This window comes from Roseibium sp. AWQ4_290 (assembly GCF_056160985.1).
In genome coordinates this window covers 169,277-226,947 of sequence record NZ_JBSWYG010000005.1, presented here as the reverse complement: position 1 = coordinate 226,947, position 57,671 = coordinate 169,277, and the positions used below count along the sequence as shown (strand labels likewise).

At 59.8% G+C, this 57,671-nt stretch carries 49 protein-coding genes and 1 pseudogene (2 of these 50 running past the window's edge); 18 read left to right on the top strand and 32 right to left on the bottom strand.

The genetic code is table 11. The annotated features are described in order from the left end of the window. Both cyoB and cyoA read right to left on the bottom strand, forming a co-directional pair. Positions 1 to 1,297, bottom strand: the 5' portion of a protein-coding gene (gene cyoB / locus ACXAH0_RS07325) for a cytochrome o ubiquinol oxidase subunit I (RefSeq protein WP_475183968.1). It extends 713 nt beyond the left edge of the window; the window shows 1,297 of its 2,010 coding nt (coding positions 1-1,297); its start codon is at positions 1,295 to 1,297; its stop codon lies off the left edge, out of view. 56 nt (positions 1,298 to 1,353) lie between these two features. Continuing rightward, on the bottom strand, positions 1,354 to 2,484 hold the full coding sequence (cyoA, locus tag ACXAH0_RS07320) for a ubiquinol oxidase subunit II (RefSeq protein ID WP_475183970.1): 1,131 nt from the start codon (positions 2,482 to 2,484) through the stop codon (positions 1,354 to 1,356). 339 nt (positions 2,485 to 2,823) lie between these two features. Between cyoA and ACXAH0_RS07315 the strand changes: the two genes are divergently transcribed. Then, complete coding sequence (locus ACXAH0_RS07315; RefSeq protein ID WP_475183972.1) at positions 2,824 to 4,128, top strand: MFS transporter; 1,305 nt, start codon at positions 2,824 to 2,826, stop codon at positions 4,126 to 4,128. Positions 4,129 to 4,218: 90 nt separating this feature from the next. Here ACXAH0_RS07315 and ACXAH0_RS07310 read toward each other — a convergent pair whose 3' ends face one another. Further along, positions 4,219 to 5,265, bottom strand: a complete 1,047-nt coding sequence (locus ACXAH0_RS07310) for a siderophore-interacting protein (RefSeq protein WP_475189986.1) — start codon at positions 5,263 to 5,265, stop codon at positions 4,219 to 4,221. Between the two features lie 499 nt (positions 5,266 to 5,764). Here ACXAH0_RS07310 and ACXAH0_RS07305 point away from each other — a divergent pair, with 499 nt between their 5' ends. After that, the gene (locus tag ACXAH0_RS07305) at positions 5,765 to 6,067 is read left to right on the top strand and encodes a VOC family protein (protein ID WP_475189984.1); all 303 of its coding nucleotides are present in this window, start codon (positions 5,765 to 5,767) and stop codon (positions 6,065 to 6,067) included. A gap of 62 nt (positions 6,068 to 6,129) precedes the next feature. Further along, on the top strand, positions 6,130 to 7,524 hold the full coding sequence (gene fumC / locus ACXAH0_RS07300; protein ID WP_475183978.1) for a class II fumarate hydratase: 1,395 nt from the start codon (positions 6,130 to 6,132) through the stop codon (positions 7,522 to 7,524). Positions 7,525 to 7,638: 114 nt separating this feature from the next. Here fumC and ACXAH0_RS07295 read toward each other — a convergent pair whose 3' ends face one another. The 9 genes from ACXAH0_RS07295 to ACXAH0_RS07255 form a co-directional block, all read right to left on the bottom strand. Beyond that, positions 7,639 to 8,409 (bottom strand): cyclase family protein, encoded by a 771-nt coding sequence (locus ACXAH0_RS07295; RefSeq protein WP_475189982.1) that lies wholly within the window; start codon positions 8,407 to 8,409, stop codon positions 7,639 to 7,641. Then, positions 8,406 to 9,332, bottom strand: a complete 927-nt coding sequence (locus ACXAH0_RS07290; protein ID WP_475183983.1) for an NAD-dependent epimerase/dehydratase family protein — start codon at positions 9,330 to 9,332, stop codon at positions 8,406 to 8,408. The genes ACXAH0_RS07295 and ACXAH0_RS07290 overlap by 4 nt, the downstream gene beginning before the upstream one ends. Beyond that, complete coding sequence (locus ACXAH0_RS07285) at positions 9,332 to 10,309, bottom strand: fumarylacetoacetate hydrolase family protein (RefSeq protein WP_475189980.1); 978 nt, start codon at positions 10,307 to 10,309, stop codon at positions 9,332 to 9,334. The genes ACXAH0_RS07290 and ACXAH0_RS07285 overlap by 1 nt, the downstream gene beginning before the upstream one ends. Further along, a complete protein-coding gene (locus ACXAH0_RS07280; protein WP_475189979.1) occupies positions 10,306 to 10,932 on the bottom strand; it encodes a cupin domain-containing protein in 627 nt (208 codons plus the stop codon). The genes ACXAH0_RS07285 and ACXAH0_RS07280 overlap by 4 nt, the downstream gene beginning before the upstream one ends. Then, positions 10,929 to 12,047: an MFS transporter gene (locus tag ACXAH0_RS07275; RefSeq protein WP_475183990.1), complete on the bottom strand. Its 1,119-nt coding sequence runs from the start codon at positions 12,045 to 12,047 to the stop codon at positions 10,929 to 10,931. Before ACXAH0_RS07275 ends, ACXAH0_RS07280 begins: the two co-directional genes overlap by 4 nt. Positions 12,048 to 12,114: 67 nt before the next feature. Beyond that, positions 12,115 to 13,245 (bottom strand): FAD-dependent oxidoreductase, encoded by a 1,131-nt coding sequence (locus tag ACXAH0_RS07270; protein WP_475183993.1) that lies wholly within the window; start codon positions 13,243 to 13,245, stop codon positions 12,115 to 12,117. A gap of 9 nt (positions 13,246 to 13,254) precedes the next feature. Then, complete coding sequence (locus tag ACXAH0_RS07265; protein ID WP_475183995.1) at positions 13,255 to 13,668, bottom strand: Rieske (2Fe-2S) protein; 414 nt, start codon at positions 13,666 to 13,668, stop codon at positions 13,255 to 13,257. 110 nt (positions 13,669 to 13,778) lie between these two features. Next, a complete protein-coding gene (locus tag ACXAH0_RS07260) occupies positions 13,779 to 14,726 on the bottom strand; it encodes a VOC family protein (RefSeq protein ID WP_475189978.1) in 948 nt (315 codons plus the stop codon). 43 nt (positions 14,727 to 14,769) lie between these two features. Beyond that, positions 14,770 to 15,936, bottom strand: a complete 1,167-nt coding sequence (locus ACXAH0_RS07255) for an alpha/beta hydrolase family protein (protein ID WP_475189975.1) — start codon at positions 15,934 to 15,936, stop codon at positions 14,770 to 14,772. Between the two features lie 184 nt (positions 15,937 to 16,120). Between ACXAH0_RS07255 and ACXAH0_RS07250 the strand changes: the two genes are divergently transcribed. Beyond that, positions 16,121 to 17,053 (top strand): LysR substrate-binding domain-containing protein, encoded by a 933-nt coding sequence (locus ACXAH0_RS07250; RefSeq protein WP_475184004.1) that lies wholly within the window; start codon positions 16,121 to 16,123, stop codon positions 17,051 to 17,053. A 175-nt stretch (positions 17,054 to 17,228) separates the two neighbouring features. Here the strand turns inward: ACXAH0_RS07250 and msrQ are convergent, their stop codons facing one another. Together msrQ and msrP are read right to left on the bottom strand one after the other, a co-directional pair. Beyond that, positions 17,229 to 17,861, bottom strand: a complete 633-nt coding sequence (msrQ, locus tag ACXAH0_RS07245; RefSeq protein WP_475189974.1) for a protein-methionine-sulfoxide reductase heme-binding subunit MsrQ — start codon at positions 17,859 to 17,861, stop codon at positions 17,229 to 17,231. 7 nt (positions 17,862 to 17,868) lie between these two features. Further along, positions 17,869 to 18,843: a protein-methionine-sulfoxide reductase catalytic subunit MsrP gene (gene msrP / locus ACXAH0_RS07240; protein ID WP_475189973.1), complete on the bottom strand. Its 975-nt coding sequence runs from the start codon at positions 18,841 to 18,843 to the stop codon at positions 17,869 to 17,871. Positions 18,844 to 19,493: 650 nt separating this feature from the next. On the opposite strand from msrP, the gene ACXAH0_RS07235 reads away from it, so the two are divergent. Continuing rightward, on the top strand, positions 19,494 to 20,393 hold the full coding sequence (locus ACXAH0_RS07235) for a SphA family protein (protein WP_475184012.1): 900 nt from the start codon (positions 19,494 to 19,496) through the stop codon (positions 20,391 to 20,393). 207 nt (positions 20,394 to 20,600) lie between these two features. On the opposite strand, the gene ACXAH0_RS07230 is transcribed toward ACXAH0_RS07235, so the two are convergent. From ACXAH0_RS07230 to kdgD, 4 genes are all read right to left on the bottom strand, one after another. Then, positions 20,601 to 22,139, bottom strand: a complete 1,539-nt coding sequence (locus tag ACXAH0_RS07230) for a tripartite tricarboxylate transporter permease (RefSeq protein WP_475189970.1) — start codon at positions 22,137 to 22,139, stop codon at positions 20,601 to 20,603. Continuing rightward, a complete protein-coding gene (locus tag ACXAH0_RS07225; protein ID WP_475189968.1) occupies positions 22,139 to 22,603 on the bottom strand; it encodes a tripartite tricarboxylate transporter TctB family protein in 465 nt (154 codons plus the stop codon). The genes ACXAH0_RS07230 and ACXAH0_RS07225 overlap by 1 nt, the downstream gene beginning before the upstream one ends. Before the next feature lie 68 nt (positions 22,604 to 22,671). Then, positions 22,672 to 23,649 (bottom strand): Bug family tripartite tricarboxylate transporter substrate binding protein, encoded by a 978-nt coding sequence (locus ACXAH0_RS07220; RefSeq protein WP_475189966.1) that lies wholly within the window; start codon positions 23,647 to 23,649, stop codon positions 22,672 to 22,674. A gap of 86 nt (positions 23,650 to 23,735) precedes the next feature. Next, positions 23,736 to 24,653: a 5-dehydro-4-deoxyglucarate dehydratase gene (kdgD, locus tag ACXAH0_RS07215; RefSeq protein ID WP_475184022.1), complete on the bottom strand. Its 918-nt coding sequence runs from the start codon at positions 24,651 to 24,653 to the stop codon at positions 23,736 to 23,738. A gap of 231 nt (positions 24,654 to 24,884) precedes the next feature. Here kdgD and ACXAH0_RS07210 point away from each other — a divergent pair, with 231 nt between their 5' ends. Then, positions 24,885 to 25,616 (top strand): FadR/GntR family transcriptional regulator, encoded by a 732-nt coding sequence (locus tag ACXAH0_RS07210; protein WP_475189964.1) that lies wholly within the window; start codon positions 24,885 to 24,887, stop codon positions 25,614 to 25,616. Positions 25,617 to 25,753: 137 nt separating this feature from the next. Here the strand turns inward: ACXAH0_RS07210 and ACXAH0_RS07205 are convergent, their stop codons facing one another. Continuing rightward, entirely contained in the window at positions 25,754 to 26,449 is a 696-nt protein-coding gene (locus tag ACXAH0_RS07205) for a GntR family transcriptional regulator (RefSeq protein WP_475184027.1), read from the bottom strand. A gap of 94 nt (positions 26,450 to 26,543) precedes the next feature. Between ACXAH0_RS07205 and uxaC the strand changes: the two genes are divergently transcribed. The 7 genes from uxaC (at position 26,544) to kduD (ending at position 32,768) form a co-directional block, all read left to right on the top strand. After that, entirely contained in the window at positions 26,544 to 27,986 is a 1,443-nt protein-coding gene (gene uxaC, locus ACXAH0_RS07200; RefSeq protein ID WP_475184028.1) for a glucuronate isomerase, read from the top strand. A gap of 27 nt (positions 27,987 to 28,013) precedes the next feature. Beyond that, entirely contained in the window at positions 28,014 to 28,994 is a 981-nt protein-coding gene (locus tag ACXAH0_RS07195; protein ID WP_475189961.1) for a TRAP transporter substrate-binding protein, read from the top strand. 100 nt (positions 28,995 to 29,094) lie between these two features. Continuing rightward, entirely contained in the window at positions 29,095 to 29,586 is a 492-nt protein-coding gene (locus tag ACXAH0_RS07190) for a TRAP transporter small permease (RefSeq protein ID WP_475190041.1), read from the top strand. Between the two features lies 1 nt (position 29,587). After that, positions 29,588 to 30,868 (top strand): TRAP transporter large permease, encoded by a 1,281-nt coding sequence (locus ACXAH0_RS07185; RefSeq protein ID WP_475189959.1) that lies wholly within the window; start codon positions 29,588 to 29,590, stop codon positions 30,866 to 30,868. Between the two features lie 10 nt (positions 30,869 to 30,878). After that, positions 30,879 to 31,196 carry a cupin domain-containing protein gene (locus ACXAH0_RS07180; RefSeq protein ID WP_475184034.1) on the top strand — a complete coding sequence of 106 codons (318 nt, stop codon included), beginning with the start codon at positions 30,879 to 30,881 and terminating at the stop codon, positions 31,194 to 31,196. 22 nt (positions 31,197 to 31,218) lie between these two features. After that, positions 31,219 to 32,043, top strand: a complete 825-nt coding sequence (gene kduI / locus ACXAH0_RS07175; protein WP_475189958.1) for a 5-dehydro-4-deoxy-D-glucuronate isomerase — start codon at positions 31,219 to 31,221, stop codon at positions 32,041 to 32,043. Beyond that, positions 32,040 to 32,768: a 2-dehydro-3-deoxy-D-gluconate 5-dehydrogenase KduD gene (kduD, locus tag ACXAH0_RS07170; RefSeq protein ID WP_475189955.1), complete on the top strand. Its 729-nt coding sequence runs from the start codon at positions 32,040 to 32,042 to the stop codon at positions 32,766 to 32,768. The genes kduI and kduD overlap by 4 nt, the downstream gene beginning before the upstream one ends. Positions 32,769 to 33,040: 272 nt before the next feature. Here kduD and ACXAH0_RS07165 read toward each other — a convergent pair whose 3' ends face one another. Further along, positions 33,041 to 38,947, bottom strand: coding sequence for a LamG-like jellyroll fold domain-containing protein (locus ACXAH0_RS07165; RefSeq protein WP_475189953.1), 5,907 nt, complete (start codon positions 38,945 to 38,947; stop codon positions 33,041 to 33,043). Between the two features lie 111 nt (positions 38,948 to 39,058). On the opposite strand from ACXAH0_RS07165, the gene ACXAH0_RS07160 reads away from it, so the two are divergent. Continuing rightward, positions 39,059 to 39,955 (top strand): LysR substrate-binding domain-containing protein, encoded by an 897-nt coding sequence (locus tag ACXAH0_RS07160; protein WP_475184043.1) that lies wholly within the window; start codon positions 39,059 to 39,061, stop codon positions 39,953 to 39,955. Positions 39,956 to 40,219: 264 nt separating this feature from the next. On the opposite strand, the gene ACXAH0_RS07155 is transcribed toward ACXAH0_RS07160, so the two are convergent. Genes ACXAH0_RS07155 through araD form a run of 3 tightly spaced genes read right to left on the bottom strand, consistent with a single transcriptional unit; the run spans position 40,220 to position 43,594 of the window. Next, positions 40,220 to 40,930, bottom strand: coding sequence for a ribonuclease activity regulator RraA (locus ACXAH0_RS07155; RefSeq protein WP_475189951.1), 711 nt, complete (start codon positions 40,928 to 40,930; stop codon positions 40,220 to 40,222). Between the two features lie 19 nt (positions 40,931 to 40,949). Beyond that, complete coding sequence (locus ACXAH0_RS07150) at positions 40,950 to 41,849, bottom strand: dihydrodipicolinate synthase family protein (protein ID WP_475189949.1); 900 nt, start codon at positions 41,847 to 41,849, stop codon at positions 40,950 to 40,952. Next, positions 41,849 to 43,594, bottom strand: a complete 1,746-nt coding sequence (araD, locus tag ACXAH0_RS07145; protein ID WP_475189947.1) for an L-arabinonate dehydratase — start codon at positions 43,592 to 43,594, stop codon at positions 41,849 to 41,851. The genes ACXAH0_RS07150 and araD overlap by 1 nt, the downstream gene beginning before the upstream one ends. Before the next feature lie 225 nt (positions 43,595 to 43,819). Between araD and ACXAH0_RS07140 the strand changes: the two genes are divergently transcribed. The 4 genes from ACXAH0_RS07140 (at position 43,820) to ACXAH0_RS07125 (ending at position 48,306) form a co-directional block, all read left to right on the top strand. Continuing rightward, a complete protein-coding gene (locus ACXAH0_RS07140) occupies positions 43,820 to 44,866 on the top strand; it encodes an ABC transporter substrate-binding protein (protein WP_475184054.1) in 1,047 nt (348 codons plus the stop codon). A 74-nt stretch (positions 44,867 to 44,940) separates the two neighbouring features. Continuing rightward, complete coding sequence (locus tag ACXAH0_RS07135; protein WP_475189945.1) at positions 44,941 to 45,360, top strand: tripartite tricarboxylate transporter TctB family protein; 420 nt, start codon at positions 44,941 to 44,943, stop codon at positions 45,358 to 45,360. A gap of 10 nt (positions 45,361 to 45,370) precedes the next feature. Next, positions 45,371 to 46,858, top strand: a complete 1,488-nt coding sequence (locus tag ACXAH0_RS07130; RefSeq protein ID WP_475189943.1) for a tripartite tricarboxylate transporter permease — start codon at positions 45,371 to 45,373, stop codon at positions 46,856 to 46,858. Positions 46,859 to 47,268: 410 nt separating this feature from the next. After that, complete coding sequence (locus tag ACXAH0_RS07125; protein WP_475185548.1) at positions 47,269 to 48,306, top strand: LacI family DNA-binding transcriptional regulator; 1,038 nt, start codon at positions 47,269 to 47,271, stop codon at positions 48,304 to 48,306. Between the two features lie 33 nt (positions 48,307 to 48,339). Here the strand turns inward: ACXAH0_RS07125 and ACXAH0_RS07120 are convergent, their stop codons facing one another. The 9 genes and pseudogenes from ACXAH0_RS07120 to ACXAH0_RS07080 form a co-directional block, all read right to left on the bottom strand. Then, positions 48,340 to 48,615 (bottom strand): pilus assembly protein, encoded by a 276-nt coding sequence (locus ACXAH0_RS07120; protein ID WP_475185551.1) that lies wholly within the window; start codon positions 48,613 to 48,615, stop codon positions 48,340 to 48,342. Then, a complete protein-coding gene (locus ACXAH0_RS07115; protein ID WP_475189942.1) occupies positions 48,596 to 50,086 on the bottom strand; it encodes a type II and III secretion system protein family protein in 1,491 nt (496 codons plus the stop codon). The genes ACXAH0_RS07120 and ACXAH0_RS07115 overlap by 20 nt, the downstream gene beginning before the upstream one ends. Before the next feature lie 367 nt (positions 50,087 to 50,453). Further along, entirely contained in the window at positions 50,454 to 51,095 is a 642-nt protein-coding gene (locus tag ACXAH0_RS07110) for a hypothetical protein (protein WP_475189940.1), read from the bottom strand. Positions 51,096 to 51,176: 81 nt separating this feature from the next. Continuing rightward, the gene (locus tag ACXAH0_RS07105; RefSeq protein WP_475185558.1) at positions 51,177 to 51,683 is read right to left on the bottom strand and encodes a tetratricopeptide repeat protein; all 507 of its coding nucleotides are present in this window, start codon (positions 51,681 to 51,683) and stop codon (positions 51,177 to 51,179) included. Positions 51,684 to 51,921: 238 nt separating this feature from the next. Continuing rightward, positions 51,922 to 52,563 (bottom strand): TetR/AcrR family transcriptional regulator, encoded by a 642-nt coding sequence (locus ACXAH0_RS07100; RefSeq protein ID WP_475185560.1) that lies wholly within the window; start codon positions 52,561 to 52,563, stop codon positions 51,922 to 51,924. A gap of 215 nt (positions 52,564 to 52,778) precedes the next feature. Next, a complete protein-coding gene (gene fhuB, locus ACXAH0_RS07095; protein WP_475189938.1) occupies positions 52,779 to 54,758 on the bottom strand; it encodes a Fe(3+)-hydroxamate ABC transporter permease FhuB in 1,980 nt (659 codons plus the stop codon). Continuing rightward, on the bottom strand, positions 54,755 to 55,654 hold the full coding sequence (locus tag ACXAH0_RS07090; RefSeq protein WP_475185565.1) for an ABC transporter substrate-binding protein: 900 nt from the start codon (positions 55,652 to 55,654) through the stop codon (positions 54,755 to 54,757). Before ACXAH0_RS07090 ends, fhuB begins: the two co-directional genes overlap by 4 nt. Next, positions 55,644 to 56,336: pseudogene (locus ACXAH0_RS07085) on the bottom strand (ATP-binding cassette domain-containing protein); the annotation flags it as partial. The gene ACXAH0_RS07090 and the pseudogene ACXAH0_RS07085, both read right to left, overlap by 11 nt. Positions 56,337 to 56,568: 232 nt before the next feature. Next, positions 56,569 to 57,671 carry the 3' portion of a TonB-dependent receptor gene (locus tag ACXAH0_RS07080; protein ID WP_475189936.1) on the bottom strand. 1,021 nt of this gene lie beyond the right edge of the window, so only the last 1,103 of its 2,124 coding nucleotides appear in the window; the start codon falls outside the window, past its right edge — the gene reads right to left on this strand; it ends in the stop codon at positions 56,569 to 56,571.

Here is a 57,671-nt window from a genome sequence, read left to right as displayed (position 1 = left end):
TGTGGAAGTGGGCGATCAGGAACAGGCTGTTATGCAGCACGAAATCCGCCGGCGGCACCGCCAGAAGAACGCCCGTCATGCCACCGATGACGAAGGTCAGCATAAAACCGATAGTCCACATCATGGGCAGTTCGAACCGGATCCGGCCCTTATACATGGTGAACAGCCAGTTGAAGATCTTTGCCCCCGTCGGGATCGAAATCACCATGGTGGTGATGCCGAAGAAGGAGTTGACGCTGGCGCCCGCCCCCATGGTGAAGAAGTGGTGCAGCCAGACGATGTAGGACAGGATGGTGATCACCACGGTCGCGTAGACCATAGAGGTGTAGCCGAACAAGCGCTTGCCGGAGAAAGTGGACACCACCTCGGAAAACACGCCGAAAACCGGAAGGGTGAGGATATACACTTCCGGGTGGCCCCAGATCCAGATCAGGTTAACATACATCATCGGGCTTCCGCCCATGTCACTGGTAAAGAAGTGGGTACCCAGATACCGGTCCAGGGTCAGCAGCACGAGCGTTGCGGTCAGGATCGGGAAGGTTGCCACAATCAGGATGTTGGTGCAGAGCGAGGTCCAGCAGAAGACCGGCATGCGCATATAGGTCATGCCCGGTGCCCGCATCTTGATGATCGTGACCACTAGGTTGATGCCCGACAGCGTGGTCCCGATCCCCGCGATCTGCAAGGCCCATATGTAATAGTCGACCCCTACGCTCGGACTGAACGTGATCCCCGAAAGCGGCGGATATGCCAGCCAGCCGGCGGTGGAGAATTCCCCCACAAACAGGGAGATCATCACAAGCACGGCCCCGGATACGGTCATCCAGAAGCTGAAATTGTTCAGGAAGGGAAAGGCGACGTCGCGCGCGCCGATCTGCAGCGGCATGACAAAGTTCATGAGCCCGGTGACGAATGGCATCGCCACGAAGAAGATCATGATCATGCCATGGGCTGTGAAGATCTGGTCATAATGATGCGGGTCCAGATAGCCGGATCCGCCGCTTGCGGCCCAGGCCTGCTGGACGCGCATGAGCAGGGCGTCGGCGAACCCGCGCACAAGCATGATAAGCCCCAGCACCATGTACATGATGCCGATTTTCTTGTGGTCGATGCTCGTGAACCACTCTTTCCAGAGGTAGCCCCATAGGCGGAAATAGGTCAACGCGCCCAAAACGGCCGCGCCACCAATTGCAACGCCGATGAAGGTCACCACCACGACAGGTTCATGAATCGGGAAAATATCCCAGCCCAGTTTGCCAAAAACCGGGTCCCAGCGGGCATAATCAGCTGATGCCATTCCGTCCTCGAAGTGTTTGCCTTGACCGGGTCCTCCCCATCGACCCGGTCATAAGTTCAGTTGGTTTGACTTGTTTGAGATGCTGCGGACGTCCGTCCGGACAGCGCCAAAATCTGGTCCAGGGCGTTGATATCCGTCCTGGCAACCGACATGTTGGGAGTGTCGCCGTCTTCGGTCTTGGCAAGCTCCCGGTCGATCCGGATCTTCGCCATGCGGGCGGCCGGGTCGTTGGAGCTGCAGATACCGGCAAAGACTTCGCGCAGGTAAAGGCCTTCAAGGCCGCCCCCGCCAAGCGCATCCACCATCATCATATCGTTCTGGCACAGTGTGCCGCGTTCCACGCACAGGTTGATGATTGCGTCCCACAATTGCCCGTCGACCGCGCCGTAGTAGGTGACCGGATGATCGATGCTCGGTTTGTCGAGCGCAACAAATGTGTCCCGGTCCATCGGCTCATCCACTGCGGCGACCTTCTCCACCCACTGGTCGAACCCCTCATGGGTCATGCCCTTGAACTGGAAATTCATATGGGAGAAGCCGGCGCCGCTGTAGTTGGCGGAAAAGCCCTTGAAGCTGCCTTCTTCGTTGATGACCGCGTTCAGCTCGGTCTGCATGCCCGCCATGGCATAGATCTGCCCGGCCAGGGCCGGAATATAGAACGAGTTCATCACCGTGGATGAGGTGATTTCGAATTTCACTGGCCGGTCGACCGGAGCAGCCACTTCATTGACCGCAGCTATGCCCTGTTCGGGATAGATGAACAGCCATTTCCAGTCCATCGCCACCGCCTGGATTACCAGGGGCTTTGCATCTGCGGGCATCGGCTTGTCGGCCGAAATCCGCGACAACGGATTATAGGGCTCCAGCCGGTGCGTCGCGACCCAGGTCAGTCCGGCAAGGCACAAGATGATCGCCATCGGAACACTCCAGATGACAATCTCAAGATTGGTAGAATGATGCCACTCCGGATCGTATTCAGCGTTTTTGTTCGTCGCCCGGTATTTGAAGGCGAAAAATACGGTCAGCGCCATGACCGGCAGCACGACGATCAGCATGAGCACCGTGGAATAGATGATCAGGTCGGCCTGCTGGCTGGCAATATCCCCCGACGGGTTCATCACCACGAGATTGCAGCCGCCCAAAAGCGGTGCGAGCGCAAAAAGGCTGAGGTTGCGGAGTGTTTTCATATAGGTCGCACCACGGTTCATTGCTGTCGTTTAAACGAAACTTCGTGCAGACGCACAGGATGTTGCTGACGAGTGGTTTTCAGAAGATGGCTTTTCGGTGTTGTGGGCCTTGTAGTAAAACAAGATCAGTCATGCAAGACGCTTTTGCGCCGCAACATAACAGACGATAAAGGCCAGCACGTCAATCATCCTATTGCGCCGCAGCATCTTCCCCAGCGGCACAATAAGCTTGCTTCCTTTGGCAAGCGGTTTTGAACTCCAATGATAAAGTTATTTTCGCTATTCACAAATGGTCTGAGGGAAATAATATGAGGTTATTCGTAACGGGAGGAGATACGAATGACTGATATTGCGAATATCCACGAGAAACCCCAGGATGGAAAAAGGGCACATCTCGAGGTGGATGAGCTTGTGATCACGGTCATCATGGCCAGGGTCACCGACTATTTCGGCTTTTTCGTTTACGCATTCGCCTCCGTCCTGGTGTTTCCGCGGCTCTTTTTTCCAAATTATGACCCGGCCACAGGGATGCTTCTGTCTTTCGCCGTGTTCCCGCTGGCCTTCATCGCAAGACCTTTCGCCAGCCAGGCCTTCAAGCTTCTGGAACGGCGTGTGGGCCGCGCGGGCAAGATCACCATTGCCCTTTTTGTGCTCGGCGGCTCCACCATGGCGATCGGCCTGCTGCCGGGTTACGAGAGTCTCGGGATCCTGGCGCCCATCCTGCTGATCGTGTTCCGGATCGGCCAGGGCATCGGCAAGGGCGGCTCCTGGGACGGAATGACGCTGCTCCTGCAAACCAACGCACCGCAGCATCGCAAGGGCTGGTACGCGATGATCCCCCAGCTCGGTGCGCCGATCGGGCTGTGTGTTGCCGCCGCCATCTTCTATGTGCTGACCGGCTTTCTGACCGATGAGGAATTCATAACCTGGGGCTGGCGCTGGCCGTTTTTTGCGGTTCTGGCCGTCAATGTCGTTTCCCTGTTCGCCCGCCTACAGCTCATTCACAGCGACGGACACGAAATCCTGAAGGAAGAAGTCCAGCTCAAATCCGCCCCCTTCCTGGAAATGCTGTCGGTTCACTGGAAAGACGTGCTGCTGGCAACCTTCCTGCCCCTGGCCAGCTACGCGATCCTGCACATGGTCACGGTTTACCCGCTCGCCTTTGACTATCTGACCGGGGAAGCCCCGATTTCCGACTTCCTGCTTCTGCTGCTGATCGGCGGTGTCTGTGGCATTCCGGCCGTGGTGTTCTCCGGCATCCTGTCCGACCGGTTCGGCCGCCGGCGCATGCTGGCCATTGTGTCGGTCCTGATCGGGCTGTTCAGCTTCTCGGTCTCGGCCCTGGAAACCCACGCCTTTGCCTATGTGCTGGTCGGCTATGTGCTGATGGGCCTCTCCTATGGCCAGGCAAGTGCGATCCTGCCAAACCGGTTTGAGCAGAAATACCGCTATACGGGCAGCGCGTTGGCAACAAACTTGTCCTGGATCTTCGGCGCCGCTTTTGCACCGTTGGTGGCCCTTGGCCTCACACAGGAATTCGGGCTGATATTTGCCGGTTTCTATCTCCTGTCCGGCGCCCTGGTTACTCTGCTGGCCCTGGCCCTTCTGGCCACACGGGGCAAACGGCACGCCACCATCGGCTAGAGCCGCGTCCGGCTGGCCTTTCTGAGAATATGACGACAAACGGCCTGGCCCTTTCAACAAGGGCCGGGCGCTTCTTATCGGCTGGACCCGTTAAATATCCCGCCAGTAGGCGATGGCGTATTGCTGCCCCTTTGTCAGGCCCCACTCCCCCTTGAAGAGCTTGCGCATCGCCTGCGCGTTCTGATGTTCCCCGGCAAACCAGGCAAAATCCGGCCAACTTGATGCGACGAGATGCCGCGCCTGCCCCAAACAGTCTTCCGCGAAACGAGCGGGTGGCAGAGCAACCAGATCAAGTCCCGTCTCAGGCAGATAGGCTTGAAGCGTTTCCAACCCATCTGCTGCCGCCAAAAGGGTTCCCCGGGTTCCCGGCGCCAGGGTCTCAAGGGTGCGCGCCAAGGCAGGCAAGGCAGTCTGGTCACCCGCTAGAAAAACAGACTGACCGGCTTCCGGCCGTTCGCGGCCTGCGGGTCCCATCAGGCCGACGGGGTCGCCGGGACGAGCCGCTTTCGCCCAGCCCGTCACCCGGCCGCCCTCATGGCAGACAATGTCGATCTCCACGGTCCGGGTGACGGGATCCGCTGACTTGATGGTGTAGTAGCGCACATGCAACTCGTCCTCTCCCGAAGGCCACCGGGTCGCGCCATTGGCCTCTGCAACCGGCCAGACCGGGAGCCTGCCCGGCGTCATGGGCACAAGCAGCTTGACGTGCAGGCCGGGCCCGCACAGGCTGTCATCCCAAGTCTCAAAGGACAGTGTGAGCCGGATCAGGCCCGGTATGGGCGCCCTGCGCCCTGCTATTTTGGCCGCATGAAAATTGGAAGGCAGCCGGGACGCACCGGCGCCAGCTGCAATGCCATCCCAACGCAGCGCCTGCGCGCTTTTACTGTCCACTTCCGCCAGATGCAGTACCACTGCCTCTCTTAGAAAATAGAGTGCGCTCTCGCTTTCTGCGGACACTTTGATCGCAAGCCCGTTGCCATCCGATACGATATCAATGACCTGATTGGCGCCGCCAAGTGTGGCGCGTCCGGCACCGGTTTCTTCAACGGGCACATCATGGCCAAGCGCATGATCAATCAGCTGGCGGAAGGCGGCATCGGCCTCAGCCAGGCCGACATAGGTGGACGAATGGTGCAAGGGTCAGGGCTCCGTTCTAGACAGCAGCGAGGGCATTCTTCGCTGCATTCCGGCATACGAAGACAGGTCAACAGCCCGGGCCTCTCCTCAAATCCTCACCCGCAAGCGCCGCGCACCCTATCCTCGCATGGGCCGTGAGAAAAGCCCCCGTTCCAGTAGAAGTGTGAAGTCTGACAGGCCCTCTTGCGATGCGCCCCGGATCCCCACGAAATTAAACTTGATATTTAAACTCAAGTTTAATAGGGAAAACATCATCTTCGCTCTGCATGGCGGTCAGCAACAAGCCAACCGAATGGGCCCGGCGCTTTTCCCAAAGGCCCGGCCGGAGTGATGAGCGACACCTGCCCCCCATCACGTCAAGAGGCCGCCGAACGCCATGAGAGCCAATCCGAGATCTTTCGACACTTTCCGGCACAAGGCCCGCAAGAGAGGCGCTCCTGCCGCGCCCGAAACGACACCCCTCCCGCTGCTGCCCGCGTCCGACTTAAGACGTACCTGCGTGTTTTACAGCGCGTTGCCAGGCGTCGCGGTCTATAAGGATCTTGATGGTTTGCGCGTGCGCGGCTGCGGGCTTGATCTGAAACTGCTGCGCACCGGCGCTGAGGCGCAGCGGCCAGCGCTCGACATTGTGGTGCGCGTCAAGAATCTCGAGAAGCTGCACCGGGCCTGTCAGCACCGGGGCCTGCCCGCTCCCGGCCGTCTTCAGCACTGCGGGAATGACGGCCTCCGCTTCAGCCTGAGCGATCCGGACGGCAACAAGCTGCATTTTGTTCAGGCAGGCCCGGCAAGCATCCCCATCTAGAGGTGCCTGTGCCGCTCATACCCTGAACACGCTTACGACCCAACTTTTGCTAGAGGTGATCCATGTCCAACACTCCCCGCAAGGAAAGCGACTCTTTCGGCGCTCTGGATATTCCGGGCGACAAGTATTACGGCGCCCAGACGGCCCGCTCGCTGATCAACTTCCCCATTGGCGGCGAGACCATGCCCCTGCCGCTGGTTCATGCGCTTGGGGTGATCAAGCAGGCGGCGGCCCGGGTCAACAAGGCCCAGGGCAAGCTGGCACCCGAGCTTGCAGGCGCCATTGACCAGGCGGCGGGCGAAGTGGCCGAGGGAAAGTTTGACGGCGATTTTCCCCTTGTTGTCTGGCAGACAGGCTCCGGAACCCAGTCGAACATGAATTCCAATGAGGTCATTGCCAACCGGGCCATCGAAATCCTGGGCGGTGAGATCGGTTCGAAAACGCCGGTCCATCCGAATGACCATTGCAACATGAGCCAGTCGTCCAACGACACCTTTCCAACTGCCATGCATATTTCCGCTGCTCGGGAAATCCATGAGACCCTTCTGCCCGCTCTGGCACATCTGAAAGACGCCCTTGAGGCCAAGGCAGCCCAGTGGGCGGAGATCGTCAAGATCGGCCGCACCCACACCCAGGACGCGACCCCCTTGACCCTCGGCCAGGAATTTGGCGGCTATGCAGCCCAGCTCGGCATGGCGCTGCTCCGGGTCGAGGAAGCCTCAGATGGTCTTTACGATTTGGCCCAGGGTGGCACGGCTGTCGGCACCGGCCTCAACACCAAGGCAGGCTTTGCCGAAGATTTTGCAGCAGAAGTTGCCAGGATCACCGGTCTGCCCTTCCGCACCGCGCCAAACAAATTCGAGGCTCTTGCGGCTCATGACGCCTATGTCTACGCCCATGGCGCGCTGAACACGGTGGCCGCGTCTCTGTTCAAAATCGCCAATGACATCCGCCTGCTCGGCTCCGGCCCCCGGTCTGGCCTTGGGGAGTTGTCCCTGCCGGAAAACGAGCCCGGCTCCTCGATCATGCCGGGCAAGGTCAACCCAACCCAGTGTGAAGCCATGACCATGGTCTGTGCGCAGGTCTTCGGCAACCAGACCACGATCTCCTTTGCCGGAAGCCAGGGCCATTTTGAGCTGAATGTCTATAAGCCGGTCATGGCCTACGCTATGCTGCAATCCATCAAGCTTCTGGCCGATGCCAGCCGCAGCTTCGCCGACCGGTGCGTGTCCGGCATCACGGCGAATGAGGACAACATCAAGACCCTGATGGAACGCTCCTTGATGCTGGTGACAGCCCTTGCCCCGGCCATCGGGTATGACAAGGCAACTGAGATCGCCAAGACCGCCCACAAGAACGGCACGTCTTTGCGTGAGGAAGCTTTGAAACTTGGCTATGTAAGCGAAGACGAATTCGATGCGCTGGTGCGGCCGGAAAAGATGATCGGCCCAAACTGATACTCGTTGCACACTAACGACCAGCCTCACCAAATAAGAACCTGTTGGATAGGTTTTTATTTGGTGAGGTTGCTATGAACACTTGCAGGCCAGACGCTCGTGACGGCCGGGCCGTCAGCTGTCCAGCATGGCAATGGCCCGGCACCAGCCGGCCGAGCCGCCCCGGATCTTGACCGGCAGGCAGGACACTGTGAAACCGCTGCCTGGCAGCTCATCCAGTCGGGTGAGCTTTTCCATATGCATGAATATGCCTTCCCGTGCGGCCTTGTGACCCTCCCAGATCAGGCCCGCATCCTTGGTTTCGGCAAAGCGTTTGGCCGTGACCGGAAACGGCGCATCCCAGGACCAGGCATCGGTTCCGGCGATTTTGACGCCCTGATCCATCAGCCAGAGCGTGGCTTCGCGCCCGATGCCGCAGCCCTTGCCGAGAAACTGCGGCTGGCCATAGGTGGCCCCCGCAGCTGTGTTGACCAGAACAATGTCAAACGGCTGCAGCGTGTGCCCGGTGGCGGCCACCGCCTCCTGAAGATCTGCGGCAGTGGCGACATAGCCATCGTCCAGATGGCGCAGGTCCAGCTTGACACCGGGCCGGATGCACCAGTCCAGCGGAACTTCGTCAATGGTCCAGGCCCGCTCACCGTTGTTCATGGTGGATGCAAAATGCCAGGGAGCGTCCAGATGGGTGCCCGCATGGGCGGTCAGGTTGAGCTGTTCAACCGCCCAGCCCTCGCCGCCTGGAACATCGGCAATGTCGAGGCCAGGAAAGAAGCGGAGCACTTCTTCCGACCCTTCTTCATGGGCCGTATAGGTGATCTGCGGTCCGAGACCGGGTGGATCGGCAGGAATGTCATTTTCAATTGCGACGGAGAGATCGAGGATTTTCATGATGAAACTCCGGTGGCAAGAATGGCCTTGGCCAGGGAAATCGGATCCCGGTCACACCAGAACCCGGAAGAATGCGCCGGTGTGGCGTCCAGCGAAGGCATGGCGCCAAACAGGCGTTGAAGGTGGCTGTCATCGCCCCAGCGGATATCCGGAGCATGGCCGCAGACCCTGGAGATGGCCCGGGCCACCTCTGCAACAGTTGCCTGCAGAACCGGAATCTGAACGACCGTTCCGGGCAGAGTATCGAACCCGGCTGCATGGATCAGATTGCCGACGGCAGCGCTGCGGGACATCCACCAGCAGGAACTCTCGCCCGGCACCGGACAGTTATAAGACCGGTTCTGCGCAATATGATGAAAGATCTGGCTCATGAAGGCCGAGCCGTGCCCGCTTTCGGCTGCGGGCCGGGCGACAATGCCCGGCAGACGCAGGCTGATCGCCGAAAGATCACCGCGCCGGGTCTGGTCGGTCAGCTGGATCTCGGTCATCAACTTGTGTGCGCCATAGCTGAGAACCGGTTGCGGCCGTGTGGCCGCCGTAACGGGTTCCGTGCCCAGGTCTCCATAAACCGCGATGGAAGACGCAAACACGAACCGGGTTCCCGGGCGCCGCGCCGCAGCCAGTCTGGCCAGCGCCAGCGAGGCCGTCAGATTGATGGCGTAGCCTGTTTCCGCTTTGCGTTCGGCAAGGCTGCCGGGCACGCTGGCCAGATGAAAGACCAGATCCGGCGCCGGATCGAACAGGCTGTCCCGGAAGGCCGGATCGGCAAGATCCCCTTCCCGGCATTCCGCCCCTGCCGGTCCCTTCGCCTGAAAGCCCCTGTCACACAGAACGAGATGTGTGAGATCCGGCCAGTTGTCCGCAAGACGCTGCGCCAAAGCCTGCCCGACAAATCCATCCGCTCCGGTCACCAGGACACGCATCAGTTTTGCACCACTTTCTGGTCGATCACCCCGAAGGGCGCCGAGCCATCCGGCAACCGACCTTCCATGCGCACGGTGTCGCCGAAACTCAGGAAAGGGGTCTTGGGACTGCCCTCGTCCAAAAGCTCAATCACCCGGATCTCCGAGATACAGGACGACCCGGCCGAGCGGGCCTCGTTGGACACGGTTCCCGATCCGACAATCGTACCCGCGCTCAGGCGGCGGGTCCGGACGCAATGGGCAATCAGCTCGCCAAAGGAAAAATGCATCTCCCGGCCATGGGCGCGGCCGACTTCCCGGCCATTGACCTCCACATGCAGGGTCAGGCCGATCCGGCCCTCCTGCCAGCAGTCTCCGATCTCGTCCGGCGTGATGGCAATCGGGGCAAAGCTAGAGGACGGCTTGGCCTGCAGAAACCCAAATCCGGCCCGCATTTCGCGCGGGCCAACAGAGCGCAGCGACCAGTCATTGATTTGAACCAGCAGCTTCACCTGATCGAGCGCGTCCTGCGCCGACGCGCCCATCGGCACATCGCCGACGATCACGCCGAATTCGCCTTCCATATCGATGAACAGCGCTTCATCGGGAAACTCGACCGGGGCCAACGGCCCGCGAAAATCATCGCTCGCGCCCTGATAAACCAGCGGAATGGTCTCAAAATCCGGGTTGGGCTGATTGTCGAACGCCTTGTCCATCAGCCGCCCGTGATTGAGAAACGCCGAGGCATCCAGCCATTGCGGCGCCCGTGGCATGGGGGCCAGGCAGCGCTCCGGCTCAAAGGCAGTCGCAAACGGTTCTTCACCCGCGTTCAGCCGCGCATATAGCGCATCCAGACGGGGCGCGGTGTCGTTCCAGGCCTCGATCGCTTCCAGCAGCGTGGCAGCGATGCCAGTTGCGGCCACAGCTTGTGTGGCATCCCTTGAGACAACCCAGAGCTGGCCGTCGCGGCTGCCGTCATGATAGGTGGCAAGTTTCATGCCTGGGTCCCTTCCTGATCCGCAGGAGACTGACCGTTGTCCCGGTCCAACAGGATTTGGGACAGGGCCGGTTCGTATTCTCCGGACACAAGCACAAACAGCATCCGGCACAGTTTGCCGGAGCGGTTGGCCCAGGCATGATTGGTGCCCCGCTGAACGACCACGGAACCGGGTTTGAGAACCACCTCGCCGTCATCCACCACAAGGGTCAGTTCCCCTTCAATCACGATGCCATAGTCAATGGATTCGGTCCGGTGCATCAGGGGATGGGGGGAATCTGTCTTGACGGTCGAGGCGTTGCTGTCGCCGATCTGCGCAAAGGCATCGCCCACCTGCTTCGAGCCGGATTTCAGGAACTCTTCCGTATCCGGAGGAATGTCGACAAACCGGATGCGGGTGCCTCCGGCCGGTGGCGGCAAAGTGATCGCCCCGGCGGCCGGGTCCGCTCCGTCCGGCCCGATGGGCGCTGGCGTTGCTCCGGTCGCCCAGACCTCATGAAAGACGGTGCCCGGTATGGCCTTGATTTCACTGACGGTCGCTAGAGGTCCGACGTCGGTCAGGATTGACCGGCCATCCTCCCCATGGCCGGTGACAATGCGGGTGATGGGGGGAAACTCAGTCATGCGTTTCTAGCCTTTGTAAACAAGGTGATCGACAGGACCGCCACCAGCACGGCGGCAATGCCGAGCGTGTGGAAGCCGAAATTTTCGCCCAGAACACCACCGGCAATCGGCCCCAGCGCAGCGCCGATCATGAGCATGGCCGGAGTGGCTGCAACTGCCCGGCCCGACGGATCAAGCCGTGCCAGAAGGCCGAAGGCGAACGTGTGCGTAAAGATCTGGATCGCCACAAAAAAAGCTGCAGAGGGGGCCCAGAGCGGCGCGATGGTGGCCGTGGTAACTCCGAGCGCAAGAACCGCCTGAATGGCGGGGCCTATCTGGGTGACCCGCGTGGCGGACACCCGGTTTTGTAAAAAAGTGGCCAGCGGCGCCGGGATCAGGAAGTTGATGAAGCCGAGCGCAATCAGAACGCCCAGCACCAGCTGGGTCTCAAAACCTCTGGCCTTGCCGATCACTTCCACGAAGGAGAACACCATGGCCTGGTTGAAGGTCATGATGCTGATGCCCAAAATGGTAAACCAGGTAGCCTTGCTAAAGGGGGTCTTGGCCTGCTCTTCCACCTGTCCCGGATTGCGGAACAGAACGGCAGAGGCGAGCGCGGCCAGAACCATGACGCCACCGAACACCTCAAACATCACCGGACCGCCCTGAGCAATCAGCAGCTGCGGCAGCGCCGCCAGCAAGATGATGGCAAAGAGGCCAAGCGCCATGCCCGCAGCCGCGAACAGCCGGTGCGGATTGCCCGAATGACCCATCGTGCCATGCACCATGGACAGCGCCGAGCCTGCCGACAGACCGGCAATCAGGTGAAGGACGGCCAGGGGCACAAAGCTGGACTGGGTGGAGGTGATAAGGAAGGCGGCCGCAGACAGGGCAAAGCCCATTGTGGCCACGAGGCGCTGGTTCAGCTGGTTGAACCGCGGGGCCAGAACAAGGCTGGCGGCAACTGCCCCCAAAAGGAAGAGCGTGGCCAGCGCGCCGCTCTCCTGCGGGCTGAATCCATAGCGTTCCACCAGGGCTCCGACCCACACGGGCAGGGCCACCAGATCCAGCATACCGGCGCAATGGCCAACCACGAGCGCAGCCATGGCGGCTACGCCGAATTCTTTCTTCGACATATTCCCTCCTCATATGTGTCATTTGCCTGCCGCCCGTCTCGTCCTCCGGGACGGTCAGGCCAAAGGATCAGATCGCCTGGGACAGGGTCTTCATGGACGCCTGCATGATCGCCGCATGCTGCTGGCGGTCCCCGTTTTTGATCTCGATCTCGGCCAGCTGACCGGAATTTTCGACCACCATCCGGCAGCGCTCCCAGCGCCGGTCCTGAAAGGCGGTCAAGGCCGATTCCAGCCCCTCATTCCGGACAAGTTCCTCTGTCAGCACCACGGCATCCTCAATGCCGATACAAGCTCCAGCCGCCAGATGGGGTGTGGTGGCATGCACCGCATCGCCAATTAGAACCACCCGCCCCCGGAACCAGGGCCTCGGCAGAAGCAGATGTTCCAGCGGCCGATAGATGATCTGGTTGTCCTCGCCAAGTTGATCTGAGATCTTCTGGATGGTCGGAGACGGGAACCGTCTGAGCAGAGCCCGCAGGCTTTCCACGAAGGTTTCCGGTGGCACGTGATCATTCGTCATCCGGTCTTCGGTCAGGAAAAGATAGACCTGATCCTTTGACACCAGATTGACGCCAACCTTGAGCTTTGGACCCATCCACATGGTGATGGTATCCACTCCTTCCGGGCGCGGCAAAACCGCCCGCCAGACCGACTGGCCGATGAATTCAGGCTCCGGAGCATCCGGGAAACAGGTCTTACGTAAGGACGAATTCAGACCGTCCGCACCGATTACAAGGTCATAGAGCCCGTGTGTGCCGTCGGTGAAGGTCACCGATACGCCGGCATCAGTGTCAACAATCTTCGAAAAGGTAAGCCCCAACCGAACATGTGTGGCCGAGGCGCGCACGGCATCAGACATGATCCTGGCCAGCGCCGGACGCATGATGGCACCACCGCCCGGAATGTCGGGGCCGGCAACGCGCGGTGTCGGAATGCGGGCCACCACGCTGTCATCCGGGCCCCGCATCTCCACATCGTCAGAGGCATAACCGGCTTCCATGAACTGATCGAGCAGGCCGAGCTGCTGTATGACCCGCAAGGTGGAGCCGTGCAGGCTGATCCCTGCCCCATAGGAGCGCCAGCCTGCGTCTATCTCCACAAGATCGACCTCAAACCCCTGACGCGACAGCTGCAAGGCCGCTGTCATGCCGGAGAACCCGCCACCAATGATCAGCACCTTCTGGATGCTTTTGCTCATTTCTTCCTCCTAGCCGGTGACCTCGGCAAAGACGCTGTCTTCTTCCGTCACCGTAATCTTGACCCGGGTCAGGGATTGTCCGAGGCATGGCCCCAGAACGCATTTGCCCGTGTCCATTTCGAAAAGCGCCCCGTGGGAATGGCAGGCGACATGGGTCCCGCCGCCATTCAAATATGCATCGGTTTTCCAGGCCATCGGCGTGCCGCTCGAATAATGCGGACAGGCATCAAGCCACGCGTGAAGAACACCGTTTTTGCGCAGCAAGATGACCTTCCGGTCAAAGCCTTCCAACGGGCCGAACCCGCGGGCTTCGCCTTCGCCGATCTCTCGGCCAGAACAGAGCCGGACACGTTCCGTCCCGCCCTTGCAAGGGCCGGTCTGATCAGGCGGAACGGGGGCTGGCATGTCTTCGTCTGTCAACATTCCCGTCTCCGTTTGCCGTCTCGTTCCGCTGTGCTTGGGCATCAGGATCGGCCAGGCACGTTAGCCCCTCTTGCCGGGAACCTGTCTGCCTTCAATGACCCCAAGTTTGCTCAGCCTTCCTTGCCTGGGGGCGGACCGCCGCCCGGCGCCCATTTTTCCCGTGTCTCAAACAGAATGATCTGGGAAGCTTCGGCGCCATGGGGCGCCTCACGGGCCACCCAGGTGTCGTCATGCTTGTCCATGTCCGCGTCATATTCGAAGTGGCAGCCAAGCGGACTGTTGAAATACCAGAACCAGTTGGATCCGAACTTGTGGCGACCCGGGCCCCAGAAGCTCTGGTATCCCTTTTTCACAAACCGGGTGCCGGCCACCATGAGTTCGGTCGGTCCGCCCATATGGAAGGCAAGATGTTCACATCCCTTCATGTATTCCGGCGTGCGGATGAAGAAGAGCGTGTGATGGTCCGCGTTTGCCTTCGGGCGCAGGAAAGGACCGGCCCCGGTGAGAATGTCCGTCACCACAAATCCGAGACGGTTGCAGTAGAACCCGGTTGCAATGTCGATATCGGGCACGAACAGGACCACATGGCTGAGGGTGCGCGGCGTAGCCGGCATTTCTTCCCACACACCGATTTCGTTCGGCATGCGCTGCGCAGGCGCGCCCGGCGCATTGATCTTTTCCGCCGGCATCGTCAGCTCCCGCCGGATCGTGACCTGGAATTTCAGTTCAAATCCGTGGTCATCCTTCGTTTCCAGCGATCCGTCTGCAAGCCTGGTCACCCGGCGGTCCTTGGACAGCTCCGCCTCAATAGCCTCCAGGTCATCGGCGGACTGAACACCATAAACCTGCTGACGCAGCAAATTTGCGGTCGGCAGCGGCGGTGGAAGAGACGGGTCGTCCTTCGCCCGGAGGATAACCCCCGTTCCGTCCAGCGCCTCAAAGAGCCCACCCGTCTCATCGACATCGACCGGCTTAAGGCCGAAATCGGTCAGATAGGCGCTTGACGCGGCAACATCGTCGACGCCGAACACCAGAAAATCAGGACCGATGATATTCATACTCTCGTCTCCCACGTCCCGGCCGGATCCGGCCAGGCTTCTTTTACGTTGTAACTGCCGTGCGTCCGCTCAGAACCTCAGCGACCCAGTCAGCAATATAGGCTCCCGCATTTGCTGAATTGTCGAAGCTGGAATGTTGAACGCCGCCGGTGCGGGCATCGAACACTTTCAGCTCCCGGTTCGGGCTGTTGACCAGCTGGTCATAGGTTTCCTGCGCCCAATGAACGGGGATCTGGCTGTCTTTTTCACCATGGGTGACAAGGAAGGGAACCTTGACCCGATCCAGAATGCCGTGCAGATGCACCTTTTCGGCGATCTTCAGGAACGCATCCATGTCCTTGGCGCCCCAGACCCAGCGCACATGCTCCCAGTAATGGGGCACGGGGAAATTGCCTTCCTTGGCGAGACGCTTTTTCTGAACATCGCGCCAGTCATGATTGGCGCCCCAGACAACACCGCAGGCAAAACGGGGTTCAAAGGCGACCGCACGCGGGCAGTAATAGCCGCCCAGGGACACCCCTTCCATGCCGATACGCTTCGGATCAGCAAACGGCTGGTCTTCCAGCCAATCGACCACCCGGCTCGCCCAATGCTCACTGTCATAGCGGGCGTGCAGATCATGAAGCCTGAGGGCTTCGCCCGTTCCCGGCTGGTCGACCACCAGAGAGGCAACGCCCCGGGCGGCCAGCCAAGCCGGCAGGCCGACCAGGTATTTCATTTCCTTGGTGCTGTCCAAGCCGTTGACCTGGACCAGAATGGGCGCCGGCCCCTCAACACCGTCCGCCGGCACATAGAGCGCTGACAGGTGCGTACCTTCATAGGGAATTTCAACCCGGCGCGCCTTGGCCCCCGACAGGGCGAGACCTTTTTCAAAGGTCGCCAGAAACCTTTTGTAAAGCGCGACACGTCCTTCGGACCCATGCGCCTGCAGGCGCTCGGCGGTCAGCATGTAATTGGCGGCGCGCACCAGCTTGTCTCCGGCGGAGATCATCCGTCCCCTGGCCTCGTCATCTTCCGCAAGGCCGACCAGCTTGTCGGCCATGGTGATCCAGGTTTCGCGGAAAGCCTGTGTTCCAGCCGCATCACGGGCCTTGGCGGCCTCCTGAAGAGGCGCACACATTTCCTCAATCTCGCCTATTCGCGCGCCCATTTCGATCGACAGATCGACGGACAGGTTCCACGGATAGTTGGTTGGGAAATACTTGAACATCTGGTCTCCTTTGGGGTGCCTCTTCGCCGGGCATTCGCAAAAGGGGAGACCAATCGGAACGCATTTTTGGAAATACGTTTCGATTTCCTCCCCTGAAAAGACAGATAGTAACAAACGACATGTTTACAAAATTGCTTTAATCAATGATTTGTATTTACGGGATTCATACCTTGGGAGGGGAAAGATGCGATTCAAGAATCTTGATCTCAATCTGCTGGCGGCCCTGGACACCCTGATCCGGGTGCGCAATGTGAGCCGGGCGGCCGAAGAGATGTTCATCACCCAGTCGGCCATGAGCAACGCCCTCGGACGGTTGCGGGACTATTTCGACGACCCACTACTGATCCAGGTGGGCCGAAGCATGGAGCTGTCCCCCCTGGCCGTATCTCTTGAGCAGCCATTGCGGGATATTATCGTGCGGATCGATGCGGCTGTCGTGGCAACCCCGTCCTTTGTGCCGGAGACCTCCACACGAAGCGTCAATCTTGTCGTCTCCGATTATACGCTCAACACCCTTATGCCGGTCTTTTTGCGGCAGGTGGCCAACCGGGCTCCGGGACTGCAGATCAATTTCACTCCCCAGCAAAACTATCCGCACCTGCTTCTGGAACGGGGCGAAGCCGATCTTCTGATTGCCCCGTCCATTTTCTGTTCCACCAACCACCCCAGCGAGCAGCTGTTCGAAGACCCGTTCCTGTGCATGGTCAGTGAGAGTATGCCGTTGAAGAACGGCAAAATCAGCCGCAAGGCGTTTCTGGCAGCCGGACATGTGGTGATGCAGCCTCCCGGCGGCGGGATCAGCTTTGCCCAAAGGGCCTGCAAGCAACAGGGCATGACGATCAAGGCGGAGGTGACAACCTTCTCCTTCTGGTCCTTGCCGCTTCTGATCCGCGGCACCAACCGGGTTGCGCTGCTCCAGAGCAAACTGGCCGAACAGGCCGTCAAACAGGGCGGTCTGAAGACCGCAATACCGCCTGTTGACATTCCCGCTCTTGAACAGTCGATGCAGTGGCACAGCTACCGCACACGGGACCCTGCCCTGGCCTGGGTCAGAGAACAGGTCCGGGAAGCTGCAGAAAAACTGTTTGAAGAGACCCAAACCACTGACGGAAGCTGACGCAGCACGGACTGCGCAGCTTTCCGCGGAAGCCTATCCCAGGCGTTGCGCCGAGCGGAAAGGCTCTGGCCGCGGGTCAGGATTTCCTCCAGGGCAGGCCGTGACCGGTTTCGAGGAGGGTCTTGCTTAATATGCAAATCACCTGGAACGCACCACGGTCAAGGAGATGGCGGGGCTACCGTCCTTGCCGCCACGCCAGAAGTCTGGACCGCACCAGACGGTAGCCAAGCAGCAAAAGGGTCACAGCCACATAGAAGGTGATTTCAGGATCTGTCACCTTGCGCGCCATGAAGAAGTGCAGCGCCCCGAGCCCGGCCGCGGCATAGGCCAGCCGGTGCAGCTTCTGCCACGCCCGGCCCAGTTTGCGGACCGAAAAGGCGTTTGACGTTGCCGCCAGCGGTATCAGCAGAACAAAGGCAGCCATACCGAAAGTAATAAAGGGACGCTTGATGATGTCCTGCCAGACCGCTGTCAGGACCAGTTGCTGGTCGAGCCCCGCATAGACCAGAAAATGGAAGCAGACATAATAGAAAGCGAGCAGCCCGAGAGCCCGCCGGTAGCGCAGAAGATTGATCCTGGCCAGATCCCGGACCGGAGTGATGCACAGGCTGAGCAGCAGGAACCTCAAGGCCCACACGCCCAGCACATGTTCAAAAGTCTTGACCGGATCAACGCCCAGATTGTTGGTCACGCCCAGATAGAAATACCACAGGGCCGGAAGCAGTCCGGCGGCATAAAGAGCCCAGACAGATGCCGGGCGCCATAGGCTGCGCCACCAGACAGGCTGAGCCGGTTGCAGGATGCTCATGGACGCCTCAGAAATTCGCTTTCAGATCCAGCCCCGCATAAAGACCGGCCACCTCGTCCCCATACCCGTTGAACATCAGGGTTGGGATCCGCTCCCCGCTGTTGAAGAGGCCACCGCCCGTGCCAATCCGCCGCTCGCTGGCCTGGCTCCAGCGCGGATGCGGCACATTCGGGTTCACATTGGCATAGAAGCCGTATTCATTGGGCGCCGCATCGTTCCAGCTGGTCTCCGGCATCTTGTCCGTCAACGTGATCTTCGTGATCGACTTGATGCCCTTGAAGCCATATTTCCAGGGCACCACCAGACGCATCGGCGCGCCATTCTGGTTCAAGAGCGTTTTGCCATAAAGACCAAGCGCCATGATTGTCAGCGGGTGATTTGCCTCATCAAGACGCAGACCCTCCCGGTAAGGCCAGGACAAAGCCTGTCCGAAACCGCGCTGGCCTGGCATTTCCTCCGGGCGAACCACCCCTTCAAAGGCGACATATTTCGCCGACCCGAGCGGTTCTGCCAGATCGAGAATGGACTTCAGCGGAATACCGACCCAGGGGATCACCATTGACCAGGCTTCCACGCAGCGCATCCGGTAGACCCGGTCTTCCAGCGGGAACTTGGTCAAGAGTGTGTCAATGTCGATGGTCTTTTCGGCCTTGACCATGCCATCGATCCGGAAAGTCCAAGGATACGGCTTGAACGCCGACGAGTAGTTTGCCGGGTCTGTCTTGGACGTGCCGAATTCATAGAAATTGTTGTAATTGGTGACGTCCTTGAAAGGCGTCACCTTGTCTTCGGGCGCTGGAAAAGGCCCGGCAACCGTTGTCAGCGCCTCGCCCTGTTTGCGCAGCCCCTCAGCCAGCACCGGCCCGGCCGCAAGGGCCGCCGCCGCTGCAGCCCCGCCCAGAAGCAGGGCCCTCCGGTTCACATAGACGCTGTGCGGGGTGATCTCGGAAGGTGCTATGAAAGGGGGCTTGTAGGCAGGCATATTCGTCTCTCGATCCGGGGCATTGTCCGGGCGTCTGCCACTCGGGCAGGGCCGGACCGCGTCTGCTTCTAGATGCGTCTTTTTCCGTGATACGCCAAAACAACATGTAAACACGTTACAGTTACGTGAATTTTACCAGCGCGCCTGCCCGGCCCGCAAGTCATCAGCCAGCAAGTCATCAGCCTCCCGGATGCAGTCGACGGTCAAAGACTGGCTCTGGAAGGCGCCATGTCATCGTCTTCCTCAGGTCCGGATGCGAAATCGCCGCGCTTGTTTTATGAAAAAGGACACCCAAACAGGTATTTCAAAAATGAATACCATTCATTTGAAATCGTAATTTTACAGATAGTATTGCATATTCTACGTATATTTCCGGGTGTTCGCATCGTGCTCCAGGAGGAATTGGGCCAGCGAAATCCGGGATCTTCGAGACAGTTCCTGTCCCGGATCCCGAGCGGGAGGGTTTATCGACATCACCACGCCGCCGGCAAGACCGGCAGGCCGCGGACGGCGGAAGAGCCGGCCGGAGGGAAGTCGTGTGTTCCCAGACTGGAAAACCGTTGCTGTTCCCTTGTGTCGAGGGCGCTGACGGGAGGCGTGCACCCCAAAAGGTCCCAAAGGACCTTTCAGGTCCATGTGAGGAGGATGGAATGCATTTGAAATCTAAAGTGAGCGGAGTGCTTCTGTGTGCGGCTCTTTCAGGAACCGCCATATCGGGCGCTTGGGCAGCAGAAAACGGCAACACCCAGTATTCGCCCGGTTCCGCCCAGTTTTTTGCCGGAGGTGTGCCGCCCTTCCCCGGTCTCTACTTCCTGTCACAGACCAGCTATTTCAACGCCGACCGGACCAATGATGCCGACGGCAACGAGCGGCCGATCCCCTTTGAGGTTCAATCCGTCGCAGAAACCATGCGGTTCTTGTATGTAAGCCCGGTGGAGATTGCAGGCGCCAAGCTCTGGACCCAGCTCGTCATTCCGGTTGTTCATCTCGATCTGACCATTCCGGTGGCCTCGGACACCCAACTGGGACTTGCCGACATTTCCGGTACGATTGGCCTCGCCTGGCACACAAAGGGAAAACACGCCTTTCTCGCCGGCCTCGATATTGCCGGCCCGACCGGCAAATACAGCGCCGATGATGCAATCAATATCGGCCTGAACCACTGGTCTTTCCAGCCGACCATTGGCTATCACTACAAGGACCCGAAGGGCTTGGAATTAGGCACCACTGCCCGGCTGATTTTCAACACCGAAAACCATGACACCGACTACACCTCCGGAACGGAATTGGTGGTTGACTATGCGGTTGGCTGGAACATCGACAAATGGCGTCTTGGCGCGGTTGGCTATTACCTGCAGCAGCTGACGGATGACAGCGGCCCGAGAGTTTCGGACGATGGCAACCGCGGCATGGCCTTCGCCATTGGCCCGTCGCTGAGCTATTCCTTCAACCCCGGATTTGAGCTGAGCGGCTCCTGGCAGCATGACGTGGTCACACAGAACCGCTCCCAGGGCGATACGTTCTGGTTCAACGTGGCCAAGAAATTCTAGGGACCCGCGCTCCCAAGGCGGTAGCCTTGGCGCCATGCCTCCTTGGCTCCAGTTTCAAAAAGGCTGCCCCGCGACAAGACCACGCCTTTCCACCCGAGAAGGCGTGGTCTTTGGTTTTGACGAAAAGGATTGTTGACGGCGCCGTGTACAAAGCCGGTCAGCTGATCTCAACCTGACCTGACAAAGACCTATCTGATCAAATTGGTATCACTCCGCCAGACGGTCTTGCTCCGGATCTCCGGCCTTGCCTGAAGATCCCTTCAGAACCATGACGTAGAAAAAGACAGCCGCCAGCACCAGGAAAAACAGGCTGTCCGGACTGGTGAGAAACACCATAGGATTGTTGTCATTGAGCGCAAGGGACCGGCGCAGATACTGTTCCAGATCCGGTCCCAGAATGAAGCCCAGCAGCAGCGAAACCGTCGGGTATCCGTTCTTGCGCATGAAGAAGGCAAGAATGCCGAATACCACCGCAAGCGCCATCTGAAACACCGAGAAGGTGGCCACGTAGCTGCCCACCAGGGCCACGACCGCGATGGACGCATACAAAAGCCCGCGGGGAATGGAAACGATCCGCACGAACCAGGGCCCCAGCAGGAACAGGGTCAGCGGGATCAGGATCAGGGCGCTCAACAGGAGCGAGGCGAACATGGGCGCAATCAGATCCACCTGATTCTCCAGAAGGCGCGGGCCAGGCTGCAGGCCGTTGATGACCAGAACCCCCAGCACGACGGCCGTTGTCGGATCGCCGGGGATGCCGAACATGAGCATGGGCACAAACGCCCCGCCGCACATGGAGTTGTTGGCGCTTTCCGCTGCCGCAATGCCCGTCCGGCTGCCCTTGCCAAACTCCTGGGGCCTTCTGGACCCGCGCTTGGCATCCGCATAGGCCACAAAGGCCGCCATGGAACCACCTGCGCCCGGCAGAATGCCGATGCCATAGCCGATCAGAGCGCTTTTAACATAGGTGAACAGGCCAATCTCGCGGATTTCCGACCATTTCGGCAGGAAATCCCGGCGGCGGACCTTGGCCGCAGCTTCCAGCGTCTTGGCCTGCACGGCCGAGGCATGGAGCTGGGCCTGCACCAGCACCTCGCAGATCGCAAATGTCCCGATGATGATCGGCATCATGTCGATGCCTTCCACAAGAGTTTCTGTCCCGAACGAAAAGCGCGGCACCGGCTGCATCACATCTATCCCGATGGTCGCAATCATGACCCCGAGCATAGTGGCCACAATGCCTTTGCAGATGTCCGCCTTTTCGACGATCACGATCACAATGAGCGCGAACAAAACCAGGGAGAACTTGCCCGGCGTCTGGATCAGAAGCGACGCCTTGGCGGCGAGCGGCATCAGGCCCATGAGCAGAAGCGCTCCGACCGAGCCGCCAATCATGGAGCCGAGCGCCGCATGGCCAAGTGCGTTCGCCCCCTGGCCCCGTTTCATCAGCTGATTGCCTTCCCGCGCCGTCATCATTGAAGAGGGAGCGCCGGGAATATTGATCGTGGTGGCCGTGATGCTGCCCGCATACATGCCGGACATGAAGATGGACGCACACATCACCAGCGCCGGAACCACATCGATGCTGTAGGTGATCGGCAAAAGCAGGGCGATGGCCAGCACAGAGGTCAGGCCCGGCATGGCCCCGAAAAAGGCACCGATGAAAAAGCCGAGCACCATGAAACCGAACACATCAGGCCGAGCAAGCGCCGCGAAGCCTTGCAGGAGATCAAAGAAAAAGTCCACTAGACCCCTCCGGGCAGCATTGGCAGGCGGATGTTGAAGGCAAGGCCGAACAGCCCGTAGAAGACAAGAGTGACCGCCACAGCATAGGCCGCCATCCGCAGGAGGCGGCCGCATTCGAAACGGAACACCCAGAAAAGGCTGAGCGCGAACAGAAATGTTGCCAGCGGGTAGCCGAGCGGCTGGAACAGCGCCACATAGAGCGCTGTTGCAAACACGACCTGGGCCGGAGCCATCAGTGCCGCCATAGGCTCTCCCTTCACAGCTTCACGGCTGTCCCGCCACACAATTCTCAACAGCGCCAGATACATCGCCACCGAGGCCACAACCGGCAAGAACCGGGGGCCCGCCAAGCCTTCGTCAAAGGGCACCCGGATCTGAAAGGCGGCAGTCAGATACACCGTGGTCAGCACAAGCAGAAACACCGGAAACCCAACACGCGCCAGCTTTTGCGAAAAGTCAGACATTTGCTCGCCTGTTCATGGACAAATGGGGCACCGGCTTTCCGGGCCGGCGCCCCATCCCAAGAGGGGTCTTACTTGGAGATGACGCCTTTTTCGACGAGGTCATCCATCTGCTTGAACAGGGTTTTGGACGTCTCGTTGGCCCAGGCAGTCACATCGGCCGTGCCGATCCAGTCCGGAGTGACGCCCACATTGGACACCCAGGTCTGGAATTCGTCGCTTTCCAGCGCCTGCTTATAGGCCGCTTCGATCTTTTCGACCACATTGTCCGGCGTTCCGGCCGGTGCGGCCAGGACAATGAAGCTGCCCACCCGGATATCCAGGCCCTCATCGGCCGCCGTCGGCACATCCGGATAGGTCGGATTGCGGGCTCCGGAGAACTCCATCAGCCCCCTTGCATCGCCACTTTGGATAAGCGAGGCAAAATCACCCAAGCTGGTGGCCGCCACGTCCACCTCATTGTTCAAGATCGCTTCCTTCTGCGGAGCAGCCCCGCCCGGATAGGCGATCAGGTTGAACTTGACGTCTTTGGCATCCTGAAGCTGGAGCAGCGCCAGATGGGTGCGCGATCCGGTGTTTTGAATGGCAACCTTCACCTTGCCCGGATGCGCCTTGGCATCGGCAATCAGATCACCCACGCTTTCATAGGACGCATTGGCATCAACGACGATGGCATCCGGTTCGCTGGTCACGCGGGCGATCAGCTTCAGCTTGTCCATCTTGTAGCTGGGCAGCAGTCCCTGCCAGGGCACGGTGACCACGCTGTCATAGGTGAGTGCCCCGATCGTATAGCCGTCCGGCTTGGACTTCATGACTTCGGACACACCGGTGGCACTGATGCCGCCTTCGATATTTTCCACATAGATGGATGTGTCGAGAATGCCTTCGGCAAGGGTCGACAATTTACGGACAATCGCGTCCGTCCCGCCGCCCGCGCCCCAGGGCACGACCATGCGGATGTCCCGTTCCGGGTAATCCGCCAGGGCTCCTGCCGTGGTCATCAGGCCAATCGAGGCCGCTGCCAGCAGAACGTTCAATGTCTTTTTCATGATTTCCTCCCTTTGGTTCACTTCCAGATAAAAGGTGCGCAGCACGCGCCAGACGGCGGGCGTCCCCGGCCGAAAAGCTGGTCAGCTCAGCCTTTGCCAGCTTTAGCTGCCGTATCAATGAGCCCCTTCAGCATGTCCATTTCGTCAGAGCTCAGGTCGGTCAGCGGTGCGCGCACCGGACCAGCATCAAATCCGGCAAGGCGCACCCCCGCCTTGATCGCCGAAACCGCGTAGCCCGGCTGCCGGTCTCTGAGGCGGGCGAAGGGAAAGAAGAAGTCTTCAAGAATGGACTGGACGCAAGCCCGGTCTCCGCCGCGCAGCGCCTTGAAGAAACGCACCGCCAGATCCGGCACAAAATTGAACACCGCCGAGGAATAGGTGGTCACCCCCGCCCCATACAATGCTTCCGCAAAAAGTTCATGGGTGGGCATACCGCCCACGTAACAGAGCCTGTCCCCAAGCGTGGCCGTAATCTCACGCACCAGATCCACCTTGCCGGTTCCGTCCTTGAAACCGATCAGGTTGGGGCAATCACCAGCCAGCCGTTTCAACGTGTCTGTCCGGATCACGCAATTGTCCCGGTTATAGACCATAACTCCGAGGCCGGTCGCCGCACAGACATCGCGCACATGCCGGTAAAGGCCTTCTTGCGGCCCGGTAATAAGGTAATTCGGCAGAAGCAGAAGTCCGTCCGCGCCGGCCTTTTCGGCCCGGCGGGCAATATCCTTCGCCAGCTCTGTACCATAGCCGCACCCGGAAATGATCGGCATGGTCCCGGCCGCTTCCTTTGCGGAGCGCACGACCGTCTCCACTTCGTCGGGTGACAGCGAGAAGAACTCGCCGGTGCCGCCAGCGGCAAACAGGGCCGCGGCCTCGAAATCAGACAACCATGCGATCTGCTTTTGATAGCTGGAGAGATTGAGGGAGCCGTCCGCATGAAAATGCGTCACTGGAAACGACAGCAGGCCGGATGAAATCGTGTCTTTAAGCTGGTCTGGAGTCATTGCCTTCCCTTTGTTGCTGAACAGGGGAGATACGTCATCTTGTATGATGATGTCAATAATTCATCATACAAAAATAAAACTTATCTCTTGTTCAGATTAGGAGCTCCTGCCTCAAAAGCCTTGGAAAACCGGTTGATTCCGCTGAGTCGTCGCTCTAGGTTAACGGCAAGATCGGACACAAATCATACAAGTTCAGACACAGATAGACAGCCCTGGGGACACTGACGACGCATGAAAAACCAGACAGCGGAACCGACCAAAAAGACTTTGGCCACCACCGTGTGTGAAGCGCTTCGGGGACAGATTGAAGACGGCCGCTACACGGTCGGTGACAAACTGCCGAGCGAAGCCCGTCTGACGGAGGAGTTTTCGGTCAGCCGCACGGTGATCCGCGAAGCCGTGGCCACATTGCGCGCCGACGGCCTGCTGGAATCCCGCCAGGGTGCCGGTGTCTTTGTGCGCAGCCCTTCGGGCAAAGTGGCCTTACCGTTTCAGAAGATCGAACCGGCGCGCATCTCCTCCATGATCGAAATGCTGGAATTGCGCATGGCCGTGGAAACCGAGGCCGCCGCGCTGGCCGCCCAGCGGCGTTCTCCGGCCCAGCTGGAAAAACTCATCGAGATTTCCAACGGGCTGCATGAACTGTTTTTGAAGGGCAAGTCCAGTTCCCAGATGGATTTCGAATTGCATCTAGCCATTGCGGACGCTGCCAACAATCCGCGGTTCAGGGAGTTTCTGGAGCTTGTCGGACCGAACGTGATTCCCCGCCGTGCTCTCGAAACGGCAACGAAGGGTCCGGAGCTGAAGGCCTATATTGCCATTCTCGACCGGGAACACTGTGAGATTGTAAGAGCCATTACCGAATGCGATCCGGAGGCCGCCCGGGCGAAGATGCGCCAGCATCTTCTGGGCAGCCAGACACGCTACCGTGACCTGTTGCAGCGCTCTGCCGGGACCGGCTGATCAGTCGGCTTTCCGGCCGGACCTCCCGCCCCCCCTTAAAGGCCGCCGTGTGCCTGCGCAGTCAGGCCATTTTGTCTTTTTCGGTCACCTCTTTGGTGTCCGCCAACGAAAGTCGAACCTGAGGAAGCACGGCGCGCTTAGCCCTGAAAATAATCCGGCTTTTCTGCGCGGATCTGCTGCAAGATGAGTTCGATGCGGCCAAGATGCTCATTCAAGGTCGCCTCCAATAACGGTTTTTGCCGCTTTCTGAGGGCGGCAATCAGCTCCAGATGGTCATCATAGGCTCTTTGGGCAGCACCGATGGTCAGGGAGATGAAGCGCACCCGGTCCATATGCGCCTTGGGTTCGCGGATCAGCGACCAGACATAGTCATGTCCTGCAATCGCACAGATCTGCTGATGAAAGGCGTCATCCAGCACATGGAACCGGTTCTGGTCATTGGCGGCGATGGCCTCTTTCTGATCCTCCAGAATATCTTCAAGCTCGCTGATTTGCGCCTCGGTGATCACCTCCATAGCGGCCGTCCAGCAGGCATGCTCCAGGGCGATCCGGACAAATTTCGCCCTTAACACGGCCTCTTCGGAAATCTTGGAAATCACGGTCGCCCGTTGCGGGCGGATCAGCAGGAAACCCAATTGGGACAGCCGGAAAAACGCATCGCGCACTGGCTGCCGGGAGACCCCCAGCGCCTTTGCGACCTCTGCTTCAGACACTTTGGTTCCCGGCGGCAGCTCCAGCGACAGGATCTGCTGGTGCAGCGTTTCAAACACCGTGTCGGCCACGGACGGGATCTTGATCGGCTCAAGCGCTTTCAGAGCGCTGCTGTCTGCCATCTATCGACTCTCCATTGACTCGTCCAATAAACTAGCATATCAGTTTACTAGCTACAACATAGCTAGTCCTGATGGATCTGTAGGAGTCTATAGGGTGCCGGTTCAGTCAATAAAAGCAACTGGAGATGGGAAAGGCCGCCTTTCCCCAAACCGCTTGTTTCCGGCAGATCCGGGCGCCCTTGGTGTCGCAAGACGGCTTTATGACAGCATCAAAAGCTTACCGATCATCAGCCCACACGGTCACACGGATCCGCGCTGGTATGCGGAAAACGCGCCGTTTCCGGACCCCGCCCAGCTGTTTGTCGTGCCAGATCACTATGTCTTCCGAATGCTGCAGTCCCAGGGCATTGCACTCAGCGCCCTCGGCGTGCCCCGTGTGGACGGCGGTTGGCGGGAAACGGACAGCCGCAAGATCTGGCGTCTGTTTGCTGAGAACTTCCACCTGTTCCGCGCGACCCCATCGAGACTGTGGCTGGAGCATTCCTTTCAGGAGGTGTTCGGCTGGTCAGGGCGCTTGTCGAGCGAAACCGCGGATGAGGCCTATGACCATATTGCCGCCTGCCTGGAACTGCCAGAATTCCGACCTCGGGCCCTTTATGAGCGCTTCAACATCGAAGTCATCGCCACAACCGAGTCTCCGCTGGACGATCTGAAATGGCATAAAATGATCGCTGACGACGTCTGGAGCGGCCGGGTAGTCACTGCCTACCGGCCCGATCCGGTTCTGGACCCGGACTATGAGGGCTTTGCGGCAAATGTGGAGCAGTTTGGCGCCCTGACCGGCGAAAACGCTACCACATTCAGCGGCTATCTTAATGCCCATAGAACCCGGCGTGCCGTCTTCAAGGCTCATGGCGCAACATCCACCGATCACGGTCACCCATCAGCCCGCACCGAGAACCTGTCTTCCGCCGATGCGGACCGGCTCTTCCAGAAGGCGCTCCAAGGCACCTGCTCAGCCGAAGAAGCCGATGCGTTCCGCGGCCAAATGCTGACCGAAATGGCCTGGATGAGCCTGGATGATTCTCTGGTTCTGCAAATTCATCCCGGCAGCTTCCGCAACCATTCCAAGGCCATCATGGCCGCCTATGGCCGGGACAAGGGCTTCGATATCCCGGTCCAGACCAACTATGTGACCGCTCTCAAACCGCTTCTGGACGCCGTCGGCCTGGAACCCAATCTCAGCATCATTCTGTTCACGCTGGACGATACGTCCTATTCGCGCGAACTCGCCCCGCTTGCCGGGGCCTATCCCAGCTTGAAGCTCGGCCCAGCCTGGTGGTTCCACGACAGCCCGGAAGGCATGCGCCGGTTCCGGGAACTGACCACAGAAACCGCAGGGTTCTACAACACAGTCGGCTTCAATGACGACACCCGGGCTTTCTGCTCGATCCCCGCCCGCCACGATGTGGCCCGGCGGGTCGACTGCGCTTACCTCGCCACACTCGTGACAACTGGGAGGTTGGACGAGGACGAGGCTTATGAGGTCGCTGCCGACCTCACCTACGGGCTTGCAAAACAAGCCTACCGGCTCTGAGGAGGAGCCATTCACAGGGAGGAAAACATGACTGTCCTGAAATCACTTGCCACAGCCCTTCTGGCCACGGCCGCCCTCAGCACGGCGGCTCTGGCCTGCGAGGTCACGTTAAAATCGTCCGACACCCATCCGGACGGCTATCCGACGGTGGAAGCCGTCAAACATATGGGCAAATTGCTGGAAGAAAGAACCGGCGGCCGCCTGTGCATCGAAGTGTTCCACTCCGCCCAGCTTGGTCAGGAAAAAGACACCATCGAACAGACCAAGTTCGGTGTCATCGACCTGAACCGCGTCTCAATGGGCCCCTTCAACAACCTGGTGGAAGAAACCAAGGTCGTCTCCCTTCCTTATGTCTTCAAAGGGGTGGACCACATGCACACGGTCATGGACGGCCCCATCGGTGACGATATTCTGGCCGCATTCGAGCCCCATGGCTATGTGGGCCTGGCCTTTTACGACGGCGGCTCGCGCAGCTTCTACAACCGGGTCAAACCGATCAAGTCGATCGAGGACCTCTCCGGCATGAAGGTCCGGGTGATGCAGTCCGACATCTTTGTCGACATGATGTCAGCCCTTGGCGCCAATGCGACCCCGATGCCCTATGGCGAAGTCTATTCCTCGATCCAGACCGGCGTCATTGACGGGGCTGAGAACAACTGGCCCTCCTACGAGTCTTCCGGCCACTATGAGGTCGCCGGCTACTATACGCTGGATGAGCATTTGATCGTACCGGAAGTGCTGGTCATGTCGAAAGCCAGCTGGGACAAGCTGTCCCCGGAAGATCAGGCTGCCGTGAAACAGGCGGCCAAGGACTCTGTGCCGGTGATGCGCGACATGTGGAGCGCCCGCGAAAAAGCCTCTGAGGAAAAAGTTCGGGCTGCCGGTGTGGAAGTGATCACCGAGATCGACAAGGAGCCGTTCATGGCAGCCATGGACAGCGTCTATGAAAAGCATGTCACGTCCGACAAGCTCAAAGATCTGGTCAGCCGCATCCGCGCCACCGACTGATGCCAATGGGGAGCGCGGCCTTGAGCCGCGCTCCGCCTCTCACGCCCCTGCGTCAAAGGCAACACCCGTGCAAAATCCCCTTCTGTTCGCCGCAAGCGTCATGCGCCTTGTGTCAAGGTCAGCCCTTTGGCTGGCCGGAGCCGGGCTTCTTCTGATGACCGCCTTCATCTCCGCCCAGGTCTTCATGCGCTACGTTATGAATGACAGTCTGGTATGGAGCGAGCCCGCTTCGGTCATTCTCATGGGATGGTTCATCTTTCTGGGGGCAGCCGTCGGCATTCGCGAAGGCTATCACCTCAGTTTCGATGTGCTGCTCTACTTCCTGCCGGACAGCACAAAGCTGGTCTTCTTCAGCATTTCCGATGTGGTGGTGGCCGCCTTCGGCGCAGGCATGGCCTTTTATGGCGCCGAGCTGGCCCTGTCTGCCTGGGAGGTGAAACTGCCCTCGCTTGGCGTGTCCGGCGCTATCGACTTTCTGCCCCTCGTGGCCGGAGGCTGTCTCGTCTTTCTGTTTTCCCTTGAGCGCCTCATCCGCAGGGCTGCGGGATTGCCGACCGCCCGGTTCGGCGAAGACACCATAGAAGAGGCCTGACATGGAACCCTATATTCTTTTCGGCACCTTCACGATCCTGCTTCTGATCGGAACCCCCGTGGCCTTCTGCCTGGGCGCCGCCTCCCTTGCCACCGTCCTCTATATGGGCCTGCCCCCGGTCATCGTATTCCAGCGCCTGAATTCCGGCGTCTCGGTCTTCGCGCTGATGGCCATCCCCTTTTTCATTTTCGCCGGAGAGCTGATGGTGCGCGGAGACATTGCCCGCCGGCTGGTGGCGCTGGCCGGAGCGGTGGTCGGGCACTTGCGCGGCGGCCTTGGCCAGGTGAACATCACCGCCTCGGTTCTGTTTGGTGGCATTTCAGGCTCTGCAGCCGCTGACGCCACCGCCATTGGCGGCCTGATGATCCCCCAGATGCGCAAAAAGGGCTATTCCGTTGAGTATGGCGTCAACATCACCGTGATGTCGTCCATCATCGCCCTGATGCTGCCGCCCTCCCACAACATGATCATTTATTCGATCTCAGCCGGAGGACGCCTGTCGATTGCCGATCTGTTCACTGCCGGCATCCTGCCCGGACTGCTGCTTGCCACCGCGTTGATGATCACCGCCTGGTTCGTGGCCAAGCGAGCAGGCTATCCAACGGAAGGCTTTCCGGGCTGGGCTGCCCTTGGGGGCCTTTTCATCAACGCGGTGCCCGGCCTGCTGCTGATCGCCATCATTTTCGGCGGCGTCCGCTCCGGGGTGTTCACCGCCTCAGAAAGCTCCTGCATTGCCGCTGTCTATGCGCTTCTGGTCACCACACTGGCCTACCGCACCATGCGCTGGCCGCAATTTGTTGAAGCCACCAAAGCCGCCGTACGGACCACCGCCATGGTGCTGCTGGTAATCGGCTGTGCCGCTGCTTTCGGCTGGCTGCTGGCGTTTTTGCGGATCCCGGCAGAACTCGTCAGCTTCCTGAAGACCGTGTCCGAAAATCCGATCATCATCCTCCTGATGATCAACATCGTGCTGCTGTTCCTCGGCACGTTCATGGACATGTCCCCGCTGATCGTCATAACCACGCCGATCTTCCTTCCGGTCGCCACTGCCTTTGGCGTTGATCCGGTGCATTTCGGCGTCATTCTGGTGCTCAATCTGGGTATCGGCCTGTGCACCCCGCCCGTTGGCACCGTGCTGTTTGTCGGCTGTGCCGTCGGCAAGATCTCGGTTTGGAGCGCCATCCGGACGATCTGGCCCTTTTATGGCGCAGCCGTCTTCACCCTGCTGCTGGTCACCTACATTCCCGCGCTTTCCCTTTGGCTTCCCTCCCTGTTCCATTGAGGTTCGACTCATGTTTGTCAATACCTTCCCCAAAGTCCCAGCCGACCCGGGAGTGACCCGGCAAGTGCTGTCTGACAGCCCCGAGCTGATGGTAGTCGCCTTCCGCTTTGAAGCAGAAGGCGCCGAAGGCAAGCTGCACAGCCATCCGCATGTCCAGTCGACCTATGTGGAGAGCGGCAGCTTCCGCTTCACCATTGACGGTACCGATTTCAAGGTCGGGCCGGGCGACAGTTTCGTCATTCCCGCCAATGCCCGCCATGGCTGTCTATGCCTCACCCCAGGCACCCTCATCGACACGTTCACGCCCCGCCGGGACGATTTCCTCTGATGTTCAACCACAGGACAAACACATGCTGACCGTTGAAACCCGCTACGCCATCGACCCGGCCACCGCAAAGCAGCTCGACACAACCGGGCTCCGGGACCATTTCCATGCCGGTGGGCTGTTTGCCGACGGCGAGATCAAGCTGATCTACAGCCACTATGACCGGCTGATCCTGGGTGGCGCTGTGCCGGGAGATGGCGAGCTGGTTCTGGACGAAGTCCGCGAGGCAGGCACTCCGTCGCTTCTGGAGCGGCGCGAGCTCGGCATTCTCAATATCGGCGAGACCGGAACCGTGACCGCAGCCGGGACGAGCCATCAACTCGCTCAAGGCGAAGTGCTTTATCTGGGACGCGGCACCGGACCCGTCACCTTTTCCGGCCCCGGCCGCTTCTATCTGCTCTCCGCCCCGGCCCACCGGACCTGCCCGACCCGGCTAATCCGCAAGGAAGATGCCCGCCGGGTCGAATTGGGCTCCGACGAGATGTGCAACAAGCGCGTCATCCTGCAGTTCCTCCATCCGGAGGTTGCCGAAAGCTGCCAGCTGGTGATGGGCTACACCCAGTTCGCACCGGGCTCGGTCTGGAACACCATGCCGGCCCATGTTCATGACCGGCGCATGGAAGCCTATCTCTATTTTGAACTGGACCCGGAGCAGCGCGTCTTCCATTTCATGGGCGAGCCCAGCGAGACCCGGCATCTGGTGATGGCCAATGAAGACGCGGTGATTTCGCCGCCCTGGTCGATCCATTGCGGGGCCGGGACCGGTGCCTATACGTTCTGCTGGGCCATGGCCGGGGACAATGTCGACTTCACGGATATGGACATGGTGGCCATGGGAGATCTGCGGTGAACCCGTTTTCACTTGAGGGCAAATGCGCGCTGGTGACCGGCGCCAATACCGGCATCGGCCAGGCCATTGCCGTGGCCATGGGCCGCGCCGGGGCCACCGTGCTGTGCGCGGCCCGGCGCAGCTGCGACAAGACCCTGGCACAGATCCCATCCGGACGCCATGTGCCCCTCGATCTGTCGGACCCCATGGCCGCCGGGCCGCTGTTCGAAGCCGGGCAGATCGACATTCTCGTCAACAATGCCGGGATCATCCGCCGGGCGGACGCCACCGACTTCACCGAACGCGACTGGGATGAGGTCATGGATATCAACCTGAAGGCCGTCTTCTTCGCCTCTCAGGCCTTTGGCAAGGCCGCTTTGGCGGACGGGCGGACGGGAGCCATCGTCAACATCGCCTCGCTGTTGTCCTTCCAGGGCGGCATCCGGGTCCCGTCCTACACGGCCTCAAAACACGGCGTTGCCGGATTGACCAAGCTGCTGGCCAATGAATGGGCAGCCAAGGGCATCAATGTGAATGCCATTGCCCCGGGCTATATCGCCACCAACAACACGGAGGCCCTGCGCAACGATCCGGAGCGCAACCGGCAGATCCTGGAACGCATTCCGGCCGGGCGCTGGGGCGCGGCCAAGGACATTGCCGAGGCAGCCGTGTTTCTGGCCTCTCCGGCCGCCACCTATATTCACGGCACGGTGCTGAATGTGGATGGCGGCTGGCTGGCGCGCTAGCGGAGGGCCTGCCGCGTTGGGAAGACATCCACCCCGTTGTATTAAAGTCTGGCCTTGCACACCGGATGGAAGATCCGTTTGTTTCCGCTCGTACCAAAATGGAAGACGAGGGGATTCGAGCCGCTTTGACGGAGACATCGCCTCCACCGGCCTGACAAACGGTCGGAAAAAGAAGGTGTGCTCAAGACAGCACATCTGTTTCCAAGGCTTTCAGAAATGATCTTGGGGGCCTGCGCGTTTCCGGCAGGGCAAACGCGCAGGCCCCCGAGCCTTCAGACGAACTGGAAGTCGTCGCCGTCAAGTGTAAGGGCGCTAACATCCTTCAAGGTGAGGCTGTCCTCATCGCTGAAACTTATCACGGTGTCCGGGCCGTTTTGACTGATATGCTCCAAGACGTCATCGAAGCTGAAGATACCGTCAAACGAGATCCTGACCATATCGTCGGCGGAAGATGCGCTCCGCGCGGCCGGCACGCTGCCGAAATCCTTGATCACGTCATTTCCCGATGTGAAAACAAATATGTCCGCGCCGGTGCCGCCTGTCAGAATATCATTCCCAGCGCCCCCATCGATCAGGTCGTTTCCGGCGCCGCCAATCAGCTTGTCGTTGCCCTCTTCGCCCAGAAGCACGTCATCGCCGCCCAGGCCGCCGATATAATCATTCCCGGCGCCACCCCGGATCGTGTTGCTCCCCAAGCTTCCGGCGATGACATCGCCCCGGCCCGTCCCGATGAGGTTTTCAATACTCACCAACTCGTCATGCACCACGGTGCCATTGCCGATACCGGCAACCAGTGCGGACCAACCAAGAGCCTTGTTCGAGACCGCGGTTTCCCAACCCTGATCCATCCGGACATAGATGCCCTTTGCAGACTGCGAATAATCCGCCGTGTCCGTGCCCTCACCTCCGTCAAGAAGGTTCGAGCCCTCACCACCCTGCAGCCGGTCATCCCCTTCTTCACCGAAGATCTTGTCATCGCCGGCCAGTCCGATCCCAACATCATTGCCGGCACCGAGCTTCATTGTGTCATCATAAGCGGTGCCCGACAAAACGTCGTCTCCTGCCGTACCCGTGATCAGTTTTCCGGTGTACGGATGAACAGCGTCCGGTGCCGCTTCGAGGCTGACGATCGCGATATCATCGAACCGGACACCGGCCGCCCCCCATGCATAGACACCCGCAGCCCCGGCACCGAGATCGTGATCTTCAATCGGGTTGTGGAAGATGGATTGCCCGTCGACCCACACCTGGAACAGGCCATCCGCATTGTCGGCCCGCAAGTGGAAGCTGTCACCCGGCGTGTAAACCGTCGTGACGCGACCGATATAGCTCTCGTAGCCGTCAACGACCTTGACCAGGGTCGTCAAACCCGCGTGAAGGTCAATCTCGAGCTTGTAGTAGTTGTCATCGTCGATCCAATTGAGCATCACACCGACGCCGCCGGTCTGAGGTGCGGTGATCATCGTCTCGATGCCATAATTTTCTAGGGACTGATTGCCTTCCCAAAGAGCGTAGGTTCCCTTGTGAAGGGCGAACACACCATCCCCGAGCGGCGACCAGCCCCGCTTCCAGACGTCAGCGTTGGAGGCGCCGTTCCAGGTCAATTCGCGGCTGTAAGAACCGGAGCGTTCAACCAGCGCACCGTCCACAACAGCCCAGTCCGCTCCATCTCCCAGTTCGGTCGTGTCAACAATCTTCCATCCGGCCCGATCGCCATCTTCAAACCTGTCGGCGGCAATCAGGCGGTCGCCACTGACGAGATCCACCTTTACGCGGTCTGACGACTTGCCGTTGTCCAGTGCGAAGTCAAAGCGGTTGAGACCGGAATAAACTTCCGTTTCAACAACAACGCCATCGGAAGTCCCCGGCAGTCCGGACCAGCTGGCATTGACGCCGGTTTGCGGCAGCACCGAGCCGCTGCCGTCGAGAACCACGGTTTCCCGTCCGTCACCATCCCAGTCGACAACACGCTGATCCTCGCCCGCATCAGCGGAAAGAACAGGCGCCCGCACGACGACGTCATCGAAATACCCGCGCATCTGGTTCGAGCTGTAGAGCCCCACGGTCCCGGACCCGAGCGGAGCTGCATCCTCAACCGGCCCGCCAAAGATGAGGTGATCGTCCATTTGGACGGTAATCCGGTCACCGATTACCGTGATCTTCAGATCAATGTCACTGTTGAAGCGATAGCCGCCAGCTTCCTGAGCCAGCAGCGTTTCCGTCCCATTCACGATCTTGACAAGTTTGCGGACATTCGATTGCGCGTCGAAGGTCACGCGGTACTGATCGCCGTTTTCCTGATGACGAAAGCTGACCCCCATGACGTCATTGTCGAACGAATGGAACGTCGTCTCGAAAACAATGTCATCCCAGCTCCCGTTCTGCCAGACGATGGCATTGTCTGCCGCGTTGGACCATTCAAAGAGAGCACCACCCTCGCCCCCGGATGCAACGCCGCCCTTGACCGCAAACGCGGTTCCGTTGGACTGGCCGATTGTGACCTGGCCAGCGGTTGCCATTCCGAAATCGAACTTGTCGAGCGCACCGTCGAAATTGAGCTGGACAGACCCGTCCACGGGCGCCGCACCGAACGGCCCGTCCGCGTCCACTCCGCCAAGGTCCTTGAGAGTTGCCGCGTCCAGCGCAGCCGGGACGAATGCAAAGGAGCTGACGTGAATGTCCTGCGTTTCACCGTTCTCGTCTGAGAAAATCAAGAAGCCATCCTTGCTGACCGTCCAGCGCGATCCGGCAGCTTCGGACGTGACCTCCTGTGTTCCCACGAGTGTGCCGTTGATATATTTGCGAAGCACATGGGCTCCGTCCTCGACCGAGAAGGTAAACGCCAGGCGGTTCCAGGCATCGAACTTGAACTCACCTTCATAATTTCCCGAGATGCCCACTCCGGCAGATCCGTCACCGCTGTTCCTCAGGAAGAGATCACCGTCCGAAGTGTTCCCCAGGTCGGTCTGGAAAAGACCCGCATACGTTCCCTGGCCCGCCTTTACATAAAGATCGTAAACCAGGGTGTATTCCACCAAGTCCGCGTCCCCGGCCGGCTTCACGAGAATACCTTCCCGTTGCGCGAGTGCTTCAACTTTCGCAATCTGACCCGCATCGGCACCGATCTGCGGAATACCGAACCCGGACTCGCTGCCATAGGTGATTTTTTCGGCCTCCGTCTGGGCGGGTGCCACCCAGCCATCTGCGTTCCCGTCGTCAAAGGTGTCGACCAGGTAGGTCTTTTCGGTTTCCACGATCACCCGATGGTCTGCCCGGCTGATAGTGCCGTCCCCTGACTCGACTTCCAGCGTGAAGTCATTGACACCGGCGGAAAGCTTCAGAGAAGCAGTTTCACCGGTTGCGACGACTTTGCCTTCATCGTTCAACCAGCGGAAGGTCAGGGTTTCGCTGTTCGGATTGCTCGTCTTGGCTGCCGAAAGGCTCACTTCGACCGTATCTTCGCCTGCCTGCGCGGTGACATGCTGATCGGATCCCGCCTCCGCGACGGCTTCTGCCGAACGGACGCCCAGATCGACGCCGGTATAGGTTTCCTCGTGGCCCACATACTTGCCTTGAAGGCCGTCACGGGACATCTCCCCGCTGCCGCGCGCGCCTGACACGTAGGTGTCCAGCTCCGTAAGGTAAGTCTCGGTGTAAAAGGCATTGTTTGCCGGGTCGACCGTCACCAGGCGAATGGCCCCGTTGCCACCATTGCCACCATTGTTCTGATTGCCGGCGCCAGTGATCTCCGTGGAAACACCGTCTTGGTAGTTCACCAGGAACTGGTAGACCGAATTCCCAAAATCGTTATAGGAAACAACGGTTTCAGCACCATCACCAAAAATATGCCCGCCTGCGGTGAACACGACATTCGGATGTTTGGTCAAAACCTCGCGCCAAAGATACTCCGCGTCCCAGGTTCCCTCCGGGTCTGCCTTAAGACCGTAATTGTATCCCGCGCCTTCCCCGTTTAGCGCCCCGCCCAGCGGATCGTGGCGCCCGTCGAAATTGTTGTAAGAATGGGTCAGGACCATGGCCTTGCGATCGCCATACTTCGTCAGGACATCATCCGCCCAGCGAAGAACATCGTCACGAGGGCCGAATTCAAGATTGAGAATCAGCCAGCCGGTTCCGTCAGGTGCATCCCACAAATGGTAGTTGTTGTCGTATCGCTCCGGCTCATGGTCGTAAACGCCGCCAAAAGTCGGGTCTTGGGACATGTAGGACGTTGAAAAAGCGTCATTATACGTGCCTGTCTTGCGCACGTTCGAACTGCCGCCATCCCCGATATCATGGTTGCCTGGCAAAACCGAAAACGGAATTCCCGCCTCGCGCAACATGTTCATGGCTTCTTTGGCGATGACAAATTCCGAGCTGCCCGCATGCTGGGTGATATCACCGACATGGGTCACGAAGCCCAGTTTTTTACCGCTGGCGTTATCGATCAGCCAGTTCGCGATGTCGTTGAACGTCGACTGTTCGCCAGCTCCGGCGTTTCTGTCGGCATAGTCTTGTGTATCGGGAAGGATCGCGATCGTGTAGGCGCCTTCTCCTGCAACACGTACCCGCACATTGTCGGTTACGGTCGTTCCATCGACCTGCGCAGTGATGACCAGATCCGAAACACCCAGACCGCCATATGAAAGGGTGAGGATCCCATCCTCGATGGAAGCATTGACGCTGCCGCCGTTGCTCGTGGTGACCTGGAAGTCTCCGGCGCCGTCTCCGAAAACATCCGTCAAGTCGAAGGTCTGCGGGGTGTCACCTACCGCAACCAGCATGTCCTTGATACCGGTGACATCGGGCTGAACAGCGGAAGATTGCTCGGAAAGCAGCCCTGCTTGCGCCGCCCCTGTTTCAACCGTGACGCCATAATCGTCAAACCCGATCTTGACCAGCGTTCCGTCTCCCCCCAGCGCCCCCTGGGCGTCGACGCCCCCCAATGCTGCGATGGCCGCGCCGTCGAGAACCTGTGAACTCAAGGCAAAATGCGCCAGATAGCCCTTGCCGACCTCTGCGTTGTTGTCACCAAGAAGCAAAAACCCTTTGTCCGGGTTGATGGAAAAACGTGCTGGGTCGACTGTTTGTGTGCCAACCTGCTGACCGTCGATATATTTGGTGAGCGTGGCTTTTCCTCCATCGCTCTCCACCGTGATCGCAATTCGCGCCCACGTGTCCTCGGGGACCTTCCCCTCATACGACCCGTTGATCCCCAGTCCGCCGTCCGAACGTACGAAGAGCTCCCCATCGTTGCCATTGGCCGTATCGGTCTGGAAAAGAGAGTGGTAGCCGGAAGGGAATTCTTGCAGGTTCACATCCCACACCATCGTGTAGGAAGACAGGGGGGTTTCCAGCCCCGTTATCTTGACGGCCACGGCTTCATCGGGGCCATAAGCACCGTGCTGCAGCACCGGAATGTCCGCGCCGGGCCCGTCGACGCCCAGCTGTGAGGCCAGACCGAACCGGCTTTCACCGGACGTGGCCACCGAACGGAGGTTTTCCCCTTCAAGAACGACGGCCGCGGACCCATAGCGTGGCGTGATGTCATTGCCGGTGAAATTCACTTCCGTCGCAGAGCTTGCAGGCGCCTGGGGGAAAAAGCCATTCGCATCGGGCACCGGTGCCGCCGCGATGGCCGCACCAACCGCCGAAAAATCCGGGTCGTTCATGAAAAAGACAGAAGACACGTATCCCGGCGCTGTTTCACCGTCATTGTCGGAAAACAGCAGCAGACCGTTTTCCCCGATATCCCAGCGGGAGGTGTCGCCAAGACTTTGTGATTGGACTTCTTCGCCGTTGACATAGGACGTGAGAACCGTGCCGCTGTCGGTCTTTTGAACTGTGACGGCGATACGGTTCCAAGCATCGAATGCCACATTGCCTTTGTAACTTCCTGAAATTCCGATGCCGGCTGTCCCGTCGCCATTGTTCTTGAGAAAAAGCTCCCCATCGCCGGACCCCGTTTGCATCAAGCTGATATAAGCGGCGCTGGTGGACGGAAAAAAAACGTCAAACGCTACGGCATATTCGCCGATCATGGTCTTGACCGGTTTGATCCGCAGTCCTTCGTCATCCGCATGAGCTGGAAAGCTCAAGACAGTGGTGTCCGCACCGGCAATCAGATCCACCGGCAACTCGCTGGCAAGACCGATCTTATGGTTTGCAAAATCTCTCGACATGTCGCCCCCGTCTCAATCTCTTGAAAATTTCAGAAATCCCTAACGGGGTCTTGCAATCTTTAGAAACATAAGACAAATCGATTTCATCGCACAATGACATAGGCTGTAGCTATGAATTATGCTCAGATTCGCGCGTTTCATTTGACGGTTCAAGAAGGCGGTGTCGGCCGAGCCGCTGCGGCGCTCAACCTGAGTCAGCCGACAATCTCACAACATATCAAGGATTTGGAGGCACGCAGCAACGTCAAGCTGTTTCACAGGCTCGGCAAGAGGCTGGCCTTGACGGATGCAGGCCGTGACCTCCTTTCTGTAACAACTCAACTTATGACTGCATCAGAAGATGTCGATCGTATGTTGGATCGCCAGAAATTCCCGTCGACAGGCAAACTGACGATCGCCACCGACAGCGCGCGGCTTGGCGCTCAGATCGTGAAAAGGATGCTCAAACATCAGCCGGACCTGAACGTTACACTCAGGCTCACGACCATGGGCGAGATTATCAAGGGAGTCGAGGAAGGCGACTTCGATGCGGGGATTTCGGTGGATCCCCCCCTTGGTGGCGCTTCCCTTTTCATTCTGCCGATACGCTCCGATCACCTTCAGGCGGCGGTTTCGGCAAGGAACCCCTTGGCCGCCAAAGACAGCATCACACTTCAAGAACTATCGGAAGAAACGCTGATATACCGGGACAGCCGCTCCCGCACGCGCGTCCTTACCGAGCGCGCCATGTCTTTTGAAAACCTTGAACCCAAACGTGTTCTTGATTTTGGCAGCCGGGAAGTGATCCGCGAAGCCGTTGCACACGACATTGGCGTCGCTCTTTTCTCGACTCTTGACTGTCAGCCAGACAGCCGCATCCGGTTCCGGCCCGTCTCTTCCGCAAGAATGAGCATGAGTTTCGTCGAAAACGCCATCGTGCGGCGGGACAAGAAATCCCTTCCTGAAATCGCCAGTTTCCTGGAGTCGGCCAAAGCTCTCTCCGCCCCCGCTCCGGCGTCTTTTCCCTGAAGCTGGCTCAAGCCTTGCGGGAGCAGTACCGCTGGCGGTCACGCTTCAGCGCGAAAGCTGATCCCAAACATTCACTGCCGAAGCAGTACTCGGTTGTGCGAGCGGCTGTTCGAAGCCGGGCAGATCGACCTTCTCGTCAACAATACCGGGATCATCCGCCGGGCGGACGCCACCTACATTCACGGCACGGTGCTGAATGTGGATGGCGGCTGGCTGGCGCGCTCGCGGAGGGCGTGCCGCGTCGGGAAGCCGTCAATCTGTCTATCAGCGGCCGCTGGCCTTGCGCCAGGCTTCAAACGCGGTCCGGTTTTCCGCCTGCGTGCACGGGTAGAGCCCGATAATGCTCTGCCCGTCCTTGACCCGTTCGACCACGAAATCCTCATAGGCGGTCATTTCCAGAGCTTCAGCTGCCACCTCTTGTGACAAATGCGCCGGAATGACGATGACACAGTCATCATCGCCCACAATGATATCACCGGGGAACACCGGTGCATCGCCACAGCCAATCGGCTCATTCAGCGCAATGGCCTCGTTGTTGGTCAGGTTGGTGGGGGAGGATGGCCTCGTGTGGTAGGCGGGAATATTGAGACCGGCAATCACCGCCGCATCCCGGAACCCGCCATCGGTCACGACCCCGGCAACCCCGCGCACCATCAGCCGGGTGACCAGAATGTCTCCGGCAGAAGCCGCATCGGCCTGTTTGCGGCTGTCCATGACCAGAACCGCACCAGCCGGGCAGGTTTCGACGGCAACCCGCTGGGGATGTTCGGGATTGCGGAATTCAGACAGCTGGTTGCGGTCTTCGCGCGCCGGCATGTAGCGCAAGGTGAAGGCAGGCCCGACCATGTTCCGGCCCTTGCGCCCGACCGGATGCACCCCCTGGATCACCTGATGGCGCAGGCCGCGCTTGTAAAGAGCTGTTGCCAGTGTCGCAACGGAAACCTGCTCGAGTTTTGCCCGTGTATCTTCATTCATCGGCTTTCCGCTCCCACGTTCACATAAGGCCGTTTTCAGCCAGAAACTCCCGAAGCCGGGACTGCTGGCGGCTGGTCAGGGGCCAGGCGGAGGGCGGCCGGGCCGGGCCGCAATCCCGCCCCTGCAGCTGCAGCGCCGCCTTGACCCCCGTGACGTTGGTCCCGTTCATTTCCTCTGCCCGGATATCTTCGAACACCCGCATCCCCGCAATCAAACGGTTCGCCTCTTCATAATTGCCGGAAGACAGGGCCGCATGGATGGCAACGGACCGCTCTGGCCACACATTGATCAGGCCGGAAGTGAAGCCCCGTGCCCCGACCGCATAAAGGGGCGGCGCCCAGACTTCCGCCAGCCCGCCAACCCAGACGATCGACGGGTCACAGGCGGCAATTGCATCGGCCAGTTTCAGCGGATTGGGCGTTGCCCATTTGACCCCCTTGACCCCGGGCAAGTCGCAAAGCGCCTTGATCCCTTGCGTGCCTATAGTGTCGTTGCGCAGATACAGCATGACCGGAAGGCCGCCGCTTGCCGCCGACACAGCTTCCACATAGGCCACGATCCCGCGCGGAGCGACAAACGGGTCCGGCGGCTGGTGGATCATCAATGCCGCAGCCCCCGCTGCAGCCGAAGCTTCCGCCAGCTGGCAGGCATCGCGCAGACCGCGCCCGACCCCGGCCAGAACCGGCGCCCGGCCCGCGACCATGGTGCAGACCTCGCGCACCATTGTGCAGGCCTCCTCGGTGGTCAGAGCATAGAACTCACCCGTATTGCCGTTGACGACCGGAATATGCACCCCGGCGGACAAGGCCCGGTCCAGGATCGGCTGGAGCGTATTTGGAGCGATTCCGCCCTGATTGTCATAGGGCGTTACGAGAATACCGGAAATTCCGGTCAGGGCGGTCTCAAGATCGTGGGTCATCAGTAGATATCCGGTTCACCTGCAGCTTGTCCGAAGCCGCGTTCAAGGAAGTCAAAGTCACAGCCCTTGTCCGCCTGGGTCACATGTCTGGAAAACATATAGCCCCAGCCCCGCTCGAACCTGGGCGGCGGCGGCGGCAGCGCGGCCTTGCGCCGGTCCAGTTCCTCGTCATCGACCAGCATGTTCAGGCTGCGGCTGGAAATGTCGAGACGGATAAGGTCGCCGGTCTTCAACAAGGCCAGCGGTCCGCCGACATAGCTCTCAGGCGCGACATGCAACACGCAGGCGCCATAGGAGGTTCCCGACATGCGGGCGTCGGAAATGCGCAACATGTCTCGGTGCCCCTGGCGGATCAGCGCCTTGGGGATCGGCAGCATGCCCCATTCGGGAAAGCCGGGCCCACCCAGCGGCCCCGCATTGCGCAAGACCAGGACATGATCCGGGGTCACGTCCAGGGACTCATCCTCCACGGCCTGTTTCATCTCCGGATAGCTGTCAAACACAAGGGCCGGACCTTCGTGAACATGGAATTTCGGATCACAGGCCGCGGGTTTGATCACCGCGCCGTCCGGGCACAGATTGCCCCGCAAAAGCGCAAGCGACCCTTCATGATAGACCGGATTGGACAGGGGCCGGATGACATCGTCATTGTGCACCACCGCTCCTTGAATGTTTTCTCCCAGCGTCTTGCCGTTGACGGTCAGCGCCGTGATCTCAAGACGGTCTTCGATCTGTTTCATGAGCGCCCGGAGCCCGCCCGCATAGAAAAAATCTTCCATCAGGTAGTCCTTGCCCGCCGGGCGGATATTCGCCACCAGGGGAGTGACGCGCCCCAGCGCGTCCAGATCATCCAGGGTGAACGCGACCCCGGCCCGGCGGGCCATGGCAATCAGATGCACCACCGCATTGGTGGAACAGCCTGTGGCCATGGCCACAACCGCCGCATTGCGGACTGAAGCCTCCGTGATGATTTTTTCCGGGGTCAAACCGGTCCAGACCATCTCCACAATCGTGCGGCCACACGCGCTGGCCATGCGTTGATGGCCGGAATCGGCAGCCGGAATCGAGGAGGCTCCGGGCAGGGTCAGACCCATGGCGTCAGCAATCGCCGTCATGGTAGAGGCGGTGCCCATGGTCATGCAGGTGCCGACCGAGCGGGCAATCCCGCCCTGGATGCCCAGCCACTCCGCATCGGAAATGTTTCCGGCCCGCCGTTCGTCCCAGAATTTCCAGGCATCGGACCCGGAGCCTAGACTGCGCCCCGCATAGTGGCCCCGCAGCATGGGGCCGGCGGGCATGAAAATGAACGGCACCCCTGCGGTGATCGCCCCCATGACAAGGCCCGGTGTGGTTTTGTCGCACCCCCCCAGCAGCACCACCCCGTCAAGGGGATGGGAGCGGATCATTTCCTCCGTCTCCATCGCCAGCATGTTCCGGTAGAGCATGGAGGTTGGTTTGGTGAAGCTTTCATCGACCGACAACGCAGGCATTTCAACGGCAAGGCCACCTGCCTGCAACACGCCCCGGCGGACATTTTCCACCCGCTCGGGGAAATGGCCATGGCAGGAATTCAGCTCCGACCACGTGTTGAGCATGCCGATAATGGGCCGGTCCCGGAACTCGTCTTCCGAAAAACCAAGCTGCATCATGCGCGAACGGTGACCAAAGGACCGCAGGTCGTCCGGCGCAAACCACCGCGCGCTGCGCAACTCTTCCGGCGCCTTGCGTTTTCTCCCAGTCCCCATGCAGCTCTCCCATCCAATTTTTGCGCTATGTATGCGCATACATTTACGGTTGTCAACTCTCCTTGAAGCTGCATTCGTTTCTGATTTTGCTCGAATTTTTATGGCCTCTTGACAGGATGACGCCGGATATGCCAGCAAATGTATGCGCATTCATAACCATGCACAGGCGGACCAGATCCGCACTTGCCGGCCGCTTGAGGAGCGCCGGTGCAACGGGAGGAACTCATGATTTTTACTCGCAGGCTTGCCCTTGCTGCGCTTGGCGCAGCCGCCGTCACGGCCACATCCCTGACAGCCTTCGCCCAGGATCTGCCGAAAAATGTCCGTCTGGTCATCGGATCAAAGTCGACCGGCGGCGACACCTATCAGAACTCGGCCATTGTGGCAGATGCCCTTTCGGAACATCTGGGCATCAACATCAAGGTGGACGCGGTCGGCGCAACAGCCGCCTTCAAGGCCCTCAAGCGGGACAGCCGCGGCACAACACTGATGATCTTCCATGACCAGTCCTATCTGGGCGATCTATATGGCCGGGAGGGCTATGAGGATCCGTTTGCCTCCTACAAGATCGGCCCCACGGTCGCCATCAATCCGGGCAACGCCTATCTCGTTCCCAAATCGTCCAAATTCAACTCCATGGAAGACATTTTCGCCGCCGCCGAAGCGGGCGAAAAGGTCCGGGTAGCCATCCAGCCGGGGGGCGTGTCGGAAATCGGTTTTTCAGCCATGAAAAATGCAGCCAAGCTGCGCGCTCCAGGTTCGGAAAAGAACATCGTGGCCGTGAACACCGGTTCTCAGTCCGACAAGAACCAGGCCATGTGGGACGGGCTTGCCGATGTGATCAACGGGTCCATCCAGGCCAATGAGCAGTTCACCCAGTTGCCCGACGACGACCAGAAAGCCATGAAATTCGTCTGGATCACGGCCCGCCCGGCAACGCTTGAACAGGCCCCGGCCGAAGGCATGGGCAACACCACTCGGGACGCGCTGCTTCAACACGCCTCACCCAACACCCATGTGCCCCTGGATGCCAAGGGCGACTTCACCTTTGACAAGGAATTTTTCTTTCTTTTCAATCCGGAAATGGATGAGGGGATTGTCACTCAGATCAATGGCGCCTTGAGCGAGATCTTCCAGTCCGGCGAGATCCAGAAGCGGCAGAAAGCCTCCTTCTTCATTCCGAATTTCCTGCCCTCGGACGGAGCGCTGAAGCACCTTAAGGCCAAGCGCGACACCTATGAGCAGGTCCTTTCAGAGATTGCATCAGACTGATCAAGGCTGTCTTGCCCGGCGCACCGGGGCCCCCTGGCCCGGTGCGCCGGACGTGATCAGGAGAGGAGGACACAATGGGCGGCCTGACCCAGGTGACACTTGATTTTGAAACATCGCATTTGCTGTTTCCCACGCTTATTGCCATCCTTCTGGCCCTATTGGGTCTGGCCATAGCGGTGCGGGAACGCAAAAACATCCTGGCCTGCGGCCCCTATTGGGCCGGGATCTTCGCCCGGATGGACAAACCCCGCTTCTTGGGCACGCTTGTCTGCACGCTGCTTTATTTTACGCTGATGGAACCGGTGGGGAATGTCTGGCCGAATACCGGGCTAGGATTTCTGCTGTGCTCCATACCCTTTGTGTTTTGCACCGGCCTCCTGTTTCTCCATGAGCGCAATTTGCGCAACGTCTTGCCCCTTGCCGCCATCGCCCTCAGCATTCCGACCCTTGTGTGGTGGCTGTTTACCGACCTGTTTTTCCTGACCCTGCCCTGAGACCGGACACATGGACTTTTTTACTTTCGTCACGCCCCTGTTTCTGGCCCTGATTGTGGGCGGGACTTTGGTCGGTATCATTTTCGGGGCCATTCCCGGCATGACCGCCACCATGGCGGTGGCTGTCTGCCTGCCCCTGACCTATCCGCTCGGCCTGGAAAACGGGCTTGCGCTTCTGCTCGGCCTTTATGTGGGCGGCATTTCCGGCGGGCTGGTGCCCGCCATCCTGCTCAACATTCCAGGCACTCCCTCCTCCATCACCACCACGTTTGACGGCTATCCGATGACCCGGCGCGGCGAAGGTGAGCGCGCCCTGAAGATCGGCATTGTCTCGTCCCTGGTGGGCGGCCTGATCTCCCTGGCAATCCTGTTCCTGTTCGCCCCGGTTCTGGCCGATTTCGCGATCCGGTTTTCCTATGTGGAGAAATTCCTGATCATTCTGCTGGCCCTGTCCGTCATGGCCGCCCTGTCGAAAGACCTGCTGTTCGGCCTGTTTTCCGGCGTGCTTGGCATTTTTGTCAGCCTCATCGGCATGTATGACGTATCCAGCGGCGGCAACGGCAAGACCCGGCTGATCCCACCCGGCCTGGACTACTGGCTCGACAGTGGTTTTTCGTTGCTGCCGGTCCTGATCGGGCTGTTTGGCCTCACGGCCGTGCTGATGGAGGCCGAGGCCGGCATGCCGCGCGGCCTGACCAGAAACCAGCTCACGGTCGGCACACGTTCGACCTTCTCGTTTTCCGTCTTCAAGGGACAGATCGTCAATCTGATCCGCTCCTCCGGCATTGGCACCTTTGTGGGCATTCTCCCCGGCGTTGGCGGCTCCGCTGCCTCGATCCTTGCCTACACAAATGCAAAGAACTTTTCCAGGAACCGGGCCAATTTCGGCAAGGGCGAACCAGCCGGGATCATCGCCTCCGAATCCGGAAACAATGGCCTGACCGGCGGCGCCCTCGTGCCGCTTCTGTCCCTCGGCATTCCGGGCGATGCCACCACCGCGCTGCTTATCGGCGCCTTCACCCTTCAGGGCGTTCAGGTTGGCCCGCTTTTCATCGGCAACAACCCGGAAACCTGGGACGCGATGATCTTTGCAATGATGATTGCCAATCTGGCCATGTTCGCGCTGATGTTCTTTGCCATACGCTATGTGGCCCTGATCGTCACCGTGCCGAAACACATCCTGTTTCCGGTCATTTTGATGATGTGCGTCACCGGCGCCTACACCATCAATTACGGCATCATGTTCGACGTCTGGACCCTGGCCATTTTCGGCCTGTTCGGCTGGCTGGCCTTCCATCTGAAACTGGAAATCGCCCCCTTCGTCATCGGCTTCATTCTCGGCCCGTCGTCGGAAGTCTATTTTGTCAAGAGCCTGGAAGCCTTTGGCGACCTGACCATCTTCTTCACCAAAAGCTGGATCGCGGTCGTGCTGTGGATCTTGATTGCCTGCTCTCTCGCAGGGTCGCTCTATCTGTCCAGATCTGAGCGATCCTCCTGACCCGGGCCGCATACAAACTTGAACACTCAAGACCCGATTGGACGGGTTTTTCAGGATCGCCGGCAAGGAAAGGCGTGCAGGTCCGCCTGGTTGGCCGGGGCGAGCGGTGTGAGACAGCCCGGCGGGCCTGAAAAAACCACCGGAGACCACGGCATGAGAGCGTTCTGCCGCCGTGTCGCGCGTCCTGGACGATGCCCCGCATCGCCCTGTGACCCGCTCCTTGCTGAACGCTCTCAGAGCACGGTCGGATTGGGTCTTGTTTATTGAGGCAGGTACTGCGGGCACCAAGACCTCTCAAGGATCTTTCCGTTTCGTGCCGGAAGCGATATGGAACCGGGTTTATGCATGCCCTGCCCGGCTGGTCCGTTTGGGAGGCATGCTCCAAGACAGCAGGAAACCCCGGGGGCCGCATGAAAGAAGAGCAGAAGCCGAAAGCGGTCCGCAAGCCCCGGACAGCCGACCGGGTGACCATGACCACGGTCGGCAAGATCGCCGGCGTGTCCCAGGTTACGGTCTCGCGCGCGCTCAGCGAACCGGGAAAAGTCTCGCCAGAGACCCTGAGACGCATTCACGAGGCGATTGAGCAGACCGGCTTCGTACCCAATGCGATTGCCGGAGCGCTGGCCTCCCAGCGCAGCAACCTGATTTCAGCGCTGATCCCGTCGCTGACCAATGTGGTCTATTCAGCTTTTTTGAAAACCTTCAATGACCGGCTGAGGGAAGCCGGTTATCAGCTGCTGCTTTCAGAAACGGGCTTCACGCCGGATGAGGAGGAGCGGGCCATTGCAACGCACCTCTCCCGCCGCCCCGACGCCCTGCTGTTGACCGGGATATATCATTCCGCCCAATCCAGACGCATGCTGCTGGGCGCCGGCATTCCCGTGGTCGAGGTATGGGACATAACGGACACGCCCATCGATACATGCGTAGGCTTTTCCCATGTGGAGGCCAGCCACGCGGTTGCGGATTTTGTTCTTGGCCTCGGGCAAAAGCGGGCGGCAACCGTGACCGCCAATGACGAGCGCGCCCACCGGCGCCGGGACGCCTTTATCAGCCGGTTTTCAAACGACAGCACAGCGGCGGTCACGGTCCATAACTGCAAGGGCCCGGCAAGCATCGCATCGGGACGTGAAGCGCTCAGCGACCTGATCGACACACGGGATTTTACTGCAGGAGTGATTTTTTGCAGTTCGGATGTTCTGGCCCAGGGCCTCGTGATCGAAGCGCAGGCGCGCGGGATCACCATTCCGGATGATATTGCCATTGTCGGGTTTGGAGACCAGGAATTTGCCAGCCATCTTGAACCGCCCCTGACAACCGTTAGGGTCGACCGGGACCGGCTCGGCATGGAGGCGGCGGACACGATCCTCAAGCGCCTTCAGGGCCAGGACAGCACACCAGCCGTTGTCGATATCGGCTATGAAATCATCCGGCGCCGGTCTGCGTGAGCCTGCCCTGGCGCGCCCATCTCTGAGCGCAGATTATTCGCCGCTGGTGGCCCCTGAGATCACAACATCGCTGTCGCTGGGGATCACATAGCGCTCCTGTGCAGCAACGGCGGCCTGTCCGTCCTGCTCAATACGGGTGTTGTAGGCCGCCCTGGGGAACGGGTTGACGGTGTGAATGCCCATATTGGCTTCCATGGCATTGCCCGCGCCGAGGGAGGCCGTATCCCGGCGGTTCATGTAATCCGCGCAACCGGACACCAGAAGCCCCAGCGCCAGCGCGGCCAGCCGGTCAGTTCTTGGTGTAAACATAGCCATCCTCAAGTTCCAGATCGACAATATGGCCATAGGGACCGACAAGGCCCTCGCCATCCTTGTAGGTGCGCAGCATGTCCTTGTTCACTTCCAGGATGCCAAGCGCAAACAGTTCCACATCATTGCTCGGCCGGGTCCTGTCGAGCGGAGACGCCAGTGGCTGGTTCGGATTGGCCGGGCGCACCAGACGCGGGGTCACCACGATCACCAGATCGGTCTCCCGCTTCTGAAAGCTGGTGGAGCGGAACAGCGCGCCCAGAACCGGAACCTGACCGAGCCAGGGCAGCTGGCTGACATCCCGCTGGTCGACATTTTCCAGAAGACCGGCAATGGAAAAGCTCTGGCCGTCGCGCAATTCGATAACCGCCTCGGCTCTGCGCGAGGAGAAACCCGGATTGCCGTTCACATTGATCGAGCTGTCAATATCGCTGACTTCGGTCATGACACGCAAATTGATGCGGCTGCCATCCATCACGGTTGGCACAAATTCCAGCCGGACACCGAAGGGCCGGTAGTCCGTGGAGGTGGCAACGTTGCCACCATTGGTGACAGAGGTTTCGATCGGCACTTCACCGCCCACATGAAAGCGGGCCGTTTCTCCGCTGATCGTGGTCAGGTTCGGCTGCGCCAGACGGCGCACGAGACCCCGTCCTTCAAGAGCGTCAATAACTGTGTCGATGCGCAGGCCCGCGGTTTCAAGCACCTTGCCGATCAGGGTTCCGAAGGGAATAGCCCCCTGCTGGGCGACACTGGCGCCCGTGCCCAGAACCGAGATCAGACCGCCGGTGTCATCAGTTCCGACAGAGACCCGGGACCCGCTGGTGCTGACATTGCCATTGTCCGAGCGCCCAACCCAGTTGACCCCAAGATCCCGGCCAATGGAGCGGCTGGCCTCCAGCACCCTGACTTCAAGCGCAACCTGTTGAGGGCTGCGCAGGCTCATGGCGTTGATCACCGGCGCCTCTGAAAATTGCTGGGCAACTTCCAGAACCCGGCGCAGTTCCACGGCATTGTTTACGGACCCGCTCAGGCGGATCTTGTTGCCGACATTTGACACAGAGACCAGCGACGTCGGCGCCACGGCGCGGATGGCCCGGGTGACATCTTCAAAATCAAGCTGAACGCGGACTTCAATAACGCCCAGGAGGGTCTTGGACGCATCATAGATCGAGATATTGGTCAGGCCCGGTTCCTTGCCCTGAATGTAAAGCACCTGCTCGGACAGGGGCACAATGTCCGCCGTTTCCGGATTGCCCACAACAAGGTCGGAGAACTTCCTGTTGGTGCGTACGGTTCGGGTGGTGCCGGGCGGCATGGTGATCCTGGACACGCTGCCGCCATTAACCACAAGGGTCATCTCGTCGACCTGAGCGGCGGCCTCGTCCAGCCCTGTCAGGGCCAGGGGCAGCATCAGGATCAAAACTGTCAGAAACGACAGGCGTTTCCGGTTCGGCAGTGTCTGCGGCATTCGCAAAATCCATAATTACGTTAGGTCAAGATAAACCGCTCCCCTTCGTAGAATTCACTAAGAGCTCGGAGAATCCACCACCCGATGTGAAATAATTCTAGGATCATGACGATTAACACGCCGTGAAAAAAACCTTAAAATCGATGGTTATTGATTGGTTGTTACATGACACGGGCGTGTTTTTGCCTAGACTTGAATGCATTCATCCAAATCAGGACAAAATTCAACCGAAGAACACGCTTTGATTGAACCGGCAAGGAAACAGCAAGACAGGCTTTAGACATGGCCCTGAAGAGGGAGCCAAGTCATCGGTCAAATGTTCTGTCTGTCTGAAAGACCCCGAAACAAAATCGCCCTGCCGGAAAGATCACTCTGCGGCAGACGACCGTTTTTCGTAGCGTACCTTGCCATCCGGCGTCACGATCCTGCGGAACAGGGAGGCGCCCTGTGCCTGCGGCACCGGCTGACGCGACACGGTCACCCGGGGGGTGGGCGCCGCGCGGGCCAGTTCGAACCGGCTGGCACCATTGGCCGCAAGCTCCGGCGAGAACATCATCTGCGCCGTGGCCGGATGGAAGAAGTCGATATTGCTGTCGACCACGGTCTTCAGCCGGTCGACCTGCACCTCCGTGCCCACATCGGACTGGATCAGCCGCACCCCGGACTGGATCTGACTGATACGCTGGTCCAGCCGGGACAGCCGGTTCTGGATGCCGCTGTTCATGAGGTCCATATTGCCGGAGATCCGGGTTTCGAATTGCTGCAGGCCGTCGATCTGCTGGCGGATCCGGCTCAGCTCCGAGGTCGCCGACCAGGAAAAGAACAGGCCCACAAACAACAGGACCGCCACAGCGACGGAGACCGTATTGAGCGCGAGCAGGATCTTGATGTTCCGCTGAAGGATCGCTGCGGTGGACGGTGCCCCAACTTCGGGTGCGGCCGCTTCGGTTTCCGACGGGCCCCGGACGTTCAGAGCCTGTGCGTCTGTGCCTTGTTCAGATCCATTCACGTTGCCGGCCCTTCCTGGGAAGGAGGCGGGCGTCTGGGAAGGAAACGATACGGCTTTAGCAAGTCTGGCGTTCACAACCCGTCACCCGCGATTGGTAAAGGATACACTGTTGCGCAGCAGTTCCAAATTGTTTGCCGTCGTCTGGTTTTCCGGGTCGATGTCATAGGCCTTCAGGAAATAGCGCCGCGCCGGCACGAGTTTGCCGCGCAGAAGATAGGAATAGCCCACATTGTTGAGATATTCCGGCCGGTTCGGGATCATCCGGGCCAGGCGTTTGTAACCGACATCCGCATTGTCGAAACGTCCGATCATATCCGCCGAAGCCGAATAGCCCAGCCAGGCCACCGGGTCCTTAGGGTTCACCTCAACCGCGCGCTTGTAGATCGAATAAGCCTTGCCGTAGTTCTTTGCCTTGAACTGGATCTTGGCCTTGGTCAGCAATTGGTCATCGCGGTAATAGGCAACCTTGGATATGTCGTCATTCGCGGCGGCCGTGTCTCCGAAAGCCGACAGGCTCGCCACATCCCCAGACTGGCATCCTGCCAGAACAAACGCACAAAGTGCCAAAGCAGAGAACTGTCTACGCACACACATCGTCTCTAACCCACGCCGTTCTATTCTATTCGGGGCCAACCCGCGCGATCGCACATCCGCATTCTGCGCAGGTCATTCCCCCGTTACTCAATCAGACGGTATGCACTTTAGAGACTTATTCAAAATTATTGGTTAAGAGCGAAAAATTACCTTACTTAAAAAATATTCTCAAAAATTTACTTTTCATAAAGCATAGTTTTACTTAAAACCTCAGCCTAACCCCTGAACAGGGTCAGGCATTGAGAGCGTCAATGTCATAGACAAGCCGCATGGTTTTCCGGCCCCAGTCGAGCACCTTCTGGCGTTCTGCATGATCGCCGACCTGCGCGGCCGTCGCCAGACACCCCACCATGACGTGGTGCTGCAAGACTGCCAGAACCTCGGTCTGGCTGTCAGGGACCTTTCTGCCGAATTTTCTCTGAAACGCAGTAAGGCGCTCAAACACCTCGCGCTGGTGCTCCGCCTCCAGGGCCACCAGCTCAACCGTGCTGCCCATGGCACGCAGCAATTGCCAGTGTCCCTGGGAGTTGATGCTGTCATCCCGCGACAGGCAGTCAAACACCGCATCGGACAGCTCATGAAGCTTTTCCGTGCCATCAAAGCGGGCCCCGGCTTCATCTATCAGATCGACGGTCTGCTGCAGCCATTGACTGAACAGCTCATAGAAAATCGCCTCTTTGTTGGGAAAGAACTGATAGAGTGAGCCAATACTGATCTTCGCCCGTTTGGCAATCTCATTGGTGGTGATCTTGTCGGCCGGGCCGTCCTTCAGCATGTCCAGAACCGTATCCAGAATCCGCTGTACCTTGGCCTTCGACCGTTCCTGCTGCGCCACCTTGCGTTTGGAAACGGTCCTTACATCTGCCGCAGACACGTCTGCTGCCTCCCTCACCTCAAGCGCCCTGCGTCCCGGGCATTTTCCATACGAAAGACAGTCAGAAGGCGCCCCCGCCTGACGGCCGCAAGGTCCGCCCGGAACAGGCACTGCAACCGTAGCGCAGCCCATTCTCAGATTACAAACCTGCGTGGGGGTAGCATCTTGCCCGGCCTCCATGCAAGCGGGCAAAGACCCGCTGCAACACTGCGGTCCTATCCCTGCCGGCGGCTCAACAGAAGCAGAAGGAAGGGGGTTCCGACAAGCGCGGAGACAAGCCCCGCAGGCATTTCGTAGGGAAAATAGCCGTAGCGCCCGATCCAGTCGGCAGCCACCATCAAGCTGGCCCCTGCAGACATGGCGGCCAGAAGCTGGTCCCTTGCCCCTGCAAATCCGAGCTGCCGGGCAATATGCGGCGCCATCAGCCCGACAAAGCTGAGCGGCCCGACCGCAATCGTTGCCACTGCCGTGAGAAGCCCGGCCAGAATAAACAGCCCTGCCCGGGCCCGTTTCACCGGCAGTCCAAGGCCCAGAGCCGTGCTGGCACCAAGGGTCAAGAGGTCTAGCCAGCGCACGAGGGCCAGCGCAGCCCCGCCCAGAGCCAGCACGGCCCCGGCCAGCACCAGCATGCTGGAGACATCCGCCCCATAGGTCGAACCGCTCATCCAGCGCAGCAGCAAGAGAGAACGCAGGTCACCGGTGGCGGCCAAGGCGCCAATCAGCGCATCCAGCAAGGCAGTAAAGGCAATACCCGCCAGTACCATGCGCTCTGCCTGAAAGCCCGTTTTCCGGTTCAGGGCCAGGATCAACCCCATAATGGCAAGTGCCCCAACGGACGCGCACCCACTCAACATCAGTGTCTGTCCGGGTGCGAACACAAACACCCCGAAGGCCAGCCCGAGCATGGCCCCGGAACTGACACCGAGCACTTCGGGGCTGGCCATGTCGTTGCCGGACAGGCGCTGCAGGATCACCCCTGCCATGGCCAGCATCATTCCGGCAGCCGCTGCACTCACCACCCGGGGCACGCGAAACTGAAGCACCAGGTCCATCGCCGGGCTGGTAAAGAGGATCTCCCAGCTGCCCTCTGCAGAACGGCCAATCAAAACACTGACCAAAAGGCAGACGAGCGGCAGAAGCAGACCGGCGGCAACGGTCACCCGCACGGGATGGCGCCAGCGGGCCAGCGGCTCCGCCTGGCGCTCCGGAACGCTGGCCGAGCGTGTCTTGCCCAGAAGCAGAAGCAGCAACGGACTTCCAAACAGCGCGGTCACCGCCCCGGTCGGGATGAAATTCGCCAATTGGCCCGTTAGCAGCTGAAGGGCACTGTCTGTCAGAAACAGCAGGGCCGCCCCGACAAATGTCGACCACAGGATCTGGCTGGCAACGGTGCGCGCACCGGCAAGCCGCGCCAAGGCGGGGGCAGCCAGGCCGATGAACCCGATGACACCAACCGCGCTTGTGACCAGGGCCGCCAGGCAAACCGCCAGCACGATGGCTAGAAACCGGATCAGGCCCGGTGACGCACCCAGCGCCCCGGCCGTCTCATCCCCGACGCTCAAAACCGTCAGGGGGCGCACAAGGAACACGGCAGCGAGGGCCAGAAAGGCCAGTTTCGGGGCAAGGTTCAGGGGAATTGCCCAGTCCTGCTGCGACAGGGAGCCCGCCCCCCAGATGAACAGACTGGCCAGATAGCGGTCATTCAGCAGCACCAGCAAGGTTGCCGCCGCCCCGCAATAGAAGCTGATCACCAGACCGCCCAGCACCAGGGTGACCGGCGAAAAGCCGCGCCGGGACACCAGCAGGAAAACAAGGCCCGCCGCCGCCAGGCTACCGGCGGCGGCCACCGCATCCCGGCTGAAGGCAATCAGGGCCGGGGCAAACAGGGACGCCAGAACAAGCGCCAGATAGGCCCCGGCCGACACGCCCAAAGTTGTCGGGGAGGCCAGCGGATTACGCAGCACGGTCTGCATCAGAACACCTGAAAGCGACAGGGCCGCCCCGCACAAAAGAGCGGAAACCATGCGTGGCAAGGTCGCGTAGAGCACGATCATGCGCTCTACATCATATCCGCCGGGCGCCTCAAGCAACACTGCCAAGTGCGGGGACAAAAGCAGCCAGCACAAGAGCGCCGCCAGCGTAAACAGAAGGCCGGAGAGAACCGGCGCCCGGTTCGCCATCCCATATCCGCTCATGCGCTCACGCCTTCCAGATAGGTGGTCAGCAATCTGGCGAGCCGCAGGGCAGCGGGGACCATGCCGAAAGTCAAAACCGCAGGAAAGGTTACAAAATTGCCCTCAGCCACCACCGGCATGGACCGCCAGAGCGGACTGGAAGCCAGGGTCGGCTTGATCGCGTTCAAAATTGGCTCGAACGCAATCAGATGCATATCCGCCGGGGCGGACCGGGCAAGCTCCTCAAGGCCGACGGTAGTAAAGCCCCAGTAATTGGCAGGCCGGGTCCAGGCGTTTTGAAGCCCGAGCCGGTCGAGTACATTCTGATAGAGCCCCTGGCCGCCATAGACCCGGACATGGCGGTCATCCATGAAGTTCACCAAGGTCAGAGGCGGCGTTTTGAGGCCGGACAAGCGGTCGCGCAAGGCACCAAATTCGGCCTCTGCCTCCTTCAGAAAAGCCTCAGATTCCGGCACCAGACCGGTCACAGCTCCAAGCTTGAGCGTTTCGCTCCGGGCATTCGCCAGCGGCGTTCCGGTGCCGTTGTAAACGGAGACCAGATGCACTGGCGCGATGCGCTCAAGACGGGCCCGCAATGTATCCGTATAGGGGGTGGTGGTGATGAGATCCGGTTTGAGGGCGGCAATCACTTCCAGATTGACGGCAAGGTCCTGACCAATATTGGCAACAGATGTCGGCAAAGGCGGTGAAACCACCCAGCGACCCCACCGGTCGCTCGAGGCAACGCCCACCGGGGTCAGGCCCATGGAAATCAAGGTCGCGGCGGCCGCATAATCCAGAGTGACAACCCGCAGCGCACCTTTGCCAGCCGCCGCCGCAGCCGGGAAGCCCCCCGCCGCCAACAAGCCCGCCAGCCCTGCGCCCCCCGCCAGAAACGCGCGCCGGTCAATCGACATAGGCCAGCACCCCGTTGCCCCCCGGATGCGGCAGCACATTCATGGCAAGTCCGTAAATTGCCTCCAGCACAGAAGGCTTCAGCAGAGCCTGCGGTGTGCCGTCCGCCACACACTGTCCTGCCTTCAGCGCCACCAGCCGGTCGCAATAGCGCGCCGCCATGTTGACGTCATGCAAGACCAGAATGGAGGCAAGGCCCCGGGAGCGGCTGAGATCGCGCACCAGATCAAGCACCTCAATCTGATGGGCCACATCCAGCGCGGAAATCGGTTCGTCCAGCAGCAGACATCCGGCGTCCTGCGCCACCATCATCGCGATCCAGCACCGCTGGCATTCGCCGCCCGACAGGGTGTCGACCAGACGGTCCGCCAGCGGCAGAACACCGGTCAGCCGCATGGCCTCTTCGGTTTTCTCCCGGTCCGTTGCCCCGAACCTGCCGAAGGCGCCGTGCCAGGGATAACGCCCCATGGCCACAAGTTCGTGCACCAGAAGCCCGCGCGTCGGCGGGGTGTCCTGCGGCAAATGGGCGAGTGAGCGGGCAAAGGCCCGCCGTTCCCAGGCCTTGATCGGTTTGCCGCGATAGTGAACCTCGCCGGAACCGGCCTCCATCTGACCGGCCAGAACCTTGAGCAGGGTCGACTTGCCCGACCCGTTATGCCCGATCAATCCGGTGATCTGTCCGGGGTGAAACTCCAAGGCCTCAAGCGCAAGCAGCGTCCGGCCGTCCCGTTCCACACGGATGTTCCGGCAGGAAAACAGGCGGTCTTCACCGCCCTCCCCTTGCTGAGGCCCGGTGTTTGTAGTCACGGGCTGGCCCTTTCATACACTCAAGACCGTGGCTCCGCAGCATTGACGGAGCCACAAGACTTGCTTTTGGACACCCGACCCGGTCCGGTTGAGCGCCGTTTGATACGTGTCAGAATTTGACGGAATATTTGGCTGAGAACGTCGTTCCTGGCGCTTTCACGTAGTAGTAGTCCACATATCCGGCATAGGCTTCCGCCGCATAGGACTGCTGCAGCACCGGAACATAATCCGCATTCAGAAGGTTCTCAATGCCGAGCGACAGCTTGGAGCGCTTGTTCACCTTGAAGTCGGCAAAAGCGTCCATCACGAAATAAGGATCAATGGATTCAAGCCCCGTGAATTGCTCGCTGTCCGGGTTGCGGTAGCCGGAATAAAGGCCCTGCAGGCGGAACTTGGCCCACTCGCGCGGCTCATATTCCACGTAACCGGTCAGCTTCATCGGTGCGATACGGTCAGAACCGAGATCGGAGTCATATTCTCCGTCCCCGTCCGTATCATATTCCCCTTCCATCCAGGTGAAGGTGCCGCCGATGGTGATCTGGTCGGTCGCTTCATAGTTCGCGGCCACTTCCACACCCCAAATATGTTCGGGCGCCAGCACGATGTTCAGGTCCGCATCATAACTGACCCCGTTTTCGGACTCGTTGTAAAAGCCGGTGACCGACGCATCCCAGGCGGATCCGATGGCCCGCACTCCCAGTTCATAGCTGTCGGTTTTCTGGCCATCGTCAGACAGCTGCGACACATCCGTAAAGCTGGAATTGTAGAGATACCGTCCCAGATCCCCCAGCTGGAAACCTTGCGAAAACCCGCCAAACACGGTGAACGTGTCATTGATGTCGAAGGAGCCGCTGATATTGAAGAGCGGTTCACTGAACGTCAGTGTGCCACCATTCACCGATGTACCAAGTTCGTTGATATAGTCATCAATATCGAGCGACAGATATTCGTAGCGGACCCCGGCGGTCAGCTTGGCACGCTCATTGAACAGATCCGTGCTCAGCTGCGCAAAGGGTGCGACCCCTGTCAGGTCATATTCAGGTGAATCAACAGGCCCATCAATCGGGTTGACCTTGGTCTGATCGTTGATGACATCGAGCCCCCAGACCAGATCAACCGGGAGACGGTCCCAGGGCAGCGGCGTGTCGAATGTGGCCCGCGCGCCCATCTTCTGGGATTCCGTTTCATACTGATTGTAGGTCGTCGTCAGGA

Coding starts and splice junctions, on each gene's coding strand:
- cyoA (WP_475183970.1), bottom strand. CDS start 2,484: ATGAAAACACTCCGCAACCTCAGCCTTTTTGCGCTCGCACCGCTTTTG.
- ACXAH0_RS07315 (WP_475183972.1), top strand. CDS start 2,824: ATGACTGATATTGCGAATATCCACGAGAAACCCCAGGATGGAAAAAGG.
- fumC (WP_475183978.1), top strand. CDS start 6,130: ATGTCCAACACTCCCCGCAAGGAAAGCGACTCTTTCGGCGCTCTGGAT.
- ACXAH0_RS07295 (WP_475189982.1), bottom strand. CDS start 8,409: ATGAAAATCCTCGATCTCTCCGTCGCAATTGAAAATGACATTCCTGCC.
- ACXAH0_RS07290 (WP_475183983.1), bottom strand. CDS start 9,332: ATGCGTGTCCTGGTGACCGGAGCGGATGGATTTGTCGGGCAGGCTTTG.
- ACXAH0_RS07285 (WP_475189980.1), bottom strand. CDS start 10,309: ATGAAACTTGCCACCTATCATGACGGCAGCCGCGACGGCCAGCTCTGG.
- ACXAH0_RS07280 (WP_475189979.1), bottom strand. CDS start 10,932: ATGACTGAGTTTCCCCCCATCACCCGCATTGTCACCGGCCATGGGGAG.
- ACXAH0_RS07275 (WP_475183990.1), bottom strand. CDS start 12,047: ATGTCGAAGAAAGAATTCGGCGTAGCCGCCATGGCTGCGCTCGTGGTT.
- ACXAH0_RS07270 (WP_475183993.1), bottom strand. CDS start 13,245: ATGAGCAAAAGCATCCAGAAGGTGCTGATCATTGGTGGCGGGTTCTCC.
- ACXAH0_RS07265 (WP_475183995.1), bottom strand. CDS start 13,668: ATGTTGACAGACGAAGACATGCCAGCCCCCGTTCCGCCTGATCAGACC.
- ACXAH0_RS07260 (WP_475189978.1), bottom strand. CDS start 14,726: ATGAATATCATCGGTCCTGATTTTCTGGTGTTCGGCGTCGACGATGTT.
- ACXAH0_RS07255 (WP_475189975.1), bottom strand. CDS start 15,936: ATGTTCAAGTATTTCCCAACCAACTATCCGTGGAACCTGTCCGTCGAT.
- ACXAH0_RS07250 (WP_475184004.1), top strand. CDS start 16,121: ATGCGATTCAAGAATCTTGATCTCAATCTGCTGGCGGCCCTGGACACC.
- msrQ (WP_475189974.1), bottom strand. CDS start 17,861: ATGAGCATCCTGCAACCGGCTCAGCCTGTCTGGTGGCGCAGCCTATGG.
- msrP (WP_475189973.1), bottom strand. CDS start 18,843: ATGCCTGCCTACAAGCCCCCTTTCATAGCACCTTCCGAGATCACCCCG.
- ACXAH0_RS07235 (WP_475184012.1), top strand. CDS start 19,494: ATGCATTTGAAATCTAAAGTGAGCGGAGTGCTTCTGTGTGCGGCTCTT.
- ACXAH0_RS07225 (WP_475189968.1), bottom strand. CDS start 22,603: ATGTCTGACTTTTCGCAAAAGCTGGCGCGTGTTGGGTTTCCGGTGTTT.
- ACXAH0_RS07220 (WP_475189966.1), bottom strand. CDS start 23,649: ATGAAAAAGACATTGAACGTTCTGCTGGCAGCGGCCTCGATTGGCCTG.
- kdgD (WP_475184022.1), bottom strand. CDS start 24,653: ATGACTCCAGACCAGCTTAAAGACACGATTTCATCCGGCCTGCTGTCG.
- ACXAH0_RS07210 (WP_475189964.1), top strand. CDS start 24,885: ATGAAAAACCAGACAGCGGAACCGACCAAAAAGACTTTGGCCACCACC.
- ACXAH0_RS07205 (WP_475184027.1), bottom strand. CDS start 26,449: ATGGCAGACAGCAGCGCTCTGAAAGCGCTTGAGCCGATCAAGATCCCG.
- ACXAH0_RS07195 (WP_475189961.1), top strand. CDS start 28,014: ATGACTGTCCTGAAATCACTTGCCACAGCCCTTCTGGCCACGGCCGCC.
- ACXAH0_RS07190 (WP_475190041.1), top strand. CDS start 29,095: ATGCGCCTTGTGTCAAGGTCAGCCCTTTGGCTGGCCGGAGCCGGGCTT.
- ACXAH0_RS07185 (WP_475189959.1), top strand. CDS start 29,588: ATGGAACCCTATATTCTTTTCGGCACCTTCACGATCCTGCTTCTGATC.
- ACXAH0_RS07180 (WP_475184034.1), top strand. CDS start 30,879: ATGTTTGTCAATACCTTCCCCAAAGTCCCAGCCGACCCGGGAGTGACC.
- kduI (WP_475189958.1), top strand. CDS start 31,219: ATGCTGACCGTTGAAACCCGCTACGCCATCGACCCGGCCACCGCAAAG.
- ACXAH0_RS07165 (WP_475189953.1), bottom strand. CDS start 38,947: ATGTCGAGAGATTTTGCAAACCATAAGATCGGTCTTGCCAGCGAGTTG.
- ACXAH0_RS07160 (WP_475184043.1), top strand. CDS start 39,059: ATGAATTATGCTCAGATTCGCGCGTTTCATTTGACGGTTCAAGAAGGC.
- ACXAH0_RS07155 (WP_475189951.1), bottom strand. CDS start 40,930: ATGAATGAAGATACACGGGCAAAACTCGAGCAGGTTTCCGTTGCGACA.
- ACXAH0_RS07150 (WP_475189949.1), bottom strand. CDS start 41,849: ATGACCCACGATCTTGAGACCGCCCTGACCGGAATTTCCGGTATTCTC.
- araD (WP_475189947.1), bottom strand. CDS start 43,594: ATGGGGACTGGGAGAAAACGCAAGGCGCCGGAAGAGTTGCGCAGCGCG.
- ACXAH0_RS07140 (WP_475184054.1), top strand. CDS start 43,820: ATGATTTTTACTCGCAGGCTTGCCCTTGCTGCGCTTGGCGCAGCCGCC.
- ACXAH0_RS07135 (WP_475189945.1), top strand. CDS start 44,941: ATGGGCGGCCTGACCCAGGTGACACTTGATTTTGAAACATCGCATTTG.
- ACXAH0_RS07130 (WP_475189943.1), top strand. CDS start 45,371: ATGGACTTTTTTACTTTCGTCACGCCCCTGTTTCTGGCCCTGATTGTG.
- ACXAH0_RS07125 (WP_475185548.1), top strand. CDS start 47,269: ATGAAAGAAGAGCAGAAGCCGAAAGCGGTCCGCAAGCCCCGGACAGCC.
- ACXAH0_RS07120 (WP_475185551.1), bottom strand. CDS start 48,615: ATGTTTACACCAAGAACTGACCGGCTGGCCGCGCTGGCGCTGGGGCTT.
- ACXAH0_RS07115 (WP_475189942.1), bottom strand. CDS start 50,086: ATGCCGCAGACACTGCCGAACCGGAAACGCCTGTCGTTTCTGACAGTT.
- fhuB (WP_475189938.1), bottom strand. CDS start 54,758: ATGAGCGGATATGGGATGGCGAACCGGGCGCCGGTTCTCTCCGGCCTT.
- ACXAH0_RS07090 (WP_475185565.1), bottom strand. CDS start 55,654: ATGTCGATTGACCGGCGCGCGTTTCTGGCGGGGGGCGCAGGGCTGGCG.